At 60.7% G+C, this 57,671-nt stretch carries 47 protein-coding genes and 11 pseudogenes (2 of these 58 cut by a window edge); 30 read left to right on the plus strand and 28 right to left on the minus strand.

All coding sequences use genetic code 11. The features are described 5' to 3' along the window. The 3 genes from IY145_RS00485 to IY145_RS00495 form a co-directional block, all read left to right on the plus strand. Nucleotides 1–150, plus strand: the final stretch of a protein-coding gene (locus tag IY145_RS00485; protein WP_196406455.1) for a nitronate monooxygenase family protein. The gene continues 798 nt to the left of window position 1, outside the view; 150 of the gene's 948 nt are visible here — the last part of the coding sequence; the start codon falls outside the window, past its left edge; it ends in the stop codon at nt 148–150. 169 nt (nt 151–319) lie between these two features. After that, on the plus strand, nt 320–637 hold the full coding sequence (locus tag IY145_RS00490) for an NIPSNAP family protein (protein ID WP_196406456.1): 318 nt from the start codon (nt 320–322) through the stop codon (nt 635–637). Between the two features lie 800 nt (nt 638–1,437). Next, nucleotides 1,438–1,653, plus strand: a complete 216-nt coding sequence (locus IY145_RS00495) for an addiction module toxin RelE (RefSeq protein WP_210332566.1) — start codon at nt 1,438–1,440, stop codon at nt 1,651–1,653. 473 nt (nt 1,654–2,126) lie between these two features. On the opposite strand, the gene IY145_RS00500 is transcribed toward IY145_RS00495, so the two are convergent. Next, the gene (locus tag IY145_RS00500; protein ID WP_196406422.1) at nt 2,127–3,329 is read right to left on the minus strand and encodes an IS256 family transposase; all 1,203 of its coding nucleotides are present in this window, start codon (nt 3,327–3,329) and stop codon (nt 2,127–2,129) included. A gap of 48 nt (nt 3,330–3,377) precedes the next feature. Between IY145_RS00500 and IY145_RS00505 the strand changes: the two are divergent. After that, nucleotides 3,378–3,734: pseudogene (locus tag IY145_RS00505) on the plus strand (transposase); the annotation flags it as partial. A gap of 129 nt (nt 3,735–3,863) precedes the next feature. Here the strand turns inward: IY145_RS00505 and IY145_RS00510 are convergent. Next, nucleotides 3,864–5,210: a hypothetical protein gene (locus tag IY145_RS00510; RefSeq protein WP_196406457.1), complete on the minus strand. Its 1,347-nt coding sequence runs from the start codon at nt 5,208–5,210 to the stop codon at nt 3,864–3,866. Nucleotides 5,211–5,705: 495 nt separating this feature from the next. On the opposite strand from IY145_RS00510, the pseudogene IY145_RS00515 reads away from it, so the two are divergent. Both IY145_RS00515 and IY145_RS00520 read left to right on the plus strand, forming a co-directional pair. Further along, a pseudogene (locus IY145_RS00515) lies at nt 5,706–6,354 on the plus strand (IS256 family transposase); the annotation flags it as partial. A gap of 37 nt (nt 6,355–6,391) precedes the next feature. Further along, nucleotides 6,392–7,384: pseudogene (locus IY145_RS00520) on the plus strand (IS1380 family transposase); the annotation flags it as partial. 105 nt (nt 7,385–7,489) lie between these two features. On the opposite strand, the pseudogene IY145_RS00525 reads toward IY145_RS00520, so the two are convergent. Next, nucleotides 7,490–7,849, minus strand: a pseudogene (locus tag IY145_RS00525) (transposase); the annotation flags it as partial. A gap of 122 nt (nt 7,850–7,971) precedes the next feature. Here IY145_RS00525 and IY145_RS00530 point away from each other — a divergent pair. The 6 genes and pseudogenes from IY145_RS00530 to IY145_RS00555 all read left to right on the plus strand — a co-directional run. Continuing rightward, a pseudogene (locus IY145_RS00530) lies at nt 7,972–8,142 on the plus strand (transposase); the annotation flags it as partial. A gap of 144 nt (nt 8,143–8,286) precedes the next feature. Next, nucleotides 8,287–8,448, plus strand: a complete 162-nt coding sequence (locus tag IY145_RS00535) for a hypothetical protein (RefSeq protein ID WP_196406458.1) — start codon at nt 8,287–8,289, stop codon at nt 8,446–8,448. Nucleotides 8,449–8,531: 83 nt separating this feature from the next. After that, nucleotides 8,532–9,677, plus strand: coding sequence for a SagB/ThcOx family dehydrogenase (locus IY145_RS26270; RefSeq protein ID WP_196406459.1), 1,146 nt, complete (start codon nt 8,532–8,534; stop codon nt 9,675–9,677). After that, complete coding sequence (locus tag IY145_RS00545; RefSeq protein WP_196406460.1) at nt 9,670–10,740, plus strand: hypothetical protein; 1,071 nt, start codon at nt 9,670–9,672, stop codon at nt 10,738–10,740. Before IY145_RS26270 ends, IY145_RS00545 begins: the two co-directional genes overlap by 8 nt. A 2-nt stretch (nt 10,741–10,742) precedes the next feature. Next, a complete protein-coding gene (locus IY145_RS00550) occupies nt 10,743–11,432 on the plus strand; it encodes a nitroreductase family protein (RefSeq protein ID WP_196406461.1) in 690 nt (229 codons plus the stop codon). 56 nt (nt 11,433–11,488) lie between these two features. Next, nucleotides 11,489–12,043 carry a hypothetical protein gene (locus IY145_RS00555; RefSeq protein ID WP_196406462.1) on the plus strand — a complete coding sequence of 185 codons (555 nt, stop codon included), beginning with the start codon at nt 11,489–11,491 and terminating at the stop codon, nt 12,041–12,043. A 384-nt stretch (nt 12,044–12,427) separates the two neighbouring features. Here IY145_RS00555 and tnpC (IY145_RS00560) read toward each other — a convergent pair whose 3' ends face one another. From tnpC (IY145_RS00560) to tnpC (IY145_RS00625), 14 genes and pseudogenes are all read right to left on the minus strand, one after another. Beyond that, on the minus strand, nt 12,428–14,047 hold the full coding sequence (gene tnpC, locus IY145_RS00560; protein WP_196406463.1) for an IS66 family transposase: 1,620 nt from the start codon (nt 14,045–14,047) through the stop codon (nt 12,428–12,430). 80 nt (nt 14,048–14,127) lie between these two features. Next, nucleotides 14,128–14,472, minus strand: coding sequence for an IS66 family insertion sequence element accessory protein TnpB (gene tnpB / locus IY145_RS00565; RefSeq protein WP_159289363.1), 345 nt, complete (start codon nt 14,470–14,472; stop codon nt 14,128–14,130). Beyond that, complete coding sequence (locus IY145_RS00570; RefSeq protein WP_003613712.1) at nt 14,469–14,846, minus strand: transposase; 378 nt, start codon at nt 14,844–14,846, stop codon at nt 14,469–14,471. Before IY145_RS00570 ends, tnpB (IY145_RS00565) begins: the two co-directional genes overlap by 4 nt. Before the next feature lie 72 nt (nt 14,847–14,918). Beyond that, nucleotides 14,919–15,209: a hypothetical protein gene (locus tag IY145_RS00575; protein WP_196406464.1), complete on the minus strand. Its 291-nt coding sequence runs from the start codon at nt 15,207–15,209 to the stop codon at nt 14,919–14,921. A 145-nt stretch (nt 15,210–15,354) separates the two neighbouring features. Next, entirely contained in the window at nt 15,355–16,290 is a 936-nt protein-coding gene (locus IY145_RS00580) for a nucleoside-diphosphate kinase (RefSeq protein ID WP_196406465.1), read from the minus strand. A gap of 21 nt (nt 16,291–16,311) precedes the next feature. After that, the gene (gene argS, locus IY145_RS00585) at nt 16,312–18,063 is read right to left on the minus strand and encodes an arginine--tRNA ligase (RefSeq protein WP_196406466.1); all 1,752 of its coding nucleotides are present in this window, start codon (nt 18,061–18,063) and stop codon (nt 16,312–16,314) included. A gap of 120 nt (nt 18,064–18,183) precedes the next feature. Next, nucleotides 18,184–18,555, minus strand: coding sequence for a hypothetical protein (locus IY145_RS00590; protein ID WP_196406467.1), 372 nt, complete (start codon nt 18,553–18,555; stop codon nt 18,184–18,186). A 321-nt stretch (nt 18,556–18,876) separates the two neighbouring features. Beyond that, nucleotides 18,877–19,911 (minus strand): annotated as a pseudogene (gene tnpC / locus IY145_RS00595) (IS66 family transposase); the annotation flags it as partial. Between the two features lie 65 nt (nt 19,912–19,976). Then, entirely contained in the window at nt 19,977–20,324 is a 348-nt protein-coding gene (gene tnpB / locus IY145_RS00600; protein WP_196406469.1) for an IS66 family insertion sequence element accessory protein TnpB, read from the minus strand. Further along, nucleotides 20,321–20,692 (minus strand): IS66-like element accessory protein TnpA, encoded by a 372-nt coding sequence (gene tnpA, locus IY145_RS26100; RefSeq protein ID WP_196406470.1) that lies wholly within the window; start codon nt 20,690–20,692, stop codon nt 20,321–20,323. Before tnpA ends, tnpB (IY145_RS00600) begins: the two co-directional genes overlap by 4 nt. A gap of 106 nt (nt 20,693–20,798) precedes the next feature. Further along, nucleotides 20,799–21,262, minus strand: a pseudogene (locus IY145_RS00610) (IS5 family transposase); the annotation flags it as partial. 251 nt (nt 21,263–21,513) lie between these two features. Further along, a complete protein-coding gene (locus IY145_RS00615) occupies nt 21,514–22,200 on the minus strand; it encodes a hypothetical protein (RefSeq protein WP_196406471.1) in 687 nt (228 codons plus the stop codon). Nucleotides 22,201–22,307: 107 nt separating this feature from the next. Then, complete coding sequence (locus IY145_RS00620) at nt 22,308–23,099, minus strand: hypothetical protein (protein ID WP_196406472.1); 792 nt, start codon at nt 23,097–23,099, stop codon at nt 22,308–22,310. Nucleotides 23,100–23,366: 267 nt separating this feature from the next. Beyond that, nucleotides 23,367–24,869 (minus strand): annotated as a pseudogene (tnpC, locus tag IY145_RS00625) (IS66 family transposase); the annotation flags it as partial. Nucleotides 24,870–25,443: 574 nt separating this feature from the next. Here tnpC (IY145_RS00625) and IY145_RS00630 point away from each other — a divergent pair. From IY145_RS00630 to IY145_RS00640, 3 genes are read left to right on the plus strand one after another with little or no spacing between them, the layout of a single operon-like run. Further along, complete coding sequence (locus IY145_RS00630; protein WP_196406473.1) at nt 25,444–25,866, plus strand: putative toxin-antitoxin system toxin component, PIN family; 423 nt, start codon at nt 25,444–25,446, stop codon at nt 25,864–25,866. Between the two features lie 41 nt (nt 25,867–25,907). Further along, nucleotides 25,908–26,138, plus strand: a complete 231-nt coding sequence (locus IY145_RS00635; RefSeq protein ID WP_246721621.1) for a toxin-antitoxin system HicB family antitoxin — start codon at nt 25,908–25,910, stop codon at nt 26,136–26,138. Nucleotides 26,139–26,166: 28 nt separating this feature from the next. Beyond that, complete coding sequence (locus IY145_RS00640; protein ID WP_196406475.1) at nt 26,167–27,081, plus strand: recombinase family protein; 915 nt, start codon at nt 26,167–26,169, stop codon at nt 27,079–27,081. Between the two features lie 41 nt (nt 27,082–27,122). On the opposite strand, the gene repC is transcribed toward IY145_RS00640, so the two are convergent. The 4 genes from repC to IY145_RS00660 form a co-directional block, all read right to left on the minus strand. Beyond that, nucleotides 27,123–28,457: a plasmid replication protein RepC gene (repC, locus tag IY145_RS00645; RefSeq protein WP_196406476.1), complete on the minus strand. Its 1,335-nt coding sequence runs from the start codon at nt 28,455–28,457 to the stop codon at nt 27,123–27,125. Nucleotides 28,458–28,607: 150 nt separating this feature from the next. Continuing rightward, nucleotides 28,608–29,600 (minus strand): plasmid partitioning protein RepB, encoded by a 993-nt coding sequence (gene repB, locus IY145_RS00650; protein WP_196406477.1) that lies wholly within the window; start codon nt 29,598–29,600, stop codon nt 28,608–28,610. 71 nt (nt 29,601–29,671) lie between these two features. Beyond that, on the minus strand, nt 29,672–30,853 hold the full coding sequence (gene repA, locus IY145_RS00655; protein ID WP_196406510.1) for a plasmid partitioning protein RepA: 1,182 nt from the start codon (nt 30,851–30,853) through the stop codon (nt 29,672–29,674). 303 nt (nt 30,854–31,156) lie between these two features. Further along, on the minus strand, nt 31,157–32,335 hold the full coding sequence (locus IY145_RS00660; protein ID WP_196406478.1) for a Fic family protein: 1,179 nt from the start codon (nt 32,333–32,335) through the stop codon (nt 31,157–31,159). Between the two features lie 161 nt (nt 32,336–32,496). On the opposite strand from IY145_RS00660, the pseudogene IY145_RS26435 reads away from it, so the two are divergent. The 4 genes and pseudogenes from IY145_RS26435 to IY145_RS26445 form a co-directional block, all read left to right on the plus strand. After that, a pseudogene (locus IY145_RS26435) lies at nt 32,497–32,646 on the plus strand (DUF6880 family protein); the annotation flags it as partial. Nucleotides 32,647–33,305: 659 nt separating this feature from the next. Beyond that, nucleotides 33,306–33,893, plus strand: coding sequence for a hypothetical protein (locus IY145_RS00670; RefSeq protein ID WP_196406479.1), 588 nt, complete (start codon nt 33,306–33,308; stop codon nt 33,891–33,893). Nucleotides 33,894–34,052: 159 nt separating this feature from the next. After that, nucleotides 34,053–34,223: pseudogene (locus IY145_RS26440) on the plus strand (sel1 repeat family protein); the annotation flags it as partial. Between the two features lie 546 nt (nt 34,224–34,769). Next, nucleotides 34,770–34,925, plus strand: a pseudogene (locus IY145_RS26445) (sel1 repeat family protein); the annotation flags it as partial. Here IY145_RS26445 and IY145_RS25435 read toward each other — a convergent pair. Beyond that, a complete protein-coding gene (locus IY145_RS25435; protein ID WP_246721622.1) occupies nt 34,896–35,207 on the minus strand; it encodes a hypothetical protein in 312 nt (103 codons plus the stop codon). The pseudogene IY145_RS26445 and the gene IY145_RS25435 sit on opposite strands and share 30 nt — an antisense overlap. A gap of 51 nt (nt 35,208–35,258) precedes the next feature. On the opposite strand from IY145_RS25435, the gene IY145_RS25440 reads away from it, so the two are divergent. Next, nucleotides 35,259–36,077 (plus strand): tetratricopeptide repeat protein, encoded by an 819-nt coding sequence (locus tag IY145_RS25440; protein ID WP_246721623.1) that lies wholly within the window; start codon nt 35,259–35,261, stop codon nt 36,075–36,077. On the opposite strand, the gene IY145_RS00680 is transcribed toward IY145_RS25440, so the two are convergent. From IY145_RS00680 to IY145_RS26275, 3 genes are read right to left on the minus strand one after another with little or no spacing between them, the layout of a single operon-like run. Further along, nucleotides 36,008–37,015: a VIT domain-containing protein gene (locus IY145_RS00680; RefSeq protein ID WP_196406481.1), complete on the minus strand. Its 1,008-nt coding sequence runs from the start codon at nt 37,013–37,015 to the stop codon at nt 36,008–36,010. The two genes, IY145_RS25440 and IY145_RS00680, sit on opposite strands and share 70 nt — an antisense overlap. Further along, on the minus strand, nt 36,999–37,361 hold the full coding sequence (locus IY145_RS00685) for a helix-turn-helix domain-containing protein (protein ID WP_196406482.1): 363 nt from the start codon (nt 37,359–37,361) through the stop codon (nt 36,999–37,001). Before IY145_RS00685 ends, IY145_RS00680 begins: the two co-directional genes overlap by 17 nt. A 48-nt stretch (nt 37,362–37,409) precedes the next feature. Then, nucleotides 37,410–38,294 (minus strand): DUF4189 domain-containing protein, encoded by an 885-nt coding sequence (locus tag IY145_RS26275; RefSeq protein WP_196406483.1) that lies wholly within the window; start codon nt 38,292–38,294, stop codon nt 37,410–37,412. Between the two features lie 131 nt (nt 38,295–38,425). Here IY145_RS26275 and IY145_RS00695 point away from each other — a divergent pair, with 131 nt between their 5' ends. Further along, the gene (locus IY145_RS00695) at nt 38,426–38,776 is read left to right on the plus strand and encodes a hypothetical protein (protein WP_196406484.1); all 351 of its coding nucleotides are present in this window, start codon (nt 38,426–38,428) and stop codon (nt 38,774–38,776) included. Here the strand turns inward: IY145_RS00695 and IY145_RS00700 are convergent. Beyond that, entirely contained in the window at nt 38,686–39,717 is a 1,032-nt protein-coding gene (locus IY145_RS00700) for a hypothetical protein (protein WP_196406485.1), read from the minus strand. The genes IY145_RS00695 and IY145_RS00700 overlap by 91 nt on opposite strands. A gap of 430 nt (nt 39,718–40,147) precedes the next feature. On the opposite strand from IY145_RS00700, the gene IY145_RS00705 reads away from it, so the two are divergent. Continuing rightward, nucleotides 40,148–40,789: a hypothetical protein gene (locus IY145_RS00705; RefSeq protein ID WP_196406486.1), complete on the plus strand. Its 642-nt coding sequence runs from the start codon at nt 40,148–40,150 to the stop codon at nt 40,787–40,789. 122 nt (nt 40,790–40,911) lie between these two features. On the opposite strand, the gene IY145_RS00710 is transcribed toward IY145_RS00705, so the two are convergent. Next, on the minus strand, nt 40,912–43,026 hold the full coding sequence (locus IY145_RS00710; RefSeq protein ID WP_196406487.1) for a hypothetical protein: 2,115 nt from the start codon (nt 43,024–43,026) through the stop codon (nt 40,912–40,914). Nucleotides 43,027–43,326: 300 nt separating this feature from the next. Between IY145_RS00710 and IY145_RS00715 the strand changes: the two genes are divergently transcribed. The 5 genes from IY145_RS00715 to IY145_RS00740 all read left to right on the plus strand — a co-directional run bounded on the left by IY145_RS00715 (nt 43,327) and on the right by IY145_RS00740 (nt 51,014). Continuing rightward, nucleotides 43,327–44,004, plus strand: coding sequence for a hypothetical protein (locus IY145_RS00715; protein WP_196406488.1), 678 nt, complete (start codon nt 43,327–43,329; stop codon nt 44,002–44,004). 78 nt (nt 44,005–44,082) lie between these two features. Then, nucleotides 44,083–45,162, plus strand: a complete 1,080-nt coding sequence (locus tag IY145_RS00720) for a hypothetical protein (RefSeq protein ID WP_196406489.1) — start codon at nt 44,083–44,085, stop codon at nt 45,160–45,162. Nucleotides 45,163–45,306: 144 nt separating this feature from the next. After that, nucleotides 45,307–45,648, plus strand: coding sequence for a type II toxin-antitoxin system PrlF family antitoxin (locus tag IY145_RS00725; protein ID WP_196406511.1), 342 nt, complete (start codon nt 45,307–45,309; stop codon nt 45,646–45,648). Further along, nucleotides 45,645–46,157 (plus strand): type II toxin-antitoxin system YhaV family toxin, encoded by a 513-nt coding sequence (locus IY145_RS00730; protein WP_196406490.1) that lies wholly within the window; start codon nt 45,645–45,647, stop codon nt 46,155–46,157. The genes IY145_RS00725 and IY145_RS00730 overlap by 4 nt, the downstream gene beginning before the upstream one ends. A 675-nt stretch (nt 46,158–46,832) precedes the next feature. Then, nucleotides 46,833–51,014: an LEPR-XLL domain-containing protein gene (locus IY145_RS00740; RefSeq protein WP_312030526.1), complete on the plus strand. Its 4,182-nt coding sequence runs from the start codon at nt 46,833–46,835 to the stop codon at nt 51,012–51,014. Nucleotides 51,015–51,018: 4 nt separating this feature from the next. On the opposite strand, the gene IY145_RS00745 is transcribed toward IY145_RS00740, so the two are convergent. Then, on the minus strand, nt 51,019–51,279 hold the full coding sequence (locus tag IY145_RS00745; protein ID WP_196406492.1) for a hypothetical protein: 261 nt from the start codon (nt 51,277–51,279) through the stop codon (nt 51,019–51,021). Nucleotides 51,280–53,274: 1,995 nt separating this feature from the next. Here IY145_RS00745 and IY145_RS00755 point away from each other — a divergent pair. The 3 genes from IY145_RS00755 to IY145_RS00765 all read left to right on the plus strand — a co-directional run. After that, nucleotides 53,275–55,926 carry a hypothetical protein gene (locus tag IY145_RS00755; protein WP_196406493.1) on the plus strand — a complete coding sequence of 884 codons (2,652 nt, stop codon included), beginning with the start codon at nt 53,275–53,277 and terminating at the stop codon, nt 55,924–55,926. Continuing rightward, complete coding sequence (locus IY145_RS00760; RefSeq protein ID WP_196406494.1) at nt 55,923–56,195, plus strand: hypothetical protein; 273 nt, start codon at nt 55,923–55,925, stop codon at nt 56,193–56,195. The genes IY145_RS00755 and IY145_RS00760 overlap by 4 nt, the downstream gene beginning before the upstream one ends. 143 nt (nt 56,196–56,338) lie before the next feature. Next, a protein-coding gene (locus IY145_RS00765; RefSeq protein ID WP_196406495.1) for a LamG-like jellyroll fold domain-containing protein crosses the window boundary here: on the plus strand, nt 56,339–57,671 show its 5' portion. Its footprint extends 13,301 nt past the window's final position; only the first 1,333 of its 14,634 coding nucleotides appear in the window; the start codon lies at nt 56,339–56,341; its stop codon lies beyond the right edge, outside the window.

The following is a 57,671-nucleotide window of genomic DNA, read 5'->3' on the forward strand; positions in this document are numbered from 1 at the left end:
CGTGGCGTCTTGCGCGGGGCGGCCGTCGACGGCGACGTCGAGAACGGCAGCCTCGTCGTCGGCCAGAATCTCGGGCTGCTCGACGCCATCTTGCCGGCGAGCGTCATCATGCAGGAATTGATCGCCGGCTATTCGAGGGTCGCGCCTTGAGCAAGGGAGCTCGGCAGGCTCGACCTGCTCCGCAAACGAGCGTCCGGGGAGACGAGTCGGCGTTTCCGCCGCCCGGTGGCCGCCAGTCGAGCGACGAGGCGTTGCCGCCATGGCCTGGACCGATGTCGTAGCGAGCATCCGATCACGCGGCATCGAGCGGAGAAAATCCATGAAGACCTATGAAATGCGCATCTACACGCTGAAGTCCGCCGAGGCCGCCACGGCCTATCGCAAGATTTGGATCAAGCATATCGAAAGCCTGAAAGTCTTCGGGATCGTCACGCATGGCGTGTTTACCGTCGCGAGCGATCCGGCGAAAGTCGTCGCGCTCGTCGACTATCCCGAAGGCGTCGATTCCAAGGCGGCCTCGGATCGCTATATGGCCAGCGATCTGTTCAAGGCGGACATGGCGGGTTTCGACATCGCTTGGCTCTCCTGCGTGGAGACGGTATTGCTCACCCCCGAAAAATTCTCTCCTCTCCGGTAACGGAAGCCTTTAAATCGCTCCCGACACCTTCCAGCGTCTGAAAGACCAATTTGAGCCGGCTAAGCCAGACGAGGATCAAGTGGAGACGTGGGCCACTAGAGATGCAAAACTCGTCGCGCGCCGCTGGATCGGACTGGGCGAAGTTCTCGCTATAGGGAACGAAATGACCCCAGGGTAGCGTCACAAATTTCTGTGGTTCGCCAGCCCGTTCGAATGCCTGGCGCGAGGCCCCGATTGGCGTCAGCATAAGCGAAAACATCTTCTCCATTTGCAGAACGGCAACACGACGGAGGGACATCCGGCAGCCGCTACATGACGCCCGGCCCGGGAATGTCGCCTTTCGGCGTAACCCGACGTTGGGCCTATCGGCGCGACAGGTCTGCAAGGGGTCGTGTGTCACGAGCGCGCCGTCGCGAGTATCGGTGGCGCTCAACTGTACGAGAGATGAAGGAGGGCCCTTCGAGTTCGGCAATCAGGTGCTGATCTCAAGCCACCGCAAGCTGCTTCGGTCATTCGATGGGCGCGCCGCAAGTTCAAGCGGATGCGGCATCAGACCAAAGGGGCGCGAGATTGGTTCGACCGGCTACGTCGGGCGAACCCCGAGCTCTTCGCCCACTGGCATCTATGTCATGGCAACGGCCGAACATCGGGAGCCGTGTGAGTCGAGAGGTTCATGCACGGTTCTGGGAGCGCCCGGGGGTGAAACTCCTCCGGGCGACTCGACAAAAGGGGGCGTTCGATCCTTCCTGCTCTCGAACCCGGTTTATTGACATAGCGAACCCAATGGGTTACGTCGTTTTATGCAAACGGCGGCGGAAACCCCGACCTTCACGCGGCAGGCGGAGGAACTTTTCGACGCGGATGAGAAGGCCGAACTCATCTCCTTCCTTGCCGAAAACCCGTTCGCCAGCTCCGTGATCCCTAACACCGGCGGAGTGCGCAAAGTGAGATTTACGGCTCCGGGGAGAGGCAAACGTGGCGGCGCGTGGGTGGTCTACTTTTTCTCGATGATTTGATCCCGCTTTACGCGCTGCCGATCTACCCGACGAACGAAAAGCCGATCTGCCCCCCGAGAAATCGGGCCGCCGCGACGCTCGACGAGGCGATCAAGGCTGCGAGGAAGAAGAGATGACCGCGTTCGGAAAAGACCTGATCCAGTCTCTTGGCGGGTTGCGGTGCAATTATTGCCGATAGCTACGCGATGGGTCCGGCAGTTCGTTAGGATCAAGCAGCGAGCACCGCACTCCAGATTTCGGGCGCAGTCGTCCCGGCGGCTCTAAATCTGCTCAGCGCGAATTGACCCTTCCTGATGCGATGCATGAGTTCGACGCCGGCGATCGTGATCGCCGCATGGCGGGCGCCGCCCGATGTGACGCCTGATATCCGTCGAGAGTGATTTTGCGCGGCGGCCGTCCGTGGCGCGCGAACGCACGACGGAAAAACGCTTTGGGGGACTGTCAGGAATCTTGTGTGCGGGGCCGGGTTTCCATCACGCCGCGACGAAGCGATCGTCGAACATGATGGCGAATTGATTTTTCGCCTCGCACCATTCGCGCGGCGCCATTTTCCACTCCCCGGCGACTTGGCGCAAGACGAGATAGAGGAGCTTCATCGCCGCATCGTCAGTCGGAAAATGCCCTCTCGTCCGCACGGCGCGCCGCAGCTTCGCGTTCAAGGATTCTATGGCGTTCGTCGTGTAGATGATCCGCCGTACCGCGATCGGAAAGGCGAAAAACGGGATGACCTGCTCCCAATTGCGCCGCCAGCCCTGCGCGATCGACGGATATTTCTTGCCCCAATGGCCGCCGTCGAAGGCCTCCAACGCCTCTTTGGCCGCCTCGGCGGTCGGGGCGCGATAGATCGTCTTCAGCGCGGCGGCGATCGCCTTGCGGTCCTTGTATGAGGCGAATTCCATCGGGTTTCGAATGAGATGCACGATGCAGGTCTGCACGGTCGTCTGCGGAAACACCGCATTGATCGCCTCCGGAAAGCCCTTCAGGCCGTCGACCACGGCGATCAGTATGTCGCCGACGCCGCGGTTCTTCAGCTCGTTCATCACCCGAAGCCAGAATTTGGCGCCCTCCGAGGTCTCGATCCAAAGCCCCAGAATGTCCTTCGTTCCGTCCGGCGTGACGCCGAGCGCCACATAGACGGCCTTGTTGCGGACCAGGCCTTCGTCGCGGATTTTGACGCGCAGCGCGTCGAAGAAAACCAAGGGATACATCGCCTCGAGCGGCCGGTTCTGCCATTCGGCGACGGTCTCCAGCACGGCGTCGGTGACTGTCGAGATCAGATCGGGCGAGACTTCCAGGCCGTAGAGCTCGAGCAAATGGCCCTGGATCTCGCGCACCGTCATGCCGCGCGCATACATCGACACGATTTTCTCGTCGAAGCCGGGAAAGCGGCGCTGATAGCGCGCGATCAGCTTGGGATCGAAGCTCCCCTCCCGGTCCCGCGGGACCCTGATGTCGATCTTCGACGTCTCGGTCAGCACGGTCTTCTTCGAATAGCCGTTGCGGTGGTTCGCCTTGCCCGCCGCCGCTTCGCTCTCGAGATGGTCGTCCATCTCCGCGTTCAGAACCCGTTCCGCCAGCGCCTTCTTCAGCTCATCGAACAAGCCATCCTTGGAAAAAACCTCCTTCGGATCGCGTCCCGACAGCAATTGGTCCAATGTGCCCTTCTTGATCGCCATAGCCCGCCTCCTGCGGTTCTACTATGGCCCCACACACAAGATTCCTGACAGTCCCAGCTGCCGCGCATCTCCGGCAAATCGAAATTGGCCGAGGCGATCCGCTACGCCCGATCGCATCGAGCGGTCCTCGGACTCTTTCTCGACGACGGCCGCGTCGAAATCGACTCCAATATCGTCGAGCGGGCAATCCGGCCGCAGGCCATCACGCGCAAGAACTCACTATTCGCCGGGTCCGTTGGCGCTGGGCGGACGTGGGCTTTCATCGCCACCATGCTTCAGACTTGCAAAATGAACGGCGTCGATCCCTACGCCTGGGCGCAGCAGGCCCTCGAACGAATCGCCAACCGATGGCCCAACAAGAACATCGAGGCGCTCATGCCCTGGAATTTCAAGCCCACCGAGTGAACGGCGCCGGGTGTGCGCTTACGTTGCAACGCCCAAATCCTCTCAAACAGGAGGCCAATAACGCGACCTCGCGGCTCCCGCCGCGATAGCGGCTTCGTTCAATCCCGAGTCAATCGGTCGGATTCCGTATTACGTCACAATCTCAAGCGCAATGAGCGCACCTCGGACCAACCGGTGTCCAGCGGAAAGTTCTCCGATCGCCACGACAGCGGTCTCCGGAAGTCTTGCGGAATCACTCGCTAATGAATACCCTAATTCGAAAGCTGCGCGATACCCATCCTCTTCAACATCCAGCCTTTTTTGCATTACGTGTGTGGTGCCTGTCGTATGGCGAGCCGCATCGTCGAATGAAACTTGGAAACAATGATCTCCAAAGGAAATGAAAGCAGCGACCGGCGCAGCTAACGCATCACTAGTATACATAGAAATTTCGAACCACGTAGTCTCAGAAAAGCATATTGCGACGTCAACTTTAGTGATATTGCCATGTAGATGGATAATATCTCCCGCGCCTGAAGACAAACGCACTTCTTTTGCCCGCAAAATAGAGTTGCATGGAATACGTCGCACCATCGATGTCGCCGATAGCTTTCCCAAAAGCAAGTCGCTCAAAGTTACGCGAAACTTAAACGAAAATCCATACCAGACGTATGCTACATAATCATGTTCTGAATAAATGTTAGGGACAATCGAATGAGCATCAATTATTTTTAACAAATGATCGTCCCGGGTGAGCGCGAAGATATAACTCGCCACAATGTGGACCTGATCGGCTGCGCCAAACATATTCGTAAGCCGAATAAACGCGGTCTTATCGAATGATGGTAAACTACATAATTTGTGTATATATAAAAGCTCCTGGAGCCTTATCCTTGTTCGGTGATATAGCCATGGAATGAACAACCGGATTAGGTCACGGTACAGATGTGTGATTTGAATGAAAGCAGCCATCGCAACATCAAGATATGCGCACTCCGCCGTACAAAGATGTCTATGAGCATGAAGCTGTTCGTATTGAATTTTCCATAACTCAACGTTCGCAGAATGGTAATGTACAGAGGTACCCGGAAGGAATTCATTTATTCCGAGAGACGCGCCCACGCTGGTCCAAACGGGGAAAAATTTATGGAAATCAAAGCGATTTCCGTTGACTTGAACGTTGATCACTTCATGTTGAACCGGAGCTTTATACTCATGGGCATCGGCAATCAGACGCGGGATTGAAAGACTTGCATCGGGATCGGATAGAATTAAATCAGAATCTCCCGACCACCCGACGAAAAACAGGTCGTCCGCCAGATGGGCGACAGTGGTGCCTTTCAGTAGGATAAAACCTTCCCCAGCCGCGGGAAGTTGAGCTAAGAAATTTCTTAACGCCACGTGTTTTGCCTGGTAATGCCAAATATCATGTGTGTATTCCGCCGAAAGCTTGCAAAATAGATCAGACAAATCGTCTGTCAGTTCGGTTTGCAGCAAGCGGGCGATGGCAATGCCAACGACCCGGTGATCAATGCAAACCGAACGTAATGTGGCTCTAGTCCTTTATCCGGCGCGCCGCTGCTCTCGACGTCGGACAACCAAACTATGAAGCGCTCCAGTGGCGCTTTGATTTCGAACGATTTTGGCATTAAAATCAACCTCCTATCTAATGATGAAACTAGGCAAAAGGTAACCCGCGTGGCAGGCAAACGAAGCTGTCCGGTCATTCGCCCCAGATTATCACTGCTCAAGCGGGTGCTTCAGATACCTTTTTTTAAAGACATACAGGTGTCTTCGGACACGTTCAAGCGTCATTCGCCGCGTTGCATGTCGGGCTAAAAGCCGGGCTCTGGAGCAAGTTTGCATTCCGCTGAGGATAGCGTCAGCGCGACGATCGTCCGAAAAGGTCAACCGTGTCGCGATGAGTTTAAAAACACGGGACTGTCAGGAATCTTGTGTGTGGGGCCATAGTAGAACCGCAGGAGGCGGGCTATGGCAATCAAGAAGGACACACTGGACCAATTGCTGTCGGGACGCGATCCGAATGAGGTTTTTTCCAAGGATGGCCTGTTCGATGAGCTGAAGAAGGCGTTGGCGGAACGGGTTCTGAACGCGGAGATGGACGACCATCTCGAAAGCGAGACGGCGGCGGGCAAGGCGAACCACCGCAACGGCTATTCGAAGAAGACCGTGCTGACCGAGACGTCGAAGATCGACATCAGGGTCCCACTGGACCGGGAGGGGAGCTTCGATCCCAAGCTGATCGCGCGCTATCAGCGCCGCTTTCCCTGGCTTCGACGAGAAAATCGTGTCGATGTATGCGCGCGGCACGACGGTGCGCGAGATCCAGGGTCATTTGCTCGAGCTCTACGGCCTGGAGGTCTCGCCCGATCTGATCTCGACGGTCACCGACGCCGTGCTGGAGACCGTCGCCGAATGGCAGAACCGGCCGCTCGAGGCGATGTATCCCTTGGTTTTCTTCGACGCCCTGCGCGTCAAAATCCGCGATGAGGGCCTGGTCCGCAACAAGGCGGTCTATGTCGCGCTCGGCGCCACGCCGGACGGAACGAAGGACATTCTGGGGCTTTGGATCGAGACCTCGGAGGGCGCCAAATTCTGGCTTCGGGTGATGAACGAGCTGACCGTTCTTATTCATGACGATGCGTCGTCGAGCCGTGCGGCTCGAGAACGCGCCAGCCCTGCGCGATGTGATCCACCTGACCTATGCACTCGTCGACCAATGGATGGCCTCCTACGACGAGCCGCGGTCCTCCGTCACGCTCGACATCGACGACACGTGCGACATCGCGCATGGCCATCAGCAATTGTCGCTGTTCAACGCCCATTATGACGAGCGCTGCTTTCTGCCGATCCATATCTATGACACGCAGAAGAGCCGCCCCGTCGCCATGATCCTGCGCCCGGGCAAGACGCCGTCCGGCGTCGAGGTGAGAGCGCATCTGCGCCGGCTCGTGCGGCATATTCGCAAGTCTTGGCCGGTGACCCGCATCCTGTTTCGCGGCGACGGGCACTATGCGCGGCCCGAGGCGATGGTCTGGTGTGAAGATCACGGCGTCGATTACGTCTTCGGCCTTCCCGGAACCAAGCCGCTGTCCAAGAAAGTCGACGAGACGGCGGACGCTGTCCGCGTCGAGCGTGCCTTCGATGACAAGGACGTCGTGCGCGGCTATGCCGAGAAGCGCCATCGCGCCAAGTCCTGGGACAGGGAACGGCGCGCGATCGCCCGCATCGAAGCGACGCGGCTCGGCCTCGATATCCGCTTTGTCGTCACCAATCTCCCATATGGCGCGCCGCAATGGCTCTACGACAGTCTCTACTGCGCGCGCGGACAGGCGGAGAACCTCATCAAGCTTCACAAGACGCAGCTTTGCTCCGACCGAACCTCGTGTCGTTCGGCGCTCGCCAATCAGGTTCGCCTCGTCCTGCACACCGCCGCCTATTGGCTGATGCTCGGCGTCTGCGACGCCATTCCGGCTCCGCGCGATTTGGCGAAAGCCGAGTTCTCGACGCTGCGCCTGCGGCTGCTGAAAATCGCCGCCCGCGTGATCGAGACCGCGAGCCGCGTGCGCCTCGCTTTCGCCGCAGCCTGTCCCGAGGCCGACCTTTTCTGTTCCTTGCCGGCGGCGCTGCTCATGACCGGCGGCCCGTGAACGACGGGGCGACACGCCCCTCTCGTCTCTCCTGTCCCTCCAACGCGTCCCAGAAAGTGCGGTCCTCGAAGCGGTGAAAAAGCCGAATGCCCCCGCGCGGTCCCCGAGCCGCGACAGCGTCGGCTGCGAGGCGAGATCGCGGCCCGTGTCGGGCAGGCGTCCGCAGGCGAGCTTGAACGCCGGATCGGAGCGTAGAAAGTCGAGATCGTCGGCGTCCTCATAGCCGCAGCCGATCGCGAAGATGCGGGCGCGGATCATATCGGCAAACGTGTGGGTGATGCGCGCGGGATCGCGACGATCGGGAAAGCAGCGCGCCAGCCGCTCGGCCACGCCGAGCCGGCGCTCCGCCATGGCGAGCAGCAGGACGCCGCCGTCAGAGGAGATGCGTCCGCCATCGAAAGCGGCTGTGACTTTCTTGCCTTGGACGGCTGGAAAGGAGAAGGCGGGAAACGTATCGTCGGTCATGGCGGGCGTGGCAGGCCGAGGGATGCGGAAAGGGCTGGTGTAAGCAACCGAATCCTACGCCGTTTCAAACGTCTATGCTACGCTCGCCAGCCTTCGAACAGCCCCGTCATGAATAAGAACGGCTGAAGAACCGCGGCGTCGGCGACATTCTGATCGCCGTTGTCGACGGCATGAAGGGCTTTCCGGAGGCGATCAATACGGTGTTTCCGCAGACGACCGCGCAGACCTGCATCGTGCATCTCATTCGAAACTCAATGGAATTCGCCTCATACAAGGACCGCAAGGCGATCGCCGGCGGTTCGGAACCTAGACCCGCAAAATTTCGAGAGAGCCATAACTCTCCTATCTTGACAGAGTTAATCCACTTTGTTACGTAGGTAAGGTTGTCTCACACTCAGTTTGAGGCACACATCAATTTGTCTTCGGAGGAAATTCCTATGAAAAACCAACGTCAGGCCAGTGCAACGACCTCCACAAATGAAACCAAGGTTCGAGTTTCAGACAAGAAAAAGATGACCGAAGCTTTCCGAGCGGCTATCCGCAAATCCTCTACTCGCGTCGTAGCTGTCAATCGTCAGGGCTGCGTTACGAGCGGCTGATCAGACTTTCGGGTCAGAATCTCCCGACTTGACCCCGGTTAAGTCGGGATTTTTGCAGAGGGTTTCTCTTTGGAGGCATTCTTGTGTCTGACGAGGCAGATTACGGTTTTTGTGATACTATGACCTATAGATACGATGGGGCAAACGCATATTTTTACCGATATTATGACGGATTAGCCTGGGATACATCGCCAGCTAAATACTCACTATTCTATTATTTCTGGATATCGCTTTCCGTTCCAAAGCCTTTAGTCGAAATTGAAAAAATCGTCGCGCAAAACGCCAGTTGCGACGTAGATCTGGTCAGGGCTGCGGCAAGAGCTCTTATAGAAGTCGGACTTCTGATTCCTCGTCCGGACGAGCGCCGCGACAGCTCGCGCTATCTAACAGTCCTCCCGTCAACGTCATCTCAATCGATCGAATTGGCGGCTTGGTTTCACCTTGCAACGGCACGTTTGCAAAAGCTCGACTATCGCACGGGAGAAGGAGTCCGCGCCGACGAAGCAATGATGGAGTTCAATTTCCGAAACGAACCTATTCCTCCAAATTATCATCGGGCGCTTCGATCTGATCCATCTTTGGAATTGAGCACAGATGTCCCGCTAGGCCATTTCGAATGTCAAGTTGACGGATCGACCGCTTTTGCTCGACGTGTTCCTAATATATCGAGACCGATCAACCTCGACAAGATCAATTTTTTGATCAATTGCTCTGTCGCGCAAACCGGTACCGTAAATATGTTGGTGACAGGCGAGCATATCCGCAAGCCAGTTCCTTCCGGGGGAGCGCGGCATCCGGTCGAGGTGTATATTGTCGTGAACGATGATGATCTGGATATCGAAAGGGGTGTTTACCACTACAATGTTCAGCATCACCGTTTGGATATTTTGGATTTGAAGCGATCCGCTGTTGAGCAGCTTTTTAGCCTCTGCTGCATCCTACCTCGTGCCCGAAAAGCACTGAAGGGAATCGGTGTTATTTTAACATGCCGGTTTGCGCGCAGCATGCATCGCTACCACGAACCGCGAAGTTACCGCGTCATGCACTTCGACGTTGGTCATATCCTAGCGAATCTTTCGATCGGATCTCGCCTGTTGGGGCTAAGATTTTCAGCGAGCTATTCCTTACCGGAGTCGATGGTCGAATCATTATTGCTGCTAGACCCGCTAGAGGAATCGGTGATGGCTGGATTTGTGATTTTTTCCTCGGAGGGTCGAGACGATGTATGAGTTGACACCCCTGTTACAAATTCGTCGGAATGCTAATCGCCTTCACGCCGATCTCCTTCTTGAAGGGCTCTCATTAGAAGTCGAAACCGATGCGATGCTTAGAATGATCGAACTCATCGCGACAAATTCGCCGGCTTCCTTAGATGCGATCAAACGACTTTTGGTTGAGCAGAACGTCTACGACCACGAACAAGCTGAGATTGAAATCCAGAAATTTTTAGAGGCAAGAGTTCTGGTTCGTTCGGACCAAATCACGTCCCAAAAACATGGTGTTCAGTTTTGGGCGGATCACGGGTGGATCGACGCTCTCATACTGCATCTTAATACTCGCGACATAGTTTATCAGGATGATCCAGTCGACGTCGGAGGGAGAGACGATCAGCAAACGATTTTTGGTCTACCCGATAACCTTCGAGAGAGCGTCTCGTCTGAATTGAACCGCGTTTCCTGGAAGTTACCGCATCCACGGCGCCTGGGTCCGGACGATGTTTTGAGGGGCATGATGACACGTCGCTCCTTTCAACCTTATAGAGGTAGATTTTCAATTGAAAAGCTGTCGTCTATCCTCTGGCACGCGAATAGCTACGCTAGACAATCTCGGGACGCGTACGAGCGGGCAGACACGCGGGAGGGTGCCTACGACTCTGCGTTCAGCTGCCTGACAACTTATATGATAGTTTATCAAGATATTGTTGACGGAGAAAACGTCTACAATGCAGGGATCTACCAGTACGACATCTCTAGCCACCGATTAATTGGTGTTAAAATGGGAGAGTTTCGCGATCAGATCGCCGAAATAGCTATAGGGCAAAAACGCGCATCCGCGGGTCTGTTCACCTTTCTGATAGCTGGCAATTGGGAGAAATATCGGCAGCGATACCCACATGGAAGAAGCTACCGCAACCTCCTTGTTAACGTCGCAGAACAGGCTCAGTACTATCTAGTCCTAGCAACCGCGTACGAGTATGCGACTTTTATGACGCCAGCGATGCAAGATGAGCGCATGCAATCTCTTATCGAGAGTTTCGACCATCTGCCTCTATATTTCGTTACGGCAGGTTGATAATGAACTACTTCAGTGCCCGAAGGACCTCTCGACTCACCATGTGGCTTCAAAAACTGACCGAAGACGCCTACACGGAGTTCAACGAAAGTCCTGCGATTCCGCTGCCAAGTAGCGCCAATCCATGCGCTGCGGCCATGCCGCGGCCGTCACCGCTTCACGATCTTTTATCGAAAAGAAAATCGTCGCGCGCGTTCTCTGGTGACGTAGCGGCAATCTCAGATTGCGTTGAAATTCTACGCTTAGCTTACGGCTATACTGCCGGCGGCCGTCGTTCGGTTCCATCAGCAGGAGGATTTTATCCTTTGCAGCTGTGGCTTGCCGAGCTCAAGCGCGGAAGCATTGAACGCGTCGGTCGATTCGATCCACTTACCGGTGAAATAGACCATTTCGCCTCTCTGGATGCGCCAGTCCAAGATGGTTTTCGCGTGTTTCATGTCGATTATACTGGCGCACATTGGATGATTTTGTGGACTGTCCGTCTGTTGCCAATCGCCGAACGCTATGGCGCTCGAGGTTATAGGTTTGCCGTGATGGAAGTCGGAATGAGCGTTCAATGTGCTATCCTAGCATGTTGCTCGCTCGGACTACCGCACATCGTCCTTGGCGGACTGATTGAGCAGCACGTTCGCCTTAACTGGCTGCGTACGGGCCGACGGTACGCGCCACAATGCGCCCTGTTATTGCGTTAAAAGTGGCGCTATCTGGCCGCTAAACGCTTACAAGCCCTTGAAGCTGGAACCCGTTAATGAACAAAGTTGCGCTTATCGTTGCCGGGCCACCCGGAATTGGGAAATCGGAAATATGTGCGTTACTTAAGCCTTTGCTATATTCCAAGCTTGGCTTAACGCCATTTTTCTATATTTGGGGCGATGCCTTCGCGCATATATCCTATCCATGGCAGGGTGAAGAGCGGCAGCTCCAGACAAAATACCGGGCTATCCGTGCGGTCATCTCAACATTATTCTTCGATACCGGCGTTCTGCTAATCGACGACCTATTCGCATCCGAACGCTCGCTTGAGCTCTTGGCCAGCGCATTGGAGGGCCACGGCTTTCGTAACGTCGTGCTGGTACTGCGGGCGCCGCTTGCCACTGTTTTGTCTCGCAATATGCACCGGTATCAACGCGAAGTCGTCCCGAACCACAAGGTCGTGGAGCTATACAAACGGACCTATGAGTGCATCGCCGATTCGGCGTGCGACGTCATTGACATCGACGCTAACGGTTCGATTGAGAACACCATGGAGGCAATCATTGAGGTTCTTGAAGATCGTGGGATACTTTGTAACCCTCCGGCGTAGCTTTCAATTACTCACAGGTAGCTGACTCTGCGGGCTGATTTTGGGATGGAGGAAGTTGAATCGGATGAATCTGTTGTGATTCGTTATCGAGCACCGAATCGCTTGCGCGAGGTGCTCCATGTGCTCGAAGACTGCTTTTTCGAAGACTTTCTCCCGTCCGAGAGCGGGGGGATCAGCGCCGGCACCGCATTGGACTGAACGCGAAGTAGACGAAGCCGCTTTCAAAGATCCCCGTCTCGGCCGACGATGCGCTCGATGAATTGCTGCCGTGGAACTGGAGCCAGAAGGCTCTCCGCTTGCGCCGTTCAACGGGAACGCTCGACGGTTGGATGACATGAACGTCGACGCCACGCGCCATGAGAGTAAGCGCATACCCGGCGCCGTTCACTCGGTGGGCTTGAAATTCCAGGGAATGAGCGCCTCGATGTTCTTGTTGGGCCATCGGTTGGCGATTCGTTCGAGGGTCTGCTGGGCCCAGGCGTAGGGATCGACGCCGTTCATTTTGCAAGTCTGAAGCATGGTGGCGATGGAAGCCCACGTCCGCCCACCGCCAGCGGACCCGGCGAATAGTGAGTTCTTGCGCGTAATTGCCTGAGGCCGGATCGCCCGCTCGATGATATTGGAATCGATTTCGACGTGGCCGTCGTCGAGAAAGAGTCCGAGGACCGCGCGATGCGATCGGGCGTAGCGGATCGCCTCGGCCAATTTTGATTTGCCGGAGATGCGCGGCAGCTCGCGCTCCCAGAGATCGAACAACGCCTGCACGATATCGACCGACGTCGCCCTGCGCGCCGCCAGGCGCGCCTGCGGCGGCTGACCGCGCACCTCTTCCTCGACGGCCCACAGCAGCTTCATCTGCTCCACCGTCGCCGTCGCGACGATCGACTCGCCGTTGGCGTGGAGTTCGAAGAACCGGCGGCGCAGATGAGCCCAGCATCCGGCCAGACGCAGCCCATTGGAATGCGGAGCGCCCGCGAGCTTGCGATAACCCGCATAGCCGTCGCATTGCAGGATGCCGCGATAGTCGCCCAAGTGGCGCGCCGCGCAATCGCTGGATCGGCTCTCCTCGAACCGATAGGCGACCATCGGCGGTCCCGCGCCCCCGAACGGCCGATCATCCCGCGCATAGGCCCACAACCATGACGTCTTGGTCTTCCCGGCGCCGGGGCTCAGCGTGGGCAGCGTCGTTTCGTCGGCGAAGATCCGTTCGCCCTCGCGGATGCGCGCGAGCACATGCGCCGCCAGCGGCTCGAAGTGGAAACCGACCGCGCCCATCCATTGCGCCATCAGCGAACGTCCCAGCTCGACGCCGTCGCGAAGATAGATGGCCTCCTGGCGGTAGAGCGGCAGCCCATCGGCGTATTTCGACACCGCGACTTGCGCGAGCAGCGCTTCCGTCGGCAGGCCGACTTCCACAATGTGCTCGGGCGCCGGCGCTTGCAGGATCGAGGCTGGGTCCTTGTAGGAGTATTTCGGCCGGATCGTCACGATCAGCCGGAAGCGCGCGCGCACGACATCGAGCCTGACGCTCTCCTCCCGCCCGATCTCGACCCGCTCCTTGCCTTGGAGCTCCTCGGGGATCTCTGGCTCCAGGATTTCCTCGACCCGCTCCAGATGCGAGGGAAACCGCGGCTTGTCGCGAGGCGCCTTGCGCGGCTTGGAAGCCGCCTTCGCCGCCAAACGCGCGTCGATTGCCGCGAGGCCGGTTTCGAGTTCCTCGAACACGAAGCTCTGTTGCTCGGCGTCGTCGGCGCCGAGCTTTTCGGAACGTTTCCCGAAGCGGTCGCGATGAAGCGTCTTGATGATCGAGGTCAGCCGATCGATCTCAGCTTTCGCCGCCGCATTAGTTTGCGTGAGATCCTCGACCTTCGCCGTCAGGCTCGATGTTTGCGAACGCAATGCCTGCGCGTCGGTCTCTGAACGATCGACGCGCGCCAAGGCGTCGAGCGCCAGCGCCTTCAGTTCATCGACGTCGTCAGGAAGCTCGCCGAAGCGCTCGATCATGCTGCGCAGGGTACCGCTTTCATCGCTGAAAGTCCCGAATTTTATGGACTTTTCAACGCTTCCAGCGCGTCTTTCTAAGGTCAGCCGGCGCTCTGCGGCGCCCGCGCCTCCACCGCACGAACCCGCTTCCAATCGAGCCCTTCGACCAGCGCCATGACTTGCGCGTAGCTCAGACGGATCTCGTGGCTCCCCGCTGTCGGCCAGCAGAAATGCGAATGCTCGAGGCGCTTGGCAAAAAGACAAAGACCTGAACCGTCCCACCACACGATCTTGATCCGGTCGGCTCTTTTCGCTCGGAAAACATAGAGGGAACCGTCGAACGGATCGGCGCCGGCGTCCCGAACCAAGGAAACCAATCCTTCTGGTCCTTTACGGAAATCCACCGCCGCCGCCCGCAACAGCACCCGTGCGCCCGGCGGGATCATGCCTCACGCACCGCGCGCAGCAGGCGGCGAAGGTCGGCTTCCGAAATATCCGCGTTCACCCGCACGACCGCCCCACCGAGCTCTATCTCCACGCGCCGCGTCTTTGCCGCACGCGGCTCCGCCGGCGCCTGGCGCTCGATCTTTTCCGCGCGGAGAGCGGCAGCGCGTCGCCACCCGAAAAGTTGCGACGGCGTGATATCGAGCGACCGCGCCAGCGCCGAAACATTCGTGCCGGGCTCCAGCGACGCGGTGATCGCGCGGTCCTTGAAGTCCTCCGACCAACGTCGGCGTTCTCCGACCGGCGCTCCTTCGAGACGTTCGGCGCGGACCTCGATGAACTGGTTCGTGTCAGTTCTGCGCATAGGCGTAGACATAGATGTTGCTATCCATGTCCAACCGCTACCACTTCCACGCCACGCGCCGCCAGAATGGCGCCGGGTGAACGCTTACCCATGAGACAGCGCGCCAGCCAGAAGCCGCCATTCCCAAGCCTCATAAACCACGATCACGCGATCGATATCTTTGCCGAACGTTGCGGCGCGGCGACGGTAGCCCTCGATCGAAGTCGCCAGCGCTTCCGCCGCCGGGTCGATCGTCTGCTTGGCCTTGATATGCCCGAGCCCCGGCACATGTGCGGCCTCCACCCAGCTCTTGTTGCTGGTTTCCACAGCCATGATGAGCGTCGCGTCATAATCCACGGCGACCGTCGGCAATGCCGATGAAATTGTCTTTCCCATGAGATGTCGTTCCCTGATGCTGTTGCGGCTATCAGGATACCTTCCCGGCCGCCGCTACGCCCTCATGGAATCTGCGAACATAGCCCCAGCCGGCCCGCGAGAAAGATTCGCGACAGAGCCAAATTTGCGACAGAACCCTCAGGCGCTACCAAAGCATGTGCGACAGCTTATTTCCTGCTGAGCGTATTCGCGTCGGGTCAATATGGTCGATGTACTCACTCAGCATTAGGTATAAATCAAATGTGTCGGCGTAGTTAACTTTGAATTTGTGCGACAATACTAACTTGATATCCATGAATTCGTTGTCGTCTTTAAGAATATAGTCGATGTGCTCCGCAATGTCTCCATCTTCTTCGCGGAAGCGGTCTATCATACGCCGAGCTGCTTGGGCAGGGTTCATGTCGGATTCAGGGATCTGAGAATAAATATGTCTCAGTTCTTCATCAAAAGACACGCTTTCATTGCCCAATACATTTGTCACGACGCTTTTTACGCTGTCGAATCCGAACCAAGTCGGGAGTTCGCGAATCAAGTCAGCCGGCTCATCCGCAGTATGGACGTAATTCAGGTAAGGGTTTGGCCCCGCCAGCAGTCCTCGTAAAGTATTTTCATCTCGGTCAAGGATCAAGCTAGACCCCTTCAGTTTGGAGAGAGACGTGGTGCAGGGCCTTTCATCTTTATGCTTTCGCCTAACTATCATCGCTAATGCAGGGCGCTGAGTAAGTACACCTAAAAGTAAAATCAGGCGATCTATTGTAGCAATGTTTAGAGAATAGCGCCATATGTTCGCTGCGATGTTGGCAGAGAGTTCAAGATATAACACGTGACGAACGTCATATCCGTGTTGTTTAAGAAATGAAATCGCTAATAATGCCCTTCTAGCGAAAAACGTTTCTGGCTTCAGGACAATTATTCCGTACTCGCTCAAGAATTCATTAAGCGCCTTAGGGTCCATCTGATATAATAGCCCGAAAGAATACCTAAATTCTACGTCACTATTGTACAGGGCTACCTTCTCTGGAAGCCTAGTAAGATAGGGCCAAGGGATTGTTATACGACCTGTTTCGGAGGTGGTGTGCATTTTTCCTCGGCAAGGGTTTGTTTACATGGCTTCCGGGGTTTCGATGCCCAAGAGCCATAACGCCAGACAAAGGACCTTGCTAGCAAGCGTGGTTAGCACGATGCGGGAGTCCCGAATTTTTTCAGGAGCCGACCTAATCGAGCATGCGGCGTAAAACCGATTGAACGCCTGGGCGATTTCGAACGCGGAGGAGGCGATGCGATCCGGGGAGAAATGAACAGTTGCGTCGCTTAAGGCTTCGGGAAAAGCGAGGCAAGCCAGAATGAGGCTGCGTTCTTCGGGGGTCTCGACAATTATGTCCTGGGCGCTGTTTTGTTGCACCTTCGAAATCACGGAGGCTGATCGAACCGCTGCATACTGTATATAAGGCCCGGTTTTTCCTTCGAAAGACGTCATTTGCTCTGCATCAAAAACGTAACCGGAGATCCGATCTGATGAGAGGTCCGCGAATTTCAAGGCGGCGACACTCACTTGCTTCGCGATAGCTTCGAGGTTTTCACGACTGCCTTCCTCGTGTCCCGAACTTTCGAGCCGTTTGAGAGCGGCAGCTTCGGTAAGGTCCAGAAGGTCACGCAGACGCATCACGCTGCCGTCGCGCGTTTTGAACGGCTTGTTGTCCGGGCCATTGACGGTTCCGAAAGCCACGTGCAACAATTGCGTCTTCTCTACGTAACCGGCTATTTCCGCCGCGCGGAACAATTGCCGAAAATGCAGCGATTGCCGTTGATCAACAACATAAAGGATCGCGTCGGGCTTGAAATCTCGCACGCGCGTTAGAATCGTCGCCAGATCGGTTGTCGCGTAGAGCGCAGCGCCATCGGCCTTCTCGACGATCATTGGCGGTAGCTTCGAGCGATCCGATTTAGATTGGAGGGGAATGACTAGCGCCCTTTCGTCGTAATGAGCGATGTTCCGCGCAACGAGATCAGAAAGCATGTCGGGAATTTCGCCGGCGCTGTCCGACTCGCCAAGGAGAAGGTCGAAATGCGCGCCTAGCCGCGAAAATTCACTAAGCGCCGAAGACAAGGAAAGCGAGACCATGCGCCGCCACAGAATTTGATAATCTTCATTCCCAGCTTGGAGAGCCGCCGTCGTAAGCCGTGCCGATTCTGCGCGGGTGGGGTCAATTTTGCACGCGGCCGAAGCGACCGGATAGAGCCGCTGCAATACTTCAAAGGTAAGCCCATGCGCACTGCAGTCGGCGTCGGATTTCGCGAGGTCGCGCCAGTTGGGGAAGTCAAGTCTAATTTGATCTATGAGCATTCCCATCGGGGTACCCCAGTCCCCTACATGAATGTCTGTCATCACGCGATGACCGGCAAAGCCAAGAATTCTTCTTAGGCTTTCTCCAATTACAGCAGATCTCAAATGTCCCACATGCAACGCCTTCGCGACGTTCGGGCCACCGTAATCGATGAAGAAAAATTTCGCTCGTGGGACTACGCCAATGCCGAGCCTAGGATCGGCGACAGTTTCCGCAACAAACCGCGCAAGCGTCGTCCGCGCGACTCGCACATTGATGTAGCCGGGTGCCACAACCGTGACATTTTCAAAGAGGTTTCCGCATTTTAATCGCAAAAAGAGCGCCATTTCATCGGCCATCTCTTCTGCGGATCGGTTCAATTTTCTAGCGGCACCAAGGATGCCAGAGCATTGAAAATCTCCCAATTCCGGTCGCACAGCGCGGATGGCGCGACCGTATTCGGCACTCAATCCTATGGATTCGGCAGCTTCACCAAAGGCTATATTAACGTGATTTAACAAACTTCCCATTTTCTTTTCTCTTCGGTCGTCAAGCCGCCGTTCGCAACCATTTGGCATAGCCTAACCTTTCTTTGAACGCGATTACGGTACGCTGACGATGGCGTCAAGATTCGAGTGGCTCACCGCCCATCACGGTGGATGTTTTCCGACCGCGAAATGGGATCGTCGCTGGCTGGTCAAAGGAAAGCAATCGCAAGCAACGCACTGCCGGTCACCTTGCGGAATTCGCCCTTGTCGTTCGCCAAAAACGTTGGCCGCATCGACGAACCTGTCGAACTCGCCAAAGAGGATACCTCGCTTCAGACAGCCGGCAAGGCAGCCATTGCGACAATATGCCGCGGCAATCTGGATGAGGTGCGCCAGGCGAAGCTGGCGAGTTCCAGCCGGAGCAAGTCCGGCCCAGGAAAGGGGTAGCGCCCGACTGGTGGCGAGTGTTGCGGCGCGGAAGGCGACGACCGCGGCGAAGCGTACACAGCGATCGTGGTCGAGTAGCTCGGCCATTCGGCTTCGCCCTCACAGATCCGGGCATGCGGCTTTCCCGCACCCGGCTCTTCCCGGAAGTCACCCGCATCAGGCCCTCCTTGGCGTCCAGGCGTGAGTGACGCGTGGGAACGGTAGGGGCAGACGCGCCGTCACTTCTTCGAACCAATCCCAGCCCATACGACGGTTCTTCTGGCTGCGCCGTCGAAGGTACTTGAACCAGATTCGTCGAACGTCCTGCCGGAATGCGTTCAGGACCCGCCAGTTGTGCGGCATGCCGAAATAGCCGTAGTGCCCGCGCAGCACGCTGGCGAGCCAGCAATGTTGGAGGGCTAACGGCTGGCTCCAGCATGCCGCTTCCATGATCCGCCCTGACGATCTCTCTGGCGCATAGAGCCGGTTGAAGCCGGCATAAGCGTCGGCCTGGAGGATGCCGGAAAAATGCGCCAGATGGCTTTCTGGATGCTCGGCGGTGCGATCGCGCGAGTAGAAAAAGACCGCCGCCGGCGGATCGGCGCCGCCGAAGGGCTTGTCGTCGCGCACGTAGGTCCACAATCGCCCGGTTCGCGTCTTGCCCTTTGCGAGGACTGGAACGGTCGTCTCGTCGCCATGCACGCGCGCGCCGGCGAAAACATGATCGCGAATGAGATCGTAGAGCGGCCGCAGCAGCAGAGCGCAGCGGCCGACCTGATCGGCGAGCGTCGACAGGCTCAGATCCACGCCCTCATGCGCATAGCGCACCGATTGTCGATTCAACGGCTGATGCTGTCCGTACTTCTCGAACAGGATCATCGCCAACAGGCTCGGTCCTAGAAAGCCGCGCGGCAGCGGATGAAAGGGCGCGGGAGCTTGGCTGACCTTCTCGCAGTCGCGGCAGGTGAACTTCTCGCGCACATGCTGGACGACCTTCCATTGCCGCGGAACGACCTCCAGCGTCTCGGTCACGTCCTCGCCGAGCTTGTGCAGACGCGTTCCACCGCAGCACGCGCATGACGTCGGCCCCGGAAGAGCGACGCGCTCGCGCGGCAAATGCGCCGGAAAGGGCTGGCGTGACGGCTTTCTTCGCGAGAAGGCGCGAACCGCTGTCGTCTTCGCCGCTTCGGCCTTTTGTTCGGCGGCGAGATCGTCCGCGGCGGCGTCGGCCTCGAGCTCCTCGAGCTCGAGCTCGAGCTCCATCTGCTCGAGCAGCCGCGCCTTGCGCTCGCTGCGCACGCCATAGAGCTCGCGTCGAAGCTTCTCGATCGAGAGCTGCAAATGCGCGATCAGAGCGGTCGCATTCGAAGCCGTCGCACGCGCCTGCGCCAGCTCCGCATCTTGGTCGCGGAGCATCGCCTTCAAAGCCTCGACATCGTCGGGAAGAGAATCAGGGGCGCTCATGGTCACGATCGAATCACAAAGGCGCGCGCCGGCAAGACCTATCGCTGCTCATCCCTTGAAAAATCTCAGCCCGCCGCCTCCGGCCGCCATGTGTATTGTGGAGCGCGCCAGTCGATGCCGGAAAGAAGATAGCCGAGCTGCGCAGAGCTGATCGTCACTGCGCCGGACGAAGTCGATGGCCATAGAAAGCGCCCGCGTTCCAAGCGCTTCACGAATAGGCATTGGCCCTGGCCATCATGCCAGAGAATTTTTGCCAGATCGCCGCGGCGCCCACGAAAGACGAATAAATGTCCGCCATTGGGATTGCGGCGCAGCGTCTCCTGAACGATCAGCGCCAGGCTCGCATAGCCCTTGCGCATGTCGGTATGGCCGGTGACGAGCCAGACCCGCGCGTCCGCCGAGACCGGGATCATCGACGCAACGCCTTGACCACGCGCGCCAAGGCCGAGGCGTCGACATCCGCGCCGACCTTGATCCTCTCGCCCGTGGAAAGCGTGATCTCCATCCAGCCGATGGTCTCCGGCGCCGACGAGAGCGCCATGGCGGGAGTCGACGTGATCGTCACCGGCAAGATCGCTGGCGGCTCGCCGCTATCGCCGGCGGCGAACCTCCGACGCCAAGTGAACAGAAGATTCGCGTTCACGCCATAGCGCCGCGCGACTTCCGCCACCGACGCGCCTTCCGCCAAGCTCTCCGCGACAATGCGGCGCTTCTCGTCCTTCTTCCAATTGCGGCGCCGGCCCTTGAAACCCGCCGCACCGTCTTCATCCGCCTCGATCATCGGAGATAGTGTCCATCATCGATAGTGGACACGATCCCCGCGCCACGCGCGCGACTATCGACACCAGCCGCGCCGATCGCCAGACGGCCTTCGGCGGAGCCTTACAGCCTATCGTATCGACGAGAATGTGCCGCTTCTTGCCCTTGATCTTTTTTCCTGCATCGTAGGCGTGCGGATCGATGCGATGCCCCCTTTTTCTGCGCTCTTCACGCTCTGGCTGTCGATGACCGCGGCTGTTGGGCTGGCCTCGCGCCCTGCCGCTTCGCGACACTTCACGTAGAGAGCATGATGGATGCGATCGAGCGTTCCGTCGTATGTCCAAAGATCGAAATAGCCATGGACCGTGCTCTTGGGCGGCAAATCCTTGGGGATCGCGCGCCATTGGCAGCCGGTCGAGAGCACATACATCAAGCCGTTCACGATCGAGCGCATCTCGACCGTGCGCTTCCCGCCGCCCCGTTTCGCCGGTGGGATCAGCGGTCCGACGAGCGCCCATTCCGCGTCCGTCAGGTCGCTCGGGTAGCGCAATTTGCTACGATCGTAGCGCGTGCGATTTTCATTCGTCCACATCGGCGGTCTCCGCGAGAATCAGGCCGCCTCTATTGAATTACAAGCGATTCATCCGATTCAACTTGTCTTCGGACTGACACTCAGAGGATTGGTATAAATCCAGTGGGGATGGGAGGAAACCAGATAGGCATGGAACAAACATCACATTGGCACATCACGATGCCGTCGGAGGGGGCATCCACTCCATCAGTTCTCAATGGAAATCCTGAGTCAAATCTCGGCGGAAATCAACAATCTGGGGGGCAGTTACCTCATATTGGCATAACAAAATCGCAAATTTTAACCTTAGAAATTAAGCTATCATCGTCACCGTCACTGTAAAAGATAACATACTCGACGTTCAACATTTGAGCTGCGAGTTTCATGTTTCCGATAACATGCCCTATATCGTAATATATATCGAACAAACATTGGCCAGATTCATATCTCCACATGTATATCTCGGGCCGAAAGCAAATTGAAATGCTTATCCGTTCGTTCCCTGAATTACATGTCGTTCCCGATATGTGCACCAGAGAGTGCTGCACGCAGTTATAGTAATATTCATTTTGGTTAAACGTTACGTAGGCGTCAATTCCATGGCGCGCTCCAACCGAGGGAACGCTCTTTAAAATGACAGTATCCCGGTGAAATGAAGCAAGTTTTTGGCCCCCAAAACCCGCATACAGGATCGAAGATATTGTTGCTAGCAATTCATGAGAATACACAAATGGAACCGGAAGCTTAACCAGCTCGTCTGACCAGATCAAATCGCTCTCAAAATCGATGGAACCGCGAGCTACAAGCGGGGGCTGCGTGGCGACCTTGTGCTTTTCGATATTTGCGGCCATGTCGCTGTTTATGACCGAATCATAGTTGGAATAGTCAGCATACTTAAAGGCTTTATGCCAGTGCCGCCACGCCTCGATAAAATCGAATTCCTTGACAAGGGATTTCATTTCAACATCGTTATATATGCCTTTTGATGTGCAACAAAATCGCAATCCAGTAATATAGTCTATTATCCACATTTTACCCGCCAAAATGACAATCGATCGAACAAAGCTCACCGGCTCACCCCCAATGCTTGAAAAACAAACCGAGTTGAGTCGTTGACAATAATCGGTTCGTGTTCGATCACTTCAATACTCCAAGGAGACTGACCGTTGATTTCGCCTTGATACTCGTTAATTGAGTTCCCCCGAACTCCGTAATCAATCTTGGAAAGCGCCATCATACAGGCTTCCAATTGGGCTTTCTGCCGCGCATCGTCAACGGACACGTCTGAGGCCGCGCTTCCCCAAGCAGAAATCTTATTAATTGTCACATGAGACAGCACGTGCCAATAATTAAGCCCCTTGTCATGATATATCCATGACGACCCGTGGGGATCTTCAAGCTTGAGTCGCTTAATTGAATGCATACGAATAAGCTTATTCAGGTGCCTCTCGATGAATTCGGTCCTTGCATTCTTTGCGGCCAATTCCCTGGATAAGTGGGCCGCGAACGCATGCGACTTTCGAAGAAGCCCTTTTCCATAAACGTATACAGACCCATTCAAGTTGGTTAAAGGTAATAATGCGCGCGGCTTGCGGTCCGAACAAACGAACATTGTGATCTTATCGCCCAGGAATCGCCATTCAGTTTTACCAAGGATTATCGGTGGCCTAAGGTATGCGACGCGCTCGGCTAGCTCAGATTCAGCTTTCGCGACCGCGACATCCGGGCGTGCATCGATGCCTGACGCAACAATAGCACGATCTCCAATGGTTGCGTGCATATCAGCAATATAGAATTTACTTCCATCAAATATAAATTGATCAACCCGCTCCCAGTGCGGTTTTATATGATAAATCATATATAATCCTCAAGTCGAGAGCATCACTAATGTAGGTTATCTTTGTGCTTGAGCTTGAGAATTCAAGCCCTATTTAGTCTCCACCGAATCTCACTGCGCGATAAAGTCTCCAGCCAGCCTCGATAGATAATTAGTCGATCTATCAGATAGATATATCAGAATTATTCCGTGGTCAAGCTGCGCGCCGCCGGTAACTACCCACGCCGCGGTGATTTGGAACGGCTTTCCGAAGGAGGAGTTGATCGGTAAGCGCATACCCGGCGCCGTTCACTCGGTGGGCTTGAAATTCCAGGGAATGAGCGCCTCGATGTTCTTGTTGGGCCATCGGTTGGCGATTCGTTCGAGGGTCTGCTGGGCCCAGGCGTAGGGATCGACGCCGTTCATTTTGCAAGTCTGAAGCATGGTGGCGATGGAAGCCCACGTCCGCCCACCGCCAGCGGACCCGGCGAATAGTGAGTTCTTGCGCGTAATTGCCTGAGGCCGGATCGCCCGCTCGATGATATTGGAATCGATTTCGACGTGGCCGTCGTCGAGAAAGAGTCCGAGGACCGCGCGATGCGATCGGGCGTAGCGGATCGCCTCGGCCAATTTTGATTTGCCGGAGATGCGCGGCAGCTCGCGCTCCCAGAGATCGAACAACGCCTGCACGATATCGACCGACGTCGCCCTGCGCGCCGCCAGGCGCGCCTGCGGCGGCTGACCGCGCACCTCTTCCTCGACGGCCCACAGCAGCTTCATCTGCTCCACCGTCGCCGTCGCGACGATCGACTCGCCGTTGGCGTGGAGTTCGAAGAACCGGCGGCGCAGATGAGCCCAGCATCCGGCCAGACGCAGCCCATTGGAATGCGGAGCGCCCGCGAGCTTGCGATAACCCGCATAGCCGTCGCATTGCAGGATGCCGCGATAGTCGCCCAAGTGGCGCGCCGCGCAATCGCTGGATCGGCTCTCCTCGAACCGATAGGCGACCATCGGCGGTCCCGCGCCCCCGAACGGCCGATCATCCCGCGCATAGGCCCACAACCATGACGTCTTGGTCTTCCCGGCGCCGGGGCTCAGCGTGGGCAGCGTCGTTTCGTCGGCGAAGATCCGTTCGCCCTCGCGGATGCGCGCGAGCACATGCGCCGCCAGCGGCTCGAAGTGGAAACCGACCGCGCCCATCCATTGCGCCATCAGCGAACGTCCCAGCTCGACGCCGTCGCGAAGATAGATGGCCTCCTGGCGGTAGAGCGGCAGCCCATCGGCGTATTTCGACACCGCGACTTGCGCGAGCAGCGCTTCCGTCGGCAGGCCGACTTCCACAATGTGCTCGGGCGCCGGCGCTTGCAGGATCGAGGCTGGGTCCTTGTAGGAGTATTTCGGCCGGATCGTCACGATCAGCCGGAAGCGCGCGCGCACGACATCGAGCCTGACGCTCTCCTCCCGCCCGATCTCGACCCGCTCCTTGCCTTGGAGCTCCTCGGGGATCTCTGGCTCCAGGATTTCCTCGACCCGCTCCAGATGCGAGGGAAACCGCGGCTTGTCGCGAGGCGCCTTGCGCGGCTTGGAAGCCGCCTTCGCCGCCAAACGCGCGTCGATTGCCGCGAGGCCGGTTTCGAGTTCCTCGAACACGAAGCTCTGTTGCTCGGCGTCGTCGGCGCCGAGCTTTTCGGAACGTTTCCCGAAGCGGTCGCGATGAAGCGTCTTGATGATCGAGGTCAGCCGATCGATCTCAGCTTTCGCCGCCGCATTAGTTTGCGTGAGATCCTCGACCTTCCGCACGAGCTCGTGCGTCGGCGTGCGCACGTCCGTTCCGGCGTCATGAAGCACGAGGTCTTCGATCTGCACGAATTCGCCCGCGCGCCACAAGGCGGCGCAGGCGTCGTGGAAATGCGCGCGAAGAACGAAGGCTTCGGCGACGGGACTGGAGCGAAGCCGCTCGTCGAGACGCGCGAGAGCGTCCGACGCGCTCTCGAAAGGCGCTTGCAGGCGCTCGAATGAGACCGAGCCGGGACGATCTAATCCCATTTTAATTCCATGCATATCAATATCATTATCAACTTAGTTATAATTTAGCTTGAGTGATAGAAGATGCTTTTTTATCTTTCGCCGACAGGATCGAAATGCGTCGCCACGGCTGGCCGAGAGCAAGCCTCGGGACGGCTCCGAAGGCGCGTTTTCGGCCCGCAAATCGACGAAAATGGGCTGTTTTTCGGGCCTTTCTCCTGCTCACCACTATGTCGCGGCGGGGAACTTCGGCCATCGGATGCGTTTTTAAACGACCGTTTATTGATATTAATCTAAATCGCAATTTCGATTTTAAGCAGCCCATTGATAACATCACAGGCGATATGATACGCTTACGGCAATGAGATTGGTTCTGGATACGAACTCCCTGATCGCAGCGCTCCGAAGCCCAGGCGGAGCCTCCGCCGAGCTTCTCAAGCTTGTGCGTCGAGGGCAGGCCCAGCTTTTGGCCAGCGCCGCCCTCGCAATCGAATATGAGGCCGTGTGTCTGCGCGACGAACACCGAAAAGCGGCCGGCCTGTCGACGAAAGAGGTCGGTCAGTTTCTCGACGCGATCATCGATCTGATCGAACCGATCGAAATCTGGTTCCTTTGGCGGCCGCAATTGCGCGATCCGGGCGACGAGTTCGTGCTCGAGGCGGCTGTGAATGGGCGGGCCTCGACGATCGTCACGTTCAATTCGCGTGACTTCGGACTTGTGCGAGAGCGCTTTGGGATCGAGGTTCTCACGCCGAGAGATACGCTGATAAGGATAGTGCAATGAAAACCAAAACAGCCGCTTACGCGCTTCGGCTCCCCGCTTCGATGAAGGCGGAAGCCGAAAAGATTGCCGCCGAGGATGGCACGAGCCTCAACCAGTTCGTCGCTTCGGCGGTGGCTGAAAAGGTCTCGGCGTTGCGCACGGCTCGCTATTTCGCGGAAAAGAAAGGCCGGACCGATTGGAGCGCCTTCGACCAGATCATGCGCCGCGAGGGTGGCGAGCCGCCGGTCGCGGACGACGAAATTCCTGAAGCCTATCGAACGGCTCGCAAATAGTCCGTCGCAGATTAGGAGATTAGGGCCAATGCCCCTGATCGGCTACGCCCGCGTCTCGACCGAGGATCAGGTCACGGACGCCCAGACCGATGTGCTGAAGGCGGCCGGCTGCGTCGAGATTTTTCGCGAGCACATGTCGGGGGCGAAAGCCTCCCGGCCGGAACTGGCCAAGGCGCTGGCGCGGGTGCGCCGCGGCGACGTGCTGGTCGTCGCGCGGCTCGACCGTTTGGCCCGTTCGCTGTCGCATCTCCTTTCGGTGATCGCCGAGCTCGACGCCAAAGGCGCGCATTTCAAATCGCTCGCCGATCCGATCGACACGACGACGCCGCAAGGCCGTTTCGCCTTGCAGGTTCTGGGCGCCGTGGCGGAATTGGAGCGCGCCCTGATCCAGGAGCGCACCAAAGACGGCTTGCGCGCCGCCAAAAAGCGCGGCCGCATCGGCGGCAATCCAAAACTGCGCGCCGGCGACCGCGACGCCATCCAGCGTATCGTCGACATCAAGGCGGCAAACTATTTCGAGCGCGTCAATCGAACGGCCGAACATTGGCTGCCGATCGTCCGGCAAATGCGCCCGGATCACCGCTGGCAGGATGTCGTGCGCGTGCTCAACGCCAAGCGCGATAGCGTCAGCGGCGTTCCCCTGCCCCAATGGACCGTCGAGCGTCTGAAGCGCGCAGTCAAATGCTTCGTCGCCGAGGGTTTGATCGAGCCGAGACTCCTCCTTCAAGCCGCCAGCCGAAAAGTCAGCAGCGAACGCCTTGTCACGCTGGTCGCCGGGATCAAACGGGCCAATCCCGATCTGACGCTCGCGCAAATCGGCGCGCAGCTCGAGGCCATGTATGAGCGCACGCCGCGCGGCGGAACCCGCTGGGCGCCCTCCTCCGTCAAAAGTCTGCTCGACCGCGCGGAAAAGCTCCGGTTGCTCAGCGTCGAAACACTGTGACCGAGCGGATTACCGAGGCGCGTCCGAAAACACACCTCGCGTCACCCCGTCCTCTTGCGCTCTCGCGCCGCCTTCCCAGCCTTGCCGCGCAACAGGGCCATCAGCACGGGCCCGAGCGAGAACTCCCCTGCCCTCGCCTTTTCGGTCAGAACGCGAAGATAACCGCCGGCGCTTTTGATTTCCTCGCCGCGTTGCAGGATCGCGGCGATGACAATCGAGGCGTCATGCTCGCCCAAGACGTCCAAGGCTTGCGACCAGGCGTCCGGCGAAACGCCGAGCGCCGAGCGCACTGTCGCCGCCGCCGCAGCCAAGTCTCGCCACGACGAAACCTCGCCGCTCGGGCCGTAATCGACGATGTCCGGACACGCCTCCAACACCATACCCAGCGGATAGGCTCGAAGCGCGGGCTTGGGATGGGTAACCCGAGAGCGATCCGAAGATGCTTCCGGCTCTCGCTCGATCGGCCACCTGGCCTGTTCGAGATTTGGCTCGGACGGATCGGCCCTGCCTTTTTGAAGGCTAGATTCAAGATCAGAAGAGTTTGTGGTTTGATTCTGTATGTGGCGCTCAGTTTGAGACTCATTGCCGCTCATATTTCGAGCTTTTATGTGCGTTTCCAGCAGCTTGTGGATTTCAGCCGCAAGCGCGGCAAGTTCGTCGGCCAAAGCCTCCAAATCGACGCGGGAAAGCCCACGTCCATAGCTCCCCGAAAGCGTCGCATAGCGCTGATGCGCGCCCTCCCAGTCGCCCGAAACGCCCTCCTCCAATCCGGTCTCGATCATTTTGACGATGTCTCGCCGGGTGATGGTGATCTTTTCTCGCAGCAGCGTGATCGCGCGGTTCTCGGCCCGCACCTCCTCGGCGAGGTTCTCGATTTCGCTCGAACGCGCCACGAGCGGCGCGAGGTCGAAGCCGAAAGCATCCTCTATGGCTCCGCCCTGCCCTTTTCTGGCGAAGCGTTTGCCGTTCGGAGAATCGCGGCGGATGATCAGTCCGGCGTCGACCAGGCAGGCGAGATGCCGCCGCAACGTCGCCGGCGCCATGCCATGAGCGCGGATCGAGAGTTCCTTGTTCGAGGGAAACACGACGATGCCGGCGCCGGCTCCGGCCCCCGGCTCGCACCGCGCGTCATTCCCTGGCAATGAGAGCGCTGTCTCCTGGTGGAAGCTCAGCAACGCGTGCAATACGGATAGCGCACGCTCGGTGACGCCGAGCGGCTCCTTGGCTTCGGTGAGCGCGCGAAATAGCCGCCATTTATGCACGACGGTTTCGGATGCTCCCGGCTTGGCGGCGAAATTTTCGGTCGCGGTCTGGCTCGCCACCATGGCGAGCGATAGCGACCGCCGCCCGAAGGGCGTCGTTGGACGTGTCTGCATGTTCCTTTGCCTCGTTCAGGCAAAAGAAATCCGCTCACCAAAACGGCGCCGACTCTTGACAGCGATTCGCGGAAGTGGGATTCTCTTAGGTGCGAACTTTGAGAAGGGCTTCCGGGGCGTTACGTTTCGGGGGCCTTTTTCTTTTGCGGGTCAATCTCCATTATTGCCGATTGTCTTTTCCTGCCTAAACGCCTGATACAGGTCGGCTAGTCGTTCCGACAGATATTCTCCGAACGCTTTTGCGTCAGGGCCTTTCGCTTTTAGCGACACCGTATACCGCTTACCTTCGGCCTTCATTTCAGCGGCCAACAATCCATCTTCGGACGCCCACTGCAACTGATGTCCGTTTCTACCGCGGTTCATCGACTTTTTAGATTTGAGCCGAGCCACAATGGCGTTGAATCGCTCATCGCTGGAAAGGCCAGAAAAGCTAGCGTCCTCGATTGCTGTCAACGCGCCATCGATCGCACCGGGCCTTTCGAGAAGCGCCTTGAGTTCATACCAACGATCCCGTCCGACCCCCTTTGCCGGCCCAATCGCGTCCAGGACTCGCTGGGGCAAGCTCGCAACCGAAAGCATTTTCGAGAGCGTGCTTCGATCGATTGCAAGAGCCGCGAGGATCGTCGAGCTGTCTTCGTCATAACGCAGCTGCGAGAGCTTTGCGGCGAAGAGCGATTTCTCGATGAAGGACAGGTTTGCTCTGGCTGAATTTTCCTGCCCTTGCGCGACGACGTGTTCCCGATCCCCGAGGTCTTTGACTACGGCGCGAACTTTTCGCTCGAGTATCTTTGCTGCCCGCGCGCGTCTATGGCCGAATACGATCATGTAGCGACCAGCCTTAGAAGGATTTGGTCGAACTAGGATCGGAGAATCCTGCCCGCGATCACGAATAGCCGCCAGAAGCTCATCGAACTCTCGATCATCCTCGGCGAGACGATCACGAACAAACGAAACATCGACGACGTCGGGGTCGAGCTCGACGACCGTCTCGCCTTCCATGAGCTTGTCCGCTCGGGCGGCCAACTCGTCGATCGAGCTCAAAATCGAACGAGATGCGCCTTTCAGCGCATAATCGAGGGCAGGGGTCTTTTCTTCCACGCCACCTTGATCCATGAGGTTGGCGAATGGGTTTTTTCGAGCCACGATCCACCCTCCTCACTGATCTAGTTTATTGAAAACAAATCTCGTTTTCGCTGATTTTACGGCCGTCAACATCAGAGCCTCCCCCACGCTTGGTGAATGAGGCCTTGGATTTCAAAATTGACGGCGTCCATGCACTCGATCGCTCGATCGTAGGTGTCTCGGTTAAAATTCGCTCTCTCCACCTCATACAATGTCTGCTTCGTAAGCCCGGCGTCAGAGATCGCTGTCGACTTGAGCATCGGGCTTTTCAGAATCTCCTCGGCCAACATGGATTGCATGAACCCGAGCATTTGAGCTTGAGGCACATCCGTCGGCTCGTAACGCGTGATGAGGTATCGTAACCAGTCCATCTGCACGCGAGCCCCGACCTGCTTGATGGTCCGGGTGATATTGCCGAGCATGAGCAGGAATTGACTCATCGACATCAGGTCCAGCATTTGCGGATGCACGGTGATCAATACGGACGTTGCGGCGGCGAGCGCAGTCAAGGTCAGATATCCGAGCTGGGGAGGGCAGTCGATAATGACCGCGTCATACCGGTCATCCACCTCCTCCAGAGCGTTCCCGAGCCGGACGAAAAACCGCTTGCCTTCCTTCGAGCCCTGCATCGCGAGCGGCGTGGCATATTCATATTCCTGCAGCTCCAGATTGGCAGGAATAATGTCGAGAGAAGGAAAGTTCGTCGCCAAAATCACATCATGGATAGGCCTCTTGTCCTCGTCATAGCGAATGGCGTCGTAAAGTGACGGATTGCGGTCGATTTCTGGCTGGAATCCATGCAGTGCGGAAAGAGACGCCTGTGGATCCAGGTCGATGACCAGCGTCCGATGTCCGGTCAAAGCGAGATGTTGCCCGAGATGGGCGGCCGTCGTTGTCTTGCCGGATCCGCCTTTGAAATTGACCACCGCGATAACCTGAAGCTTCTCTCCGACCTTTCGGTGTGGCACGTATTTCTTGGCGTCCGAGCGACCATTCTTGTCCAAATATTGCCTCAGCTCGATCATTTGCTCCGCAAGATAGAACCTACGGCCGCCAGCAGCGATCGTAGGCTCCGGCCCCTTCTTCTCGAGGTGAAGCCGCTTCAGATTATTTGGACTTACCCCGAGGTAATGGGCCACCTCGGCCATCGAGAATTGACGAAGGGTCTTCTTGGCGTTGGGAGGAAACTTCTCCAGCCGGAGCTGATTGAGCTTCCGCGATATCTCGGCGCCCTGCGCGAGTATCTTATCGTCGAACTCGAATGTCGGAAGCATGCGTTTTTGCCCGGTGTCGTCAAATAGCGCCAGGAAGACCATTCCAGCGGATTTAGCGCCATTATGTGCGATTCTCTCAGGCTGGCAAGAACAATAGGGTTAACAGAATCCTAACGCCCTCAGAACGCTCGTGCTTACAGAACTCGATAGCGTGCGCATATCCAACTGAATTAGCGCCGCTTTATTCGACTTTTTACGGCCGTCAACGCGTCGCCAGATGGATCCCGGCGTAACGACCTCGCCCTCATATTCATAGATCAGCACTGCGCGCATTGAGCCCACTTGGCGGGCTCGAGACAGAGCTCATCCTCGAAGCGGAGCCGTTCCTTCGCTCAGAATGTCCAGATAAGCGCGGTAGCTGAAAACGCGCCCACGCCGACGGCCCGTGATCTCCGCGACGATACCCAGACGCCCGAGATCGGCCAGCGCCGCATTGACGGTCGGCGCACTCAACCCGGTACGCGCGACGAGGTCATTCGCGGTGACGAATGGATGCAGCTGAAGCAAGTCGTGAATGCGAAGCGAGGATCCCGTCCGATCGCTTTCGGCTGCTATCCGCCCCCGGTCGCTTGCGAAAAGACCGGCGATCCGCACAGCCGCTTCGAAGGCCTGATTCGCCGTTTCGGCAACGCCCTCCAGAAAAAATTCGAGCCAGCTCTCCCAAGCGCCATTCTCGCGGACCTCCTGCAAAAGACGATAATAGTCCGCGCGATGCGTCTTCAGATAAAGGCTGAGATAGAGGAGGGGAGTGCGCAGCACGCCATTGGCGCAAAGGAACAGCGTCACCAGAAGGCGCCCCACGCGACCATTGCCGTCGAGAAACGGATGAATGGTCTCGAACTGAACGTGCAGCAGACCGGCTTTGATCAGCGGCGGCAAATGCGATCGAGTTTCGTGAATGAAGCGCTCGAAGGCGTCGAGACAGTCGCCGAGCTCGCTCGGGGGCGGCGGCACGAACAGTGCGTTGCCTGGCCGCGTGCCGCCGACCCAATTTTGCGAGCGACGAAATTCACCGGGGTCTTTCGTCTCACCACGACCGCTCTGTAGGAGGCGACCGTGGAGCTCACGAATGAGTCGAAGCGAGAGCGGGAACTCTTCGAGCCGTTCGAGCCCGTACATCATCGCATCGACATAATTCGAGACTTCCCGGATTTCGTCGATCGGCTGACCAGACTGCGCCTCGGTCTCGAACCGAAGGAGATCGGCGAGAGTCGACTGCGTGCCCTCGATTTGCGATGAGAGCACGGCTTCCTTTCGGACATACATATAGAGAAAAAGTTCCTGTCGCGGCAGCAGGACGGCTGCTCCATCGAGGCGGCCGAGCGCACGCTCCGCGGCGCTGAGGCGACCGAGAAGGGGCAGGAGGTCGATGTCCGGGCTCGGCGGCAGGGGAGGGGGAACGAAGGCGCGCACGATTTCGCCACCGACAGTCGCTTCCACGTAGCGACCGAGCCGGGAGTTATGGGACTTCTGAGGACTCATGGGCGCAGCATGACCCAGCCGCCTTATTTAAGCAACCAAGCGCTTTCTTAAATAGTTGACCCGAGGTTTTAAGGCGGCTTAATTTATCGGGCGTCCCGCCCAACCGCCCCCGTCACAGCTACAACGCCTCCGCGAAACTCGATTCGGATGCAAACTCCGTCATGGCGCCGAAAAACACGCTCAACGCTCAAAACCTCGAAGCGCTGGGCGCCGAGCGGCTCGCCGAATTGTTGATGGAGATCAGCAGTGGCGATGCCGCCATAAAGCGTCGCTTGCGGCTCGCACTCGCCGGCGCCCGCGGTCCGTCCGACGCGAAATTCGATCAGGACGACGGAGCGCGCCGGGCGCTGCTCGGCACAGGTGAGCGGCCCTTGCTCACCGCGTGCCTAAGGACAGCAAGACGATCCCCGGTGTCATCATGGCGGATATCTGGATGAGAATTCGCGCGCGCCTGCGCGGCAGATGACGCTTGCTTTCGACAACGCTATCTCTTGAAGAATTGCATCACGAAATTCGACGAACTCGCGCCGGCGACCGAGCTTGCTGCGCGGCGGCCACACTCATGCAGCACGAGTACATCGGATTTCACGCCCAATCCTTTATACAATATTCTTGACAAAAGCGACCGCCTAAGCGACGCTGTTTCGGTGGCGCTTTGCCTGGGGCGGCCCCAATTCGACCACCGACAATCGTATTTGAGCCTAGAGGCAATGAGCGATGCCTGCGGCCGCAGCAGGCTCGGCGAAGGGCATGTCAACGAGAGCGAGTGGGGCGCATTACCGCATCGCCGGGAATTATCGGAACGCCGACGAAGCATCGACGAGCTCAATCGCCGCTCCGAAAAACAATCAGGGACTCGATAATGATTGGAAGGTTTGTGCGATATTCGCGGACGATCCCGGCATTTGTCGTTCTTCTGCCTGCATCGGTCTCGGCCCAGCCGACGACGCCCCCCGGCGACATTCCGCCGATGTCGACGACCGGCTTCCCCATGGAAGCCTTGTGGGAATACGCCCCCGAAGCGCCGGAAGGCAGGCTGACGAAGACGGGGCCCTATTACGTTTCGCGCTGGGGCGGCATCGTATTGCGCGGCAGGCCAGAGGGCGGTCGGGTCGTCACGGCGCTGACCATTCTGCAATGCGGGCCTGGCAAAAATCCAGCGATGCGGGTCAAGATGCTCGGCGCCCCGCCGAAAGCCCTCTGCGAGAGCATCAGCGTCGTGCCGCCTGGCAAAGTCAAATCTGTCGCCGGCAATGACTATCACCTCTTAGGCCAATCCACCGGCTGGACTGTTGTCGATTTTGCGCAACAGGTCGGTGGTATGAATTTTCACCTCCTACCGCCAGCCGCCGGCTCTGAAAAGCCATCTTGGGGCTCTTGGGGCATCACCAATCTCGGCGCGGTCTTCCACGACGAAGATGGAAAACATGTTTTCATGGCGCCCGACGAAACCGTCAAGCTAACCGACCGCGTGAGCTTCGAGGTCACTCCGGGCATGGAGGCGGAACAGTTTCGCCTTATCCTCATGGGGGCGGCAATGAGTAAATGGAAGCAGTGACGTCCTTGCATTCTGATTCAGATTGCCTTGCGGTCGATATCCAACAGTCGAAGGCCGAAACGAAAAAACTCCGATCGAGGCTTCATGCGACGACAGATTCTCGTTCTTGCTGCAATGCTTTCCTTCGGGGCGCAGGCCTCGGCCGGGCCGCGGGATGAAATGCTGGCGGCTTACGCCGGGCGCAAATATTCGGCGGCGTTCGCTCTCGCGAAGCCACTTGCCGAACAGAACGACGAAGTCGCCCAATTCGTGCTCGGAACCATGCTTCATCAGGGGCTCGAGGTTCCGAAAAATCTCGAAGAAGCTGCGATCTGGCTGCGAAAATCGGCCGAAAAGGGCAATGTCGGCGCGCAACAGGAGCTCGGCTTCCTCCTCGCCTTCGAAACGAAGCAACGCGCTGAAGGTCGAAAGTGGCTCGAGAAGGCCGTCGAAGCGAAACACCCTCGCGCATTCAGAGACCTCGGCTGGTTGACCGAGAGCGAAAGGCCCGATGCGGCCGGCCTTTCGGCGGCCGCGGACCTATATCGCAGAGGCGCCGAACGCGGAGATGGGGAAGCGCAGTGGCTCTATGCCAACGCATTGCTCAACGGCAGAGGCGTCGCCAAGGACGAAAAGGCTGCGGCAAATCTTTACTGCACGCTGTCGTCGTCCTCGGCCAAAATCCAATGTGCGCAACTCGTGATGAAGGGCGCCTTGGAGGGCAAGGGCGCGCCGGACGCCGTCCGCATCCTTCAGACCCTCGCCGACCAGGGCAATGCGCCGGCGAAAGTCCGGCTCGCGGAATATTTTATCGAAGGGCCGGCTTCCGTCCGAAATATTGCCGAGGGGGTTCGCCTTCTCGAGCTCGCGGCCGAGAAGGGAGATGCGAGCGCCTATTTCGATCTCGGCTGGCTCGCGACGAGCGGCACGGGCATGGACAAGAACCTGCGGGCCGGGTTCGACTGGTATCGGAAATCTGCCGAGGCAGGCCACGCCAGAGCCTATGGCCGCATGGGAAAACTGCTAGCCGAGGGGATAAACGGCAAGCCAGATCCCCAGGAAGCCGTACGGCTGTTTCGGCTGGGCGCGGAGCGCAATGACCCTTTCGCGCGCGAAAGGCTCGCCGCGCATCTCAATGATGGCATCGGAGTCGAGAAGGACAGACTGGCCGCATCGAAATTGTTTTGCGAGATCGACACGCTGTTTTCGAATTATTTCTGTGCGGTCCTGATCATGGAAGACGTTGCGACCGAGAAGGACAAATCGGTCGCTCTCGCGCTTATGCGAAAGGCCGTCGAAGGCGGCGAGGCCGAAGCGCAACGCGTCTTTGGTCATTATCTTCTCGAAGGAAAATACGTCGACAAGAATGTCGCCGAGGGCGTTCGCTTGACGAAGCTCGCGGCCGAGGGCGGATCACGAATCGCGTTCTATAATCTCGGATACATCTACGAAGATGGCCTGAGCGTCCAACCGGATGGCGCCATAGCCTTCGAATGGTACAAGAAGGCGGCGGATGCCGAATATGGTCCGGCATTCACGGCACTCGGTAGACTTACCCGAAGCGCCGCCGGCAGTTCGAATGCCGAGGCGGCGGTCGAGACTTACAAAAAGGGCGCGGCGCGGGGCGATGAGAATGCAGCCTTTCAACTCGCCTATGCGATGCGCTTTGGCCTCGGCACGGCTAAGAACGAACTCGGCGCTTCCGACATATTCTGCCGTCAGACCAGTGTTTCCGCCCGATACCACTGCGCGATCTCGATCATCAATGGCAAAGCGCGAGAGAAAGACAAACGCATCGGATTTTCGCTGCTGAACCGACTCGCGCAGGTCGACGGCGACTCCGATTCGCAGATCGAGCTCGCCTATTACTTTCTCAACGGCATCATTCTCAAGAAAGACCTCAAAGAGGGATTGCGGCTGATGGAAATGAGTGTCGAGCAGGACAATGCGGCGGCTCTATTTACAAAAGGCAATCTGTTCGAGAAGGGTGTCGGCGTCCAGAAAAACCTCGAGGAAGCTTCGCGGTGGTACCAACTTTCCGCTGAGAAGAATTTTGCTGATGCGCTGGTCGCATTGGGAAAATTCTATGAAAAGGGAGTGATCGGCAAGGCCGATCGAGCGGAAGCATTGAAGTTCTATCGCCGAGCCGCGGCGATCGGCAATGTGGAAGGCAAGACGCTCGCCGATCGCCTTTCGGGGTCATGACGTCGGGCGGCGCCTGCCAATGCCGCGGCGGCGAAGGCCGCCGTCGCCCGCGCGTTGGGCGAAAGCGCGTCTCCATCTCGGTCCGGCATGGGCGCAGTAATCCGAATTTCCCTGTCGGCGGTGTCCATGCGCCCGAACATCCAGTCTGTCCGGTTGCTCGTCACGCTTCCGCTCGGCTGCATCGGTTGAGAAAAACCCTCTGCGCTGGGCCGCGAAGACGCTTCCCAGCCGCCCGGCGATTCGACGTGACGGCAGCTGTAATCGAGGCTCCTGTCGCCGAGCGCAGTGATATGAAGGGCGATCGTTTCCCGACAATCTATCGGACAGGACTCTCCCGGCGAGATCAGGCGCTGCGGGTCGTTCAGCATGACCTTCAAGCCTTCGGCGACGACGGTCAGCGTCGCGTCGTGGGTATTGGGCATCGTCAACAGCGCATCTGCGTCCGACAAGCGGCGATTGACGCGGCCTAGTTCGGCGGTGAGCGAGATGTGCAGAGTCGCCGTGTCGTCGTCTGGACGATTCAGCGGCCGGATACTCTCGATGCGGACAGCAACCTGCGCCCCCGCCTCGATGCCGGCGATCGAGACAAGTTGGACGACATCGGCGATAAGCTCGTACAGGATGGCTCGACGGCCCTCCGCTATTGCGGCGTTATGGGCGCTCGAAGCGTCGGTGTGATGTCGCGCCCTGGCGTGATAGACGGCGCCATTTATCGTTACGGTCAGGCCAAAGACGACTTCATGCTGCGCGGTCGGTGGCAAAGTGAGCACCGCTTCGAGCAGGCTGCAGCTCGTGTTTGAGAAACGACGGGTGATCGCGACGCGCGCGAGCGGCGGCAGCAGTTCCACCTCGACTTCGGTGGAGTCCAAAACCAATGGTTCGGTCTTCGACAGTTCGTGCCGAAAGAACGCGGCGAGAGGATCAACGAGCAGCGACACGCGGCGCCTCCTCGGCCAGCAGCTCCTCGATCTTCGCGGCCGCCTTTGCCGCAATCGCGCTGGCGTCGGCCGCGCTCCCGATCAGTTCGGGGGCGATGACCAGCGTAAGCCCCGACACGACCGGCACCGGCACCCCCTCTTTGGCGTCGAGCAGCAGGCGGATCGCCGCCGGGGGGAAGCCCAAGCCTTTCAGGCGTTCGTAGCGACGGATCGCGCGGACATGATCGTCGCCATAAGTGGCGTAAGTCCTGCCGCCGGTCGGCGGCGGCACGAACCCTTCCGCGATCAGATAGCGGATTTGCCGTGCGGCAATCCCGGTCGCCTGCACCAGTTCGTCGAATTTCATGGGGTTGGTTCACACGTCCAAGTCAGGGCCAGATCGATCGACGGCGCCTCATCCAGTGCAGAAAGTAACGGCCACCTTGCAGTCGGCGCCGCCATCCTTGCTGCACGCCGCCATGGCTTTTCGCCGGGATACGAAGCCATCATCGGACCAGGCATAGCCCCAGCTATTCCTCCCCCCGCCGCTTGCCGGGCTTGTCGCCAGGGCGAGGCAGCTATTATGGCCCCAAACGGCGATCTTGCAGCCCGCAGCCGAGCCGCCGGCGCGGCGACACATCGCGATCGCGCGGCGTTCCGCATCGGCGCGGGAAGAATAGTCTTTGGCAAATCCTGTGATGAGTGTTCCGGTTTCGACAGCGATAGCGCCGAAGAGGGTTGGCGGGCCCGGTGAAGGCGAGAGCGTCGAACTCGGGGCGTTGTCATAAGATTGGCGACTGGCCATGCAGGCCCAATAGCAAGAGCCGTTATTGCCGTTGCCATCGTAATTGCATTGTTGTCGGCAAATAGCGCTGTTTCCGGCTTCATCGGCCCATACGGCATGGGGTGCGGCGGATAAGACCGCAATCGCGGCGAAAACGGCTGAAGCCCGGACGGTGCGGCGAGGACGCGGTCTGTCGGCGAGGGGCGCTGCGTGGCTTACCGAATTGTCCGGTGCATCGGCTGCGCGAGGCGGGCGGCGGACGAGCTTCAGCCGCGGCGACTCGCCGGGGAAAGACATGGACGCTCTCCTGCGCAGAACCGGGCGAAGGTTTCCCGGCGTCGGTCGTTCCGACTTGATATCCATTCTTATAACAATTATTTTGTCAAAATAAAAGCCCGATGTGATTGCGATCGGCGCGTCTTCAGACGAATGAAAGGCGAAGCGGCTCGACAGAGCGGCTCCATTCACATCGATGGCATCGACAAGATTGCAAGCCGATCCGCGTCGAAAGCCCACGCCGATTCCCACCTCGATGCAGAGCCTTTCGAACCCACGGCGGACGTTTTGCCGCGGCCGCCTCGGAGGCTACGAATATGGCAATATGCTTTCCACATGCCGGGCGAGCGCCGACACGAAAGCAGGGTGCGATGATGAGCGGATTCGACGCGCTGGTGATTTCCGCCCTCGTGGAAGCCGCACTCGCGTTTCTGGTCACGCGAACCCTGGGGTGGAAGAGTCGTGGCGATTTCCATGTCGCCGCGGCCTCGGCGGCGGCCACAGCGATCACCCATCCTCAGCTGTGGGCGGCGGCGCTCTGGGCCTATGACCGCTTTCCGTTCTGGCAATCAGCGTCGATTCTCGAATCGGCCGTCGTCGTGATCGAAGGCGTCCTGATCGCCTGGATGGCTCAATTGCGCATCGATCGCGCAATGCTGGCGTCGCTCGTCGCCAATTCGGGATCGCTCGCGATCGGCCTTTGGCTCAATGGACCATCATAAGCCGTCAGAGCCGTGATCAGCACCGGAATCTCAATCCATGCATGGATGGACGCGACGATCCCATAGACTGCGCGCGCTTGCGCGAAATTGCTGAAAAACTCCAAAAGGCCGAGCGCCGTCACGCCGGCGCAGAGCAGCACGAACAGACGACCCTCCGGTCGCGCGACGAGGCCGGCGGCGCTCGGATCGACCCGTTGCAAGAGCATCGGCAGGATGACGATGACGGAGAGATAATGCGCGCCTTGCGCCGCCACCGAGGCGCTGAAAAGATCGACCGCCCATGACGCATCGGTGAATTGCGGCGGCACATAGACCCTGAGATGATCCGAAAGGAGACCGGCGCCGAACGGATCGACCGGCGCGAGCCCGCCGAGCAAACTCTCCAGCGCGGCGCGTGGCCAACCGGTCGCCACGACGAGCGGCGCGATGACGAAGCCGCCGATCGCCGCCGCCATGATGCGCCGCCGCCCGGCGCTCGGGGCGAGCTGCCAAAAGAATCCGAGCGGCGTCAAATTGTGAAGAATCGCCAATAGGGCGAATGCGGCGAAGGGCGCCGTCGCGGCGCCCACGCCGATCGCGCCGGCGACAAAGAGCGCAAGTCCGCGCCGCAGCCCATTTCCTCCGAAGCAGAACAGAGCCGACAGCGCTACGCCGAGAAGTTCGAGCGGAGCGCCGATCTCAGAGGAAAGAACGTCGAACACGACGCTCGAACGCACCACGACAACAATGGCGAGCAGCGTCGCGACGCCGATCAGAAACCGCCGATCGATTTGGCGTCCGAAGCGCCGGTCGACATAACGCAACTCGCTCAGCACATGCGGGAGCCCGAAGAAGGCCAGCGTCGTGGTGTAGACAGCGAGCGGCGCCAGGATCACGCCGGCGACGAAAATCATCGCGCCGACAAATGCGAGGGCTACGCCCCTGTTCGACAAAGCGATCACTGCTTTTTCTGATTCACGCGCGAAACTGGCGACTGTTCGCGACTCGGAGGGGCCCGCGGCTTCTCCGGTTCTGGCGGAGGAGGAGGAGGAGGCGGAGGCCTCCTAGGAGTAGGAGGGAGAATATCGGCAAAGGCCGGACTCGCGGACAGACAGAATGCTGTAAACATAAGTAAGAGTTGTCGCCTCGACATGATTGCTGGTTCTCCTGCACAACAAAATCGAGGCAGCCTGTGAGGCTGCGACAATCGCCTCTCGGAGAGGCTATACCAATCAGATCGGGTGTCAAAAAGTTACGCCACGATCATGAAGCCGCATCGCGCGTAGCCGAGCTCGTAGATGCTTCACCATCCAAGCGTTCAAAGCCGCCGAGGATCGCGTGCGCGATCATGGTGGCGGCGTCTCATGGCTCCTTTTGTTCGAAAGGTAGGGCATGCGTTTGATCGTCAACACAGCCGGCGTCGCCATGGTCGCAGAGACGCCAGAAGAGGCGGATCTGATCGCCCAGGCGGCGACCAGAGTCGGACATGTTTTCGAACTCTATTCCAAGAACCCGGGCGAGTGCCGCTTCATTGATAGGGGTGCGCGGGAATTTGCCTGCCGCGAACCGATCAACGTGGTCTGGACCGAGCGCGGGCTGGAGGAACGCTGGCGCCCGATCAGCAATCTGGCGCCCACCGCTTTCGAGCTCGATGGGCAAGCCTATGCGAGCATCGAAGGATTCTGGCAGGGATTGAAGTTCAGCGACCCGTCTGAACGCACGCGTATTGCGAGGCTGAGCGGAACCGAAGCGATGCGGGCTGGTCAGGCGGTGGAGGTGGGGGAAAGCATCACCTTTCAGGGTCGGAGCCTTCCTGTCGGCGGGACTGAACACTGGTCGTTGATGCGGCGGGCATGCTGGGCGAAATTCGAGCAGAACGAGGCCGCCCGTTTGGCCTTGCTGGCCACCGGCGACCGCCTTCTGACTCATAAGGTTCGTAGGGATAGTCGTACAATCCCGGGCGCCATCATGGCCGACATGTGGATGTCCATCCGCGTGAAACTGAGGAAACATAGGCCTGCCCGCGCAGGATAGGGGCTTTCCTCGACGCCTCACCGCAAGACCTGGGTCCACTTTCGCGGGGTCGATACGGGAGACCTGCGGTTCTCCAACCGGCTCGCCCATCTCGATGGCGTTCGTACCTTTGATGGGGCCCGCTAGATCTCCGGCAGATCAGCGAGTGGTTTCAACGCGCCGGCGTCAACGCCGTAGCGGATGTTCGGCAGGACGCCGCCGGCGCCGACAATCGCGGTCTCATAGCTCGGCGCGCCGGCCTCCGAGGCGATCGACCAAACCAGCAGACTGCCTTCCCCGGCAGAGACAGTCTCGAAGCCGATCGCCACGCCCCTGCGGCCCAGCGTGACATGGCCAGGACCGAAGGCGACGCCGTCGTCGCCGACCGTCAGCACGCCGCCATAGCTGGTCGCCATGGCTACGCCGCCGACGCCGGCGCCAACCGTCTTGAAACGGCCATCGCCGATGGCCAGACCGCCGGTTCCCGCGTGAGCTGCGCCATAGCGCTTGCCTTCGCTGATCGCCAAGCCGCCAGCGCCGACGACGGCGACGCCATTCTCTTCGGCCATGGCGATCCCGCCGGCGCCGGCCGAGGCGAAGCCGGCGAGGCCCGCTATCGCAACCCCTTTATCACCGACGCTGGCGTCGGAATGCGCGCCGGCGAAGGCCCAGCCGGCTCGCCCTGCGTGGGCGGCGCCATGGCGACCGACCGCCGCACAGCCGCGATCGCCAGCGTTTGCGAGGCGGCCGACGAGTTGGCGCGGATCGGCGCCCAGCGCGATCAGCTCGCTCAGAATTGTCCGCCGCGGCCCGGACAGCATAATCACGCCAGAGCGGAATTTGACCGCCGACGGGCGCCCGATCTCATCCGGCGGCGCGACGGCGACATAGGACTCGACACTGACCAGCGCCCAATCCTCGAACACGCCGACATAGTCGATCATGCCGAGGCTCGGGTCGCCGCTGCCCCAGAGCAAGCCGAAGACGCCGGTTTCAGACGCCGGATCTGGATCCCAGTCCTTGGCGCGCACGGTTTGGCCGACGGTGAGAAAGGCGTTTTCGTCAGTCAGTTTGCACAGAATGACGATCGGTCCCGGAGTGGTCGCGCTGCCCGCGGGCTGCCGATCTCTGCCGCCTGGCCGGTCGACGGTGCCTGGTTCGACATCGCCGCACGCCGGTTCCGTGGCGGCCTCGGATAGACATTGATCGTGGTCGGGCTGCGCCCGCGCTGCGCGCCGTCTGGATGCGGCCAACGCCGCCGATCGGCCTTGCAACCGCCTGTGCCGCTCGCTGTCCTGATCGGCCAGGGCGCGGGTTCTCGCTTCAGTCGCCGTCCACGTCCGGACATCTCGAAACGCCGCATCGACAAAAACGGCCTCGACGCCGGCCTGCAGGCCGAGCGAGCCCGGGGTGGCGAACACGAAGCGGTGCGCGCCGTCGTCGTCGCGAAACCGCAGGATCACGCTGCTGCGTTCGCCGACCTTTATCCGGGTCTTGCCCTCGACCGCCGCCATGACGACGACCGCGCCGCCAGCGGCGATTTCCACGCGAGCGACCTCGCCGAGGGCAAAGGCCCGACCGAAGGCGCCGAGCGTGACGGCGCGAATGTCATATTGGGAAAAGGCGGCGCATTCATTGCCGCCGCGCAATGTTGCCCCGGGCCCATCGGCGAATAGGATCGCCTCGTCGCCGCCGCGCGCCTCGCCACGAGCGCCGACCACGGCGACGCCACGCGATTGCTCGAGCGTCGCGCGTCCGCATGCGCCGGCGATGGTCAGCATGGCTCCGAAGGCTTGGCCGCACAGGCCGGCGCGGGCGTAGCCGCCGCGACCGGCGACGGCGACGCCAAAATCGCCCGCATCGGCGACGCCGAAATCGTTGGGTGTCGCCAGTCGCGCCGCCAGGGCGTCGCTCGTGGCGCCGAGATTGATTATGGCTTCCAGCGCGCCGCGCCGTTCACCCGTGTAAAACACCCAGCCTTTGGCGAAGCGCATCGCGGCGATGGAGCCGTCCGCCGCTCGGACGAGCAAGCCGCCATCGGCGTCATCGACGCGCACGACGGCCCACATCTCCTCGAACAGGGCGCCGGCCTCGGGATCGCCGACACCCATCGGCAAGCCGACGAAGCCACGCTCGGCCTGTCCGGTTTCCGGGTTCAGGCAGAGGGTTGCGCCGCACGCCTGCAACAGGGAGCGCCCGCCGGACTCGACGCCGCACAGGGCATAGATCGGCTTCGACGGCTCCGTGGCCTTGCTCATCGACCCCCTCGCTTCGCCCGCCCACAATAAACCGAGCCTGCCGCCGAGCAACCGCCCCGCGACATTGCGAGACCTCGCTCGCGCGGCCGGATCCACGGCGCTCCTCGGCCCTCCGGGTTCACCGACCCACGACGCGCTCCTGCGGCGCGGCGCGACCCGAGCAGGGTGGGCAGGCGCGCTTCGGCGAGATCCGCGCCGGCGGCGGCCCGGGAAAGCAATTCCATCCGGCCGTCGTCCATGCTGAAATCGGAGAGAGCCGCGCCGACCTCAGAGGTCGGCCGCCTGCCGACAGAGGAACTCATGCGTTCGAACAGATCGAAACAGGCGTCGACACGCCGATGGCGGCGCAGGATCACCGCCTCGGCGATGATTTGGGCAATATCGGCGATCGAAACGCCGACCTGGGCCGAGGACGCTGGCGCGCTGGTGCTGCCGAAGGTCGCCGAGGGCGTCGCCGGACAAAGGATCGGCTGGCATTTCGACGAGATCGCGCCGGCGCTCGAGCAGGCGTCGAGCGACGGCAAACCGTTGGTGGTCGTCGTGGTGACCGAACCTTGTGGCTGGTGCCGGATCGTGCTGACCCATGTCCTGCGTTGCAACGGGTTGAACAGTTTGGCTGGCCGGGCGCATTTTATCCTTCTCACCCACGAGCGCAGGACGTCAGCGGATTTTCGACCGCAGCATCCCGAAGCGGCACATTTCATCGATCTGTTGAAGATCGAAGGCTTTCCCACCGTCGAGATCGTCAGCGTCAAGAACAAGGAGATCACGCCGGTGGCGCGAGTGGCCGGTGCGGCGACCGAAGCGCGCCTGCTGCAGTTTCTGGCCGACAATGCCGCCCTGAAGACCGCGACCGGCGCCGCCGCGGCAGATGCGGCTGTCGGTCTGCCGAAGCCAGCAGCCTGCGGCGCCACGCCGGTCGACGCGGCGCTCGCCGACTCCGCGCCTCTGCATCTCCAAAAGGGCATTGCGCGCTGAACCCGCTCGAACCCGCCGTCATGATCGCAGCGGCGGCGCCGCCCGGGCGGCATTCCGCATTCACAAGGACAGACGGATATGGAAATGCTCTCGCAAACCGGACGACTTGCCGCCTGCCTCGCTGGCTGGCTGGGGTGTCTGTGCGCATTGCCCGCCGCCGCGATGGACTGGTCGAAACGATATGATCTGGCGACTGCGAGGACCGTCTATGTCGCGACCGGCGTCGTGGCCTTCGATGACGCGGAACGGCTTCAGGCGCTGATTGCCGCCAACAAGGGCGTCGATGGCAAAGACGTCGTGCTAAAGAGCCTGACCAAGGCCCGCCAGCGGCCGCAGGTCAGCCTCGATTCCAACGGCGGCAATGCGGTCGGCGGCTTGCGGCTCGGCGCGTACATTCGAGAGGCCGATGTCGACACATTGGTCGCGGCCAGCGCCGCGTGCCATTCCGCCTGCACCATGGCGTTCATCGGCGGCGTGTCGCGGACGGTGCTCGGAAAATTCGGCATTCACGCCATGTCGGTCAACCCGGACGCAGCGGCGTCCGAGGGCGGCTCAGCCGCCAAGCACCTGGATGAGGTGCAGGCGTTGTCGTCGATGTTCATCCTCTACACCCGCGAAATGCTCGGCAGCAGCGCCATGGCGGACGCGGCGCTGCAGTTCGGCTCGAAGGGCGTCGCGCTGGTCGATGACGCGCAACTGCGCGACTGGAACATCGTGACCATCGCCGCCAGGCCGGCGCAGATGTTCGACGCGGGCGTCGTGAAGACGCTCGACTGCGCGAGCGCGGCGGCGCCCGCCACCGTCAAGACGATCGTCTGCGGCGCCCTTCCCTTTACTCGCAATGAGGTGCGAATCGCCGCCGCATTGCAGGCGCTGAACGGGCGGGTCGACGCCCAACGCCTCGACAGCGAGCAGGCGCGGTGGATCGCCTATCGCAACAGCTGCGAACGGCGTCTGCGGGCGCCGACGGCGCATATCGGCGCCAGCGGACACATCATCCAGGAGGACTTGTTCGAGCATTTCGGGGAAACGGCGGTCGAAACCTGCGTCGACATCGCCTATAGCCTGCGGCTGCGCGAGCTGGAATCGCTGGTCGAATACTATTCCGCGCGCGACAACGAGGTGGCGGCCAAAGGGTGGCATGCGCCGACACCGTAGCAACAAGCCTGGCCGCAGGCGCCCGGCCTTTCACGGAGACGCCCGGTCGAAGCCCGCGCGTCAGCAGCACGGGCGACGTCACTGAACTTGACATACAATGCAAATGCATTGCATACGATAGCGCGACGAGGCAAGGGTCCGATGATGGCCAAGACGTCAGAATTTCTTGAAATCCCCGCCACCATCACGGACCGTGGCCAGACGACCGTGCCGGCCGCCATCCGCAAGATGCTGCATCTCCGCAAACGCGACCGGGTGGTCTTTCGCGGACTCGCCGACGGCACCGTCATAATCGCGAAGGAGCAGGCGCACGTAGAAGAGGAAGATCCGGTCATCGGCAAATTCCTCGAATTCCTGGCTCGGGACATGGTCGACCAGCCGTCGCAAATTCGACCGCCGCCGCCGGCGCTGCTATCGCGCGGCAAAGCTCTGGTTAAGGGCGTCAAGGTCGACCTCGATGCCGCCTTGCCGGATGACGAGGCGTGAACGACGACATTTTGAAAATAAACGGATGGACGATTTACGCGCACCCGCTCTTCCTGGATCAGCTCGAGGCCATGATCAAAGCCGTCGAGAAGGCGCGCGAGAAAGACGCAAAAGGATATAAGAAGAAACGCGCGGCAAAACTCCTAGCGGCGGTATTGAAGGTCGCATTCGAGAACATTCCGAGCGATCCGACCCGCGAGATCTACCGGCAAGGAGCCACGCTCGGCGACGAATACAAGCACTGGTTCCGCGCGAAGTTCCTGCAACAATTCCGTCTCTTTTTCCGCTACCAGCAATCCGCGAACACCAAGGTCATCGTCCTCGCCTGGGTGAACGACGACTCGACACTCCGCGCCTATGAGAGCGCAAATGACGCCTACGCGGTGTTTCGAAAAATGCTCATACGCGGTAATCCGCCCGATAGCTGGACCAGGCTTCTTGCCGCAGCATCGGACATCGGCGCAAAGCGTCGGATCGCACGTGCGACGCGCGAGCGCAGTCAATCCTGAGCACGAAGCGAGAGCTTACACTGCCTTCCGCTCGACGAGCGCGCCGCTCGCTTACAGGCTTTTGGACAGGCGGAAAGTAAAGTCCTCGAGCATCGAGCGCATCCGGGACGACGAGGCCCAGCCGCCGCACCGGATCGTCGAACTCGGCCCGTGCGCGAATTGTCGGGCCGCCCGACTTTTCGCCTCTACGGCCTGTAGAGGACTGCCAATGAGCCGATCCCGGAAGGCCGGACCCGATGTGTCTTTCGACGCGGATCTCGCCGAACTTTGGGACTGGCCGGCGACGGCGACCCCGAAGCGGAAGACGACGGCGCCGATCTCGACGATGGGGCGGACGAGGAGCGACCCGCGAATTGTCGGATATGACGTTCTGAACGATCTGTGCGCAGTGATGACGCCGCCCCGGTGAAAAAGGCGCAGGCGCGCGGCGTCCGTTCGCGCCGAGCGACCGCTCGCCGGCCGTCAAACAGCTGCAACATGAATGACGTAAAGCAAAGCTAAGCTGTACCCGATATTTTTGCGGGGTCGGCTGATGTCTATGGCGGAGTCATTTCAAAATCGCGGGCGGCGGATGTCTTTCCTTCGGCTTTTCAGGCCGCAGGGGATCGCAGACGGACGGTCGCAGCTCAAGAACTCGACCGCTCTCGTCCCCCGACGCCGAGCCGGCGAGCGAAGATCGTCTTCGACACGCTCGAGCAACGCATTCTGCTGAATGCGGATGTGCTCGCCGTGAGTCTGGCGGCCGCCGCCCCGCAGCAGCAGGCCCATGACGTCGTCGTGCAACTCGTCGATCCCGCCTCGTCCCCGCAATCCGCGTCGGCGGCCGGGTCCGCAGCTGGTCCTCGGATCGAAGTCGTCGACCGCAGCAATTCGACAATTCTCGCGAGCGCCGATCTCGCAGGCCTCGAACGGGTTTCCATCGTCGGCGGCGCCGGCGCGGACACGCTCACCATCGATGCTGCTTCTTTCGCCGGCCGCCAATTGCCGAATTTCGCCTTCGCCGGCGGCGATGGCGCCGATACGCTGATCTGGGGCTCCAGCGACGCAGCGACCTGGACGCTGCACGACGATGGCTCGGGCGCGATCAGCGGCCCCGCCAATGTGAGCTTCTCGGACGTCCAAAATCTCGTCGGCGGCGGCGCGGACACGCTGATCGGCGCCGTGACGGACACCGACTGGCGGGTCGAGGGCGCGGGCGCAGGCTCCGTCGGCGCTTTCGTTTTCGGCGGCTTCGCCAAGCTCACCGGCGCCGCAAATAATAACGACACTTTCTCCTTCTCGACGAGCGGCAGTCTCGCCGGGGTGGTGGACGGCGGAGCCGGCGGCTTCGACACTCTGGTCCTCGACGTCGGCGTCGCGCAGAGCCTCGTGTCGACGGCGACCGGCCCGGACAGCGGAACGATCGCCTATGACGGCGGACTCGTCACCTATCGCGGCCTCGAGCCGGTCACGATCAACGGCGTTGTGGCCGATCTCTCCTTCGATCTCGGAACGCTCTCGGGCAATTCGAGCGGCGTGCAGGCGCGGCTGACGGATGCTGGAACCGCGACCGACGGCGTCATGACGCTCCAAAGCCTCAACGGCAAATTCGAGAGCCAGACCTTCAGCGCGCCGACGCATTCGCTCACCGTGCGCGGCGGCTCGGGAACGGACAGCGTCGACATCGCTTCGCTCGACAGCACCTTCCATGCGGCGCTGACGGTGAACACGCTGCTCTCGGGCTATGATCCGTTCGACGATGGCGGGCTGCTGCCGGGAGACAATCATCTGACGCATAAGAGCGTCGTGAGCGTCTCTGGCGATATTTCGCTTCATGGCGGCGCGCTCACTCTCGAGGCCGACACCATCTATGTCGGCACGGTCGCCGACCAAACCGGCGCTAGCGGCTCCTGGGCCGCCGGTCAGACCTACACGCATGTGGCCGCGACCGGAGGCGCCGGAACGGGCGCGGAAGCGACCATCCTCGTCGATGCGGATGGCGTCGCGACGGCGCGGCTCAGCGCCGCCGGAACGGGATACGCCGTCGGCGACGCGCTCACCTTCGCGCCGAGCGGTGGCGGCTCGGTGACGATGACGCTGCGCAATGTCGCCAATTCCGCGATCGTCTCGACGGAGCTCGCCGGCGGCAACGCCGGCGAAATTCTGTTCGGCAAGCAGAAGACCAATGCGGATGGCACGACGAGCCTCGCCGGCGGCGCGCGCATCGCGCTCGGCGCCAATGCGCGATTGCTCGCGGCGGCGGATACGGCGAATGGCCACAAGGCCGGCAAGATTTCGCTCGCGACCTCCGATGTCGCCACGCGCCTCGTGAGCTGGCCGGGCGACTTCACGGCCAAGGACGCCGCCATCGATATTCAGGGCGCGGTCCTGCGCGGCGGCGCGATCAAGGTGAACGCCACCGCCAAGGACGTCAATCTCAACAGCGACGCGCCGGCCTCCGCCGCGGGCTTCACCGGGACGCTGACGAATCTGCTGGGGCAGATTCCGGGCGTTCTGCTCAGCGCCGCGACGGGCGTCGATCTCTCGGTGATCCTGCGCGGCGCGGACGCCAAGATCAATGTCGTCGACGCGACGATCGAGGCCGAAGGAACCGTCGACATAAAGGCGGAAACCAAGGTCGACACACAGGTGTTCGCCATCGCTGCGGCGCTCGGCGGCGGCGGGCTCGCCAAATATACGGGGCTCGAATTCGCCGGCGGATACGGCCTCGCGCAGAGCGACGTCGAGGCGAATGTCGGCGGCTCCACGGTCATCGACGCCAGCGGCAGCGTCACCATCTCGGCCAAGGGCTCGACCTCGACGAAGACGGTGTCGCGCGCCTCGTCCAATCTCGACAGCACGGTCAATCCCAACGCTTCGTCCATCGCCATTGCGATAGCGCATACGGATCTCACCGCTCTGGCGACAGTCGGCCTCGACGCTTCGATCACGTCGCGCGCAGGCAATGTCAATGTCATCGCCAATGGCGCGACCAAGACGACGCCGGACGCCAGCACGATCAGCCCGATCGACGGCCGCGCCGGCGTCGGCGTGGCGCTGGCGTTCGAATTCGCGACAGTGAAAGCTCAGCTCGACGGGACGATCAAGGCCGAGGGCACGGCTGCGAGCGAAAGCGAGGAGACGAAGACCTTCGATCCGGTCGGCGGCGTCGATCCCGCCACCGACATCATCACCCTGCCCAATCACGGCTTCGCCAATGGGCAGGCCGTCGTCTACACGCCCTATCTCGTCAACACATCCGTCGCTGGCTCCACCGTGCTCGCGGTGCAGGGGCAGCAGAGCGATTCGGTCGGCGGGCTCGACAAGGGCAAGACCTATTACGTCATCGTCGTCGATCAGGACCATATCCAGCTCTCCAAGGAGCCCTCGATCGATCTCGATCCGTCGGGTGTCGATCCGACCGCGACGCAGACGCTGAACGCAGTCAAAGCCAAGCTGTTCGACATAGACGCGGTCGACGCGAGCGCGGATACGATCCATATCGCCGCGCATGGATTCGAGACCGGCGACCAGGTCACTTATGACGCCGGCGGCAATACGGCGATCACCAATCTCACGGATAAAGCTGTCTATACCGTCGACCGGGTCGATGACGCGACTTTCCGACTGAAGGACGGCTCCGGCAATGTCATTCAGATCGCGCAGGGCTCGGCGCTCGGCGCGCAGAGCTTCACGCGCGCCTCGGACAATAAAAAGGCCGAGCTCGATCTCGCCAGCGTGGACGCGAACGGCCGCATTCACGTCAAAAATCACGGCTTCGCGATCGGGACGCCGATCGATGTGACCTATGATTCGCTTTCCGAGGACGATGTGACGCTCGGCGGCGTGCAGGCCGCGCATCCGTATAAATTGGTCGCCACCGACGCCGACACATTCGAATTGCGCGACGCGAAAACCAATGCACGCATCACGCTGACCGATCCCGGCTCGGCGGCCACTCATGCGCTCGCCTATATCGGCGCCGTCAAGAGCTTCGATCCCGCCACGGCGGTCGACGGCGCGCTCGACACGATCACCATCGCCAATCACGGCTTCAAGAGCGGCGACGCCGTCATCTATGGCGTCGACCCGACCAAGTCGACGACGCTGTCACGCGCCTTCGAGCTCGATGCGATCGACGCTGCGGCGAAGACGATTCATATTGCGGGACACGGCTTCTCGACCGGCGATCAGGTCACTTATGACGCCGGCGGAAACACGCCGATCGCGAATCTCACGAGCGGCGCCGTCTATACGGTGCAGAAGATCAGCGACGATCTGTTCCAGCTCAAAGACTCGAACGGCGTGGTCGTCTCCGTGGCGCAAGGAGCCACGCTCGGGACGCACAGCTTCTCCAACGCCGCGACGCAGACGACGGCCAGCGTGACGCTGGCGCGCATCGACACTGCGACCAATCGCATCTACCTCCAGAACCATGGATTCACCGCGACGGCGGCCGCTCCGCTGCTCGTCGATTACGCCTCGCTCGAGGCGCTCGGCGCGCATGCCGTCGGCGGATTGCAGAGCGATCACCAGTATAAGCTCGTCGCCGTCGACGCCAATTCCTTCGAGCTGCGCGACGCGACGACCGGCGCGCTCGTCACGCTGACCGATCCGGGCGCGCCCTCGGTGCATGTCATCGCCGAGGACCGCGTCTATCAGGCCTCGCGCGGCAATATCCATGATCTCACCGCCGGCGACCGCGAAATCCGCGGTCTTACCGCGGGCGAGCAATATTATGTCGTCAAGGTCGACGACAATCACATCCGTCTCGTCGAAGACGCGAGCGAGGTCTCCGCGGTCAAGGCGATCAATCTCACCAGCGACGGCAAGGGCGCGATCACGCTCTGGCGGCGAGCGCCAATACGGTCGGCATAGGCGTTCAGGCGATTCTCGACTCGCAAACGCGCGGCAAGGCCAAGCCGGAAGTCGGCAGCAAGTTCAATCCGACGAAATACAAGGACATTTTTACCAAGCCCGACATTGCGCTCGCGACCATCTTCGGCCAGGCGTCGGCGACGAGCGGCAAGCAGACGGTCACCGATCCCTCCACCGGAAAGGACGTCACCAATGACGGGCTGAGCGCCGGCGGCGCCATTGCCGTCAATGTGGTGATCAATGATGTCGAGGCGACGATCGGCAAGAATGCGACCGCCGCCAAGCCGACGACGCTGCAATCGGGTCATAATGTCGATGTGCTGGCGACGAGCACGCAGCGCACGCAGCTCATCTCGCAGTCCGACGTCTCCAAGTCGAAAACGAAATCGACGACCGCCAAGGCGGTCGATCTCTCCTTCGCGGTCGGCGTCTATCTCAATGACGCCAATGCGACGATCGGCGGAAACACCATCGTCGACGCCGGCGAGACGGTGAAGGTCGCATCCTCGCTCTCCTATCCCTTCCTGATCAATCCGCTCGATCTCGTTCTCGGCATTCCGCAGGACATCGTCACGCGCGGCGTCAGCGGCTTGACCGATCTTCTGGACGGCACGTTCGGCGTCAGCTCGAAATTCATGAACACTTGGGTGATGGCGCGCGCCAAGGCGCAGGACACGCAGGCGACCTCCGTCTCCGGCTCCATCGCCGTCAACGCCTATATCGATCACAGCACGGCGGTCATTCAGTCGGGCGCCCGCATCAATCAGGCGCCGCCTTCCGCGAGCTTCAATCCCTCCGCGACGCAATCGGTCACTGTCACGGCCGATGTGATGATGCAATTCGCCGAAATGGCGGGCATCGGCAAATGGTCGCTGAGCGAGAGTCCGTTCGGCAAGGCGAAATATGAGAAAAAGAAAGCCGGCGAGCTGCTGCGCGGCGGCGATGTGGTCGATGTCTTCGGCCGCTCCGGCTCCAAGGCGATCGGCGGCTCTATCCTCGTCGACGACATAGAGAACACCGTCTATGCGCGCATCGAAGGCGACGCCAAGGTCGGCATTGGCGCGAGCGGCGCGCTGACCATTCATGCGACCGAGGACATTTTCCGCCTCGCCATAGCGCAATCGGGCGGCAAGACGGATGACGGCGGCCAATTCGCTTTCGCCGGCAGCGGGCTCGCTTTGCGCCAGCGCAGCGACGTCGAGGCGGGGCTCGTCGCGACGGCGAGCTTCGGGCCGACGGTCACCGGCGGTGGCGCCGTGGACATAGAAGCGACGACGGGCGGAACCGAGGTGGAGATCGCCGGCACGATCATCGTCGCCGGCAAGGGCTCGAACGGGCTCGGCATGTCGGCGCTCGTCAATGATGTCGAGCGCAAAGTCTATAGTTTCATCGGCGCCGATCCGAGCAATGGCGGCGATCCGAATGCGACGCCGGCCGGCGCCGTGTCGATGAATGTCGGCGACACGTCTCTGTCGGCCACGACGACAGGCGTCGTCGTCGGCGTCGTGGGCACGGCGACGGTGCTGACTGGCCCGCAGGGCGCGCCGCAAAACCTCGGCGCCTCGGCGAATGATCCGCTCGACGGCATTTCGCTTCCCGCGCTGTTCGAGGAAGCGCCCAAGCCCAAGAGCGGCTATGGCGTCGCCGGCAGCGCCGGAATCAATTTCATTCGCGACACCGATCTGGCCTACATCAATGCGCGCGGCGCGCTGTCGGTCGGGACGCTGTCGCTCACCGCCGATAATACCCAGACGATCGTCGCCATCGTCGGCGGCGTCGCGGTTTCCGTCAATGCCGGCACGGGGCTCGGCGGCGGAACGACGATCGGCGGCGCCTTCGCGCTCAATCAGCTCACGGCGGATACGGAAGCCTTCATCGCCGATCGGCTCGCCGTCTCCGGCTCGCCGGACGCCAATGGGCTCGTCATCGCGAGCCATGCGGCGGCGCTCTCGACGCGCGATGAAATCTCGCTGAGGGCGACGCGCGGCGGCACGCTGGCGAGCTTCTCGGCCGCCGTCTCCGCCAACACCAATGAGCAGGGCAACGCCTTCGCCGGCTCGGTTTCGGTCAATCGAATGTCGACACCACAAAGGCGACGATCAATGGCGCCAAAGTCAGCGCCAATGGCGATGCGGCGCTCACCGCGCGTGACGAGGCGCAGCTCATCGCCATCGGCGGCGGCGCCAGCTACACGGCGGGCGCCAAGGGCGTCGGCGCTTCTCTCGGCTTCAATCAGCTCAGCGCCAGCACGGTCGCCGGCGTGCTCGGCGAAAAGCGTCGCAGCGCGCTGACGCTCGGCGACGATCTTTCGATTCTCGCTGTCGACGATCAGAAATTATGGGCTTTCGCCGCGTCGCTCGGCATTGCGACCGGCGGCGGCGTCGACAGCAAGGCCGTGGCTTTCACGCTCGGTATAAATGTCATCTCGACCGATCAGAAGATTTTCACCCGCGACAACTCCTCGCAGATTCTCGCGACGATCCAGAACGCCGATGTGATCGCCTCGGGCGTTTCGCTCGAAGCCAAGGACAATTCGGTCATTTATGCGGTCGCCGGCGCGCTCGGCGTGGGATCGCAGGGCCAGGCCTATGGCGTCGGCCTCGGCTGGAATCAGATTGCGTTGCAAGTGCGCGCTACTGTCGATGGTTCCTCCATCACCGCGGGAGCGGGCGGCGTCAGCATTACCGCGCATTCGACTCAGGACGGCCCGATCTCCGTCGCCGGCAAGATCGCGGCCGCCGCCGTGGGCGGCTCCAAAGGCAATGGCGCGACGGTCGGCGCGAGCCTCTCGGTCAATGGCGTCTATAATACGATCGAGGCGATCGTCTCCAACGGCTCGACGCTGCGCACGACGACGGGCACCGGCGGCTCAGTGAATCTGCGCGCGAGCGACGAATCGACGATCAACGCTCTGACCGGCGGCATCGCCATTTCCAGCTCGGGAAGCGCCGTCGGCGCGGCGATCGGCGCCAATTACATCGCCAATCAGGTGACGGCGAAGGTCGATGGCTCCACCGTCGATTCGAATGGCGACGCCATCATCGAGGCCGAGGAGACGGCGGCGATACATTCGCTCACCCTCGGCGGCGCCGGCGGCGACAATGTCTCCTTCGCCGGCTCGCTGTCGATCAATGTCATCGACGACACTGTGACGGCGGCCGTGATCGGCGCGGCGTCCAATCTTTCAGCGCGCAATAATCTGCGCGTGATCGCCGATGACACGGCCAATATCGTCGCCATCGCCGGCGGACTCGCCGCCGGCGGCGACGCGGGCGTCGGCCTCGCGGCGACCAATGTCACCATTCTCGACACGACCAAGGCCTATGTCGACGGCGCAGCGACGCTGTCGGCCGGCGGCGCCGGCAACGCCTTCACCGATGCGCTCGGTCAGTCGCGGCGCGGCCTCTCGATAGAAGCGACCGCCGGAGAATCCGTCGTCATCGTCGGCGTCGGCGGCGCCTTCGCCGGAGACGGCGCCGGCGCGGGAGCGCTCACCCTCACCTATATCGATGTGAGCGCGCTCGCCTATGAGGACGCGCCGAGCGTGACGCCGGCGGCGGGCGCGGGACTGCATTCGGATCACGACGTCGACATCGTCTCGCACGGACATTTGTCGCTGGTCGGCGTCGCCGGCGCCATCGCCGGCAGCGAGGTCGGCATAGGCGCGGGCGCGGACGCGGGCTATGTGAAGCGCCGCCTCGAGGCCTATGTCGGCGCCGGCGCAACCGCCAAGGGCGGCGACAATGTGATCGTCGACGCGCAAGGCGATGTGACGATCACCTCGGTTTCGGCGGCCATCGCGGGCGCCAGCGAGGGAGCGGGCGGCCTGACCATCGGCGTCTCCGTGCTCGATCTCACCGCCAAGGCGCATATAGACGCCGGCGCCGTGGTGCGCTCGGACGGCAATGTGCTCGTTTCGGCCGAGGACGACACCACGCTCGATCAAGTCTCCGGCAATGTCGCCGCCGCAGGGACGGGCGCCGGCGGCATCGCCGCGGGCGTCGGCTATGTGAAGAAGACGACCGAGGCCTATATCGCCGCGGGCGCCTCGGTGACGGCGCTGGCCAAATCCGGCAAGAGCGGCATTGTCGCCAATACCGGCGAATTCGGCGCGCCGCCCGCGACGGCCAATGCGCAGCAGCAGGGCGTCTCCAAGGATTTCGCCACCTCAGCCGTCGATTACTCCGCGAACACGATGAATGTCGCGGGGCATGGCTTCAGCACCGGCCAGGAAGTGATCTACACAGGTCAGTCGCTGGCGCTCGGCGGGCTGCAGACCGGCGGGCATTATTTTGTCATTCGCATCGACGACAATCACTTTGCGCTGGCGGCCGATAAGAGCGCCGCGCTGAACGGCCAGAAGATCGATCTCCTCGACACGGGCGTCGCATCGACCGCCCGCCATGTGGCGCAGACGCTGAACAGCACTGGCGTCCCGGCGATCAGCAATAAGGATTTCAACGATCCCACGCTCGCGAATAATCGCGATCGCAAGCCGCTCGTCGCGACGCAATCGGGCGTGATCATCGTCGCGGTCAGCGTCAATGATCTGACCAGCGCCGGCGTCGGCGTCGCCATCGCCGGCGAGGGATCGGGCGCGCTCGCGGGCTCGGTGACCGTGTATCAGATCGACACGCTCGCCCATATCGACCAGGGCGCGCGCATCAATGCGGATGAGGATACGGGCGCGGGCGCTGGGCAGAATGTGCTCGTCGCAGCGGGTCGCACCTATAATGGTCTCGCGATCGGCGGCGGCCTCGCCGGCTCGGGCACCTTCTCGGTGACGCCGGCCTTCGCCGCGCCGGTGCTGAAAGGCGCGACGGAAGCCTTCATCCAGGCGCGACGAGCGGCAATAGTTACGACACGATCGTCAACGCCGCGGGCGACGTCGCCGTCGTCTCGCATGCGGTGACAGATATTCTGAGCATCGCCGCGGGCATTGCCGCTTCGGGAGAAGTCGGCCTCGCCGGCTCCGCCGCGGTGATCGTCATCGACACATCGACGATCGCCTCCATCTCCGGCCGCGTGCGCGTGTCGGCGACGGGCGATGTTCTGGTCTCCGCCAAGGACGACACGACCACTTATGCGATCGGCGGCGCCGTCGGCGTCGGCATAGGCTCCGGGGCGGCGCGGGCGCCGTCGACGTCACCTCGATCAAGAAGACGACGCTGGCGACCATAGGCGATCATGCGATCGTCGACGCCTACGCCAATAGCGCCGCTTTCATCTCCGACGCGCCGGACGGGACCTATTCCAATAGTGGCGGCTTCGCGCAGAAGACCGCGCGCGGCGTCGCCGTCCTCGCGGCGACGTCCGAAAAAATCGTGTCGGTCGGCGCGAGCCTCGGCGCCGGCGCCTATGCCGGCATAGCGGGCGCGGTGACGGTGGAGCTCGTCGACTCCGACACTCTGGCGACGATCGGCGACGGCGCGCAGATCAATCAGAACACGGCGGCTACGGCCGCCAATTCGCAGAGCGTCATCGTCGCCGCGACCAACAAGCTCGATCTGCTCACTTTCGCCGGCGGTCTCGGCGCCAGCCTCGGCGCCGGCGTCGGCGCCTCTGTGGATGTCGGCGTGCTGCGCAACGACACGCAAGCGCTGATCGGCGCGGCGAGCGTGCGCGCAAAGGGCGACACGGATGTGTTCGCGCTGTCGCGCTGGACCGTAAACGCCAACGCCATCAGCGCCGGCGCCGGCCTCGTCGGCCTCGGCGGCGGCATTATCGTCTATTCGATCGGCGGCAATTTCACCGACAGCTATTCGACCTCGGATGGCTCCTCCTCGGCCCTCAGCAGCGACAAATCCACCGTGCTCACTTTCGTCGAGAGCACGGTCGGCACATTGTCCGGCCAGATGCAGACGAGCGACGCCTCGTCGCCCGCCTTCGATCCGGCGCAGAAGGTGAACGGCGCCGCCGAGACGATCGATCTTACCGCCGATCGCGGGCTGAAGACCGGCGACGCCGTCGTCTATGACGCGGGCGGCGGCAATGCGATCAAAGGGCTGAAGGACGGCGAGGTCTATTTCGTCATCGTCGACAGCGCTCATCCACAGCTGGTGAAGCTCGCCGCCTCTTATGAGGACGCGCAGGCGGGCCATGCGATCGACATAGACGCGGCCGGCGCCACGGGCTCGCAGCATCGTCTCGCCGCCGGCAATGCGCAGATCGCCAATATGGCGCGGAGCGCTTCGTCGGCGAACACGCCGGCGGGCAGGGTGAATTCGGCGACCAAGGCGACGAGCGGCGTCACCAGCGGCACGACCGCCGGCATACTGCAACATGCGGACATAGCGACCGGCAATCTCGATGTGATCTCGCGCGAGGCGCTGGATCTCACGGCGCGCGCCGGCGGTGTGGCGGGCGGCGCGGCGGCGCTCGGCGTCGGTCTCGCCATTGTGAGCATAGATGCGGACTCGACCGCCTTCGTCGCGCCGCAGACGACGATCACTGGGCTGAATCCCAGCGCCGGCGAGCTCACCGTCTCCGCCAATCTCGACTCCAATGCGCATGTGCTCGGCTTTGCCGGCGCGGTCAGCGGCTTCGTGTCGCTCGGCGGCGCGGTGTCGCTCATCGACGACACCAGCTCCGCGCGCGCCATGCTCGGCGCGACGCCCGGCGCCTCGCATGACGATTCCTCGACCATCGAGGCCTCTA

The sequence above is a fragment of the Methylosinus sp. H3A genome, assembly GCF_015709455.1.
Taxonomy (GTDB): domain Bacteria; phylum Pseudomonadota; class Alphaproteobacteria; order Rhizobiales; family Beijerinckiaceae; genus Methylosinus.

Bases quoted from the DNA above. Each gene is read 5' to 3' on its own strand.
- IY145_RS25435 (WP_246721622.1), bottom strand. From the start codon at position 35,207: ATGACCAAAGACGCGTTGCGCTTCGGCCTCGCCGCCTTCGACGGCCTT.
- IY145_RS00685 (WP_196406482.1), bottom strand. From the start codon at position 37,361: ATGAAATTCGACGAACTGGTGCAGGCGACCGGGATTGCCGCACGGCAA.
- IY145_RS00590 (WP_196406467.1), bottom strand. From the start codon at position 18,555: ATGGCCGAGCTACTCGACCACGATCGCTGTGTACGCTTCGCCGCGGTC.
- IY145_RS00570 (WP_003613712.1), bottom strand. From the start codon at position 14,846: ATGTCTACGCCTATGCGCAGAACTGACACGAACCAGTTCATCGAGGTC.
- tnpB (WP_196406469.1), bottom strand. From the start codon at position 20,324: ATGATCCCGGTCTCGGCGGACGCGCGGGTCTGGCTCGTCACCGGCCAT.
- repC (WP_196406476.1), bottom strand. From the start codon at position 28,457: ATGCAGACACGTCCAACGACGCCCTTCGGGCGGCGGTCGCTATCGCTC.
- IY145_RS00720 (WP_196406489.1), top strand. From the start codon at position 44,083: ATGGAAATGCTCTCGCAAACCGGACGACTTGCCGCCTGCCTCGCTGGC.
- IY145_RS00670 (WP_196406479.1), top strand. From the start codon at position 33,306: ATGTCGACGACCGGCTTCCCCATGGAAGCCTTGTGGGAATACGCCCCC.
- IY145_RS00715 (WP_196406488.1), top strand. From the start codon at position 43,327: ATGCGTTCGAACAGATCGAAACAGGCGTCGACACGCCGATGGCGGCGC.
- IY145_RS00550 (WP_196406461.1), top strand. From the start codon at position 10,743: ATGAACTACTTCAGTGCCCGAAGGACCTCTCGACTCACCATGTGGCTT.
- tnpC (WP_196406463.1), bottom strand. From the start codon at position 14,047: ATGATCGAGCGCTTCGGCGAGCTTCCTGACGACGTCGATGAACTGAAG.
- IY145_RS00725 (WP_196406511.1), top strand. From the start codon at position 45,307: ATGGCCAAGACGTCAGAATTTCTTGAAATCCCCGCCACCATCACGGAC.
- IY145_RS00580 (WP_196406465.1), bottom strand. From the start codon at position 16,290: ATGCACACCACCTCCGAAACAGGTCGTATAACAATCCCTTGGCCCTAT.
- IY145_RS00660 (WP_196406478.1), bottom strand. From the start codon at position 32,335: ATGAGTCCTCAGAAGTCCCATAACTCCCGGCTCGGTCGCTACGTGGAA.
- IY145_RS00495 (WP_210332566.1), top strand. From the start codon at position 1,438: ATGCAAACGGCGGCGGAAACCCCGACCTTCACGCGGCAGGCGGAGGAA.
- IY145_RS00615 (WP_196406471.1), bottom strand. From the start codon at position 22,200: ATGAAATCCCTTGTCAAGGAATTCGATTTTATCGAGGCGTGGCGGCAC.
- IY145_RS00630 (WP_196406473.1), top strand. From the start codon at position 25,444: ATGAGATTGGTTCTGGATACGAACTCCCTGATCGCAGCGCTCCGAAGC.
- tnpB (WP_159289363.1), bottom strand. From the start codon at position 14,472: ATGATCCCGCCGGGCGCACGGGTGCTGTTGCGGGCGGCGGCGGTGGAT.
- IY145_RS00575 (WP_196406464.1), bottom strand. From the start codon at position 15,209: ATGGGAAAGACAATTTCATCGGCATTGCCGACGGTCGCCGTGGATTAT.
- IY145_RS00500 (WP_196406422.1), bottom strand. From the start codon at position 3,329: ATGGCGATCAAGAAGGGCACATTGGACCAATTGCTGTCGGGACGCGAT.
- argS (WP_196406466.1), bottom strand. From the start codon at position 18,063: ATGGGAAGTTTGTTAAATCACGTTAATATAGCCTTTGGTGAAGCTGCC.
- IY145_RS00545 (WP_196406460.1), top strand. From the start codon at position 9,670: ATGTATGAGTTGACACCCCTGTTACAAATTCGTCGGAATGCTAATCGC.
- IY145_RS00535 (WP_196406458.1), top strand. From the start codon at position 8,287: ATGAAAAACCAACGTCAGGCCAGTGCAACGACCTCCACAAATGAAACC.
- IY145_RS00695 (WP_196406484.1), top strand. From the start codon at position 38,426: ATGATGAGCGGATTCGACGCGCTGGTGATTTCCGCCCTCGTGGAAGCC.
- IY145_RS00635 (WP_246721621.1), top strand. From the start codon at position 25,908: ATGAAGGCGGAAGCCGAAAAGATTGCCGCCGAGGATGGCACGAGCCTC.
- repA (WP_196406510.1), bottom strand. From the start codon at position 30,853: ATGCTTCCGACATTCGAGTTCGACGATAAGATACTCGCGCAGGGCGCC.
- IY145_RS00710 (WP_196406487.1), bottom strand. From the start codon at position 43,026: ATGAGCAAGGCCACGGAGCCGTCGAAGCCGATCTATGCCCTGTGCGGC.
- IY145_RS00490 (WP_196406456.1), top strand. From the start codon at position 320: ATGAAGACCTATGAAATGCGCATCTACACGCTGAAGTCCGCCGAGGCC.
- IY145_RS00640 (WP_196406475.1), top strand. From the start codon at position 26,167: ATGCCCCTGATCGGCTACGCCCGCGTCTCGACCGAGGATCAGGTCACG.
- tnpA (WP_196406470.1), bottom strand. From the start codon at position 20,692: ATGATCGAGGCGGATGAAGACGGTGCGGCGGGTTTCAAGGGCCGGCGC.
- IY145_RS00555 (WP_196406462.1), top strand. From the start codon at position 11,489: ATGAACAAAGTTGCGCTTATCGTTGCCGGGCCACCCGGAATTGGGAAA.
- IY145_RS00705 (WP_196406486.1), top strand. From the start codon at position 40,148: ATGCGTTTGATCGTCAACACAGCCGGCGTCGCCATGGTCGCAGAGACG.
- IY145_RS00620 (WP_196406472.1), bottom strand. From the start codon at position 23,099: ATGATTTATCATATAAAACCGCACTGGGAGCGGGTTGATCAATTTATA.